Genomic DNA, 57,671 nt, shown 5'->3' on the forward strand with positions numbered 1-57,671 from the left:
TTTCGGGGGCTGCGCCGGTGGTATGGCTGACCAGGGGCCCCGCCGGCGCGGGCGCCCCGATATCGCGCCCGCGCGACGGTGGGGACGGCAGGGCGGATGTGTTACCCATGTTTGACAGGACTACAAAAAATGGAACGGAATTGGGAAATGGAACGGAATGCTATCGCGGAGGGATCGGACAGCATCTGGTGCAAGCGCGGCTTTCACTCTAAGCTGCCCTGAGCGCGTCCACGATCTTCAGACGCGCCGCGCGCACCGCGGGCAGGAACCCGCCGCTCAACCCCATGACGAGCGCAAAGACGAGCGATTTCCCGACGATCTCCAGCGTGAGCGTGAATCGAAACGCGAGTTCTGAGAACGACTGCCAGTTCATTGTGGAGATCTGCACCAGTTGCATCGTCGAGGCGAACACCAGCCCCACCACCCAGCCGGTCAGTCCGAGAAAGAGCGCTTCTGCGAGAAACGCGACAAGGATCGAACGGCGCCGGAATCCGAGGGCGCGCAGTGCGCCGATCTCCGACGTGCGGGTCGCGACCGCCGCGTACATGGTGATCATCGCGCCGATCATCGCGCCGATCGAGAAGATGACCGAGAGCGTCAGCCCGAGGTAGCTGATGAAGTTCGACATCACCTGTGACTGCTCCTCGTAGAAGGTGCGTTCGCGCTTCACGTCAAGCGTGAGCCGCGGGTCGGACTCGAGGCGCCGCTTCAGCGCGTCGAACTGCGACGGGTCGGCAAGGCGGGCGGCGACCGACGAGAACGCCGTACGTCGGAACGCCTGGATCATCTGCTCGCCGTCGCCCCAGACCTCAGAGTCGAACGCCGATCCGCCCGCATCGAAGACGCCGACCACCGTCCAATGGCGACCGCCGAAACGAAGCTGTTCGCCGATGCCTGTGCCGTCGAAGCGCTCGGCGATGCTCCTGCCCACAGTAATCTCGGCGCTGTCGGGTCGAAACATTCGTCCCGAGATTACCCGAACCTGCGGACGGATGGCGAGACCGTGTGTGCCCACCCCGCGTACGGTCACGTTGGTCGGTACGCCGGTGCCGCGCTTCGGCTGCGTGATCAGGACGACCACCTCCTTCGATGCCATCCGCGCCCCGCCTGGGCCGATTGCAATCTCCGGCTGGCTCTCGATAATCGCCGCCTGCGCGCGGGCGACCCCGCTCTGGATTTCAGTACCGGACGAGCGACGGGTTACGAGAATATTGTCGGGGTGCCCTGTCGAGACGAGCGTGTGCTTGAGTCCGGCGTCGAGCATCATCACCGCGGTAAAGACAAAGACAACGAGCGCCATTCCGCCCGCGGTCAGCGCGGTGGTATACTTTCGAGCCCACAGATTACGTACACTGTACGAGACAGGAATCGGCACAGATCCACCTCCGCGATCATCCGATCGCGCGCAGTCCCTCTACGATCTTCACGGTCGCCGCCCGCCGCCCGGGTACAGCCGCCGCGATAATCCCGACGCCGATTGCGCAGAGGATCTGTAGCGCGACAGTCTCGCCGCTGACCTTGAATACCGGGAAGAGCGTGCCCACCTTTGCTGCGAACCAATCGCTGACCGGAAATGTGGCCGCGATGCCGATGCCCGCTCCGATCACGGCGATGGCGACCGATTCGCCGACAATGAGCGCCGCAATGTAGACGGGCGAGAACCCGAGGACCTTGAGCGTCGCATACTCGGAGAGCCGCTCGCGAGCGGTCATCGCCATCGTATTCGCCATCACCGCAAGGATGATCACGATCACCACGTAGGACACGATCCTGATCGCGATGACGAGTGCCTCCGTCTGCTTGACGAAGCCGATCTGAAACGCGCGCTCGGTTTCGGTCAGCGTTTCGGCGAGCGAGTTCTTAAACATCGCGTCGATCGCGCGACTTACCTCGGCGACGCGGTCGATGTCGGTCACATCGACGAGATAGACGCCGACCTGGTCGGCGCGGCTGCGGGAACGTGTCTTCATCGTCTCGTTGAAGTACTCCCAGTGAAAGAACATCTGCGATGTGTCGGTCTTTGCGTCGATGCCGTCGTAGACGGCCCGTACCGTGAACTCCCAGGCGCCCGGGTAGATCGTGCCGCGCAGCGGCAGCGTGTCCCCGATACCAAGATGGTATGTGTTGGCGAGCTTGCGGCCGATAACGGCGCCCTTGCGGTCGCGAAGAAAGGCGGTGAACTCCTGCGGCGTGATGAGGTATTCAGGGTACATCGCGAAATAGGTGCGTGGCTCGATGGCGAACTGCGGAAAGAAGTTTTTGGGGTCCTGATAGATGCCGGCGAACCAGGTCGCGTGCGACACGGCGCGCACGCCGTCGACGGCGCGAATCTGGTCGCGATAGCTGAGCGGCAACGGGAAGACGAGCGAGACCGCGTTGCGCGTCACCAGCCGCGTCGGAGCCGCGCCCGCAGCGCCGGCGTACCAGGCGTCCACGACCGTCTGCAGCAGCCCGAACGACAGGATCGCCACCACCAGTCCGAGCAGCGTGAGCGCGGTACGCAGTCTGTGGCGCAGCGCATTGCGGAGAACGAGCTTCAGAAACTGCACCGGGCGTTCACTTCAGCGACCGCTCGTGCATGTCGGCCGCCGTCGACAGTTCGCCCTTATCAAGATACATGATTGCATGGGCCTGGTCGGCGGCTCGGCGGTCGTGCGTCACCATCACAATCGTCTTGCCGAGGTCGGTGTTCAGGCGATCCATCAGCGTGAGCACCTCCTCGGCCGAGTGGCGGTCAAGGTCACCGGTCGGCTCATCGGCCACGATCAGCCGTGGGTCGGCAATAATCGCGCGAGCGATTGCGACGCGCTGCTGCTGCCCACCGGAAAGCTCCGATGGATAGTGCGTCACCCGGTCCGACAGGCCGACGAGCGAAAGGGCTGCCTCCACATGCTCGCGCCGCTCGCGACGGGTAAGGCGGGTCAGCGTGAGCGGCAGTTCGACGTTTTCGAAGGCCGTCAGGACCGGTATCAGGTTGTAGAACTGGAAGATGAAACCGATCGTCCCTGCCCGCCAGTCGGCGAGTTCTGTTTCCGACAGCCGGGTGATGTCGATACCGTCGAAAAGGATCTGTCCGGCGTCTGGCTTATCGATACCGGCGATCAGGTTGAGCAGCGTCGATTTACCCGACCCGGATGGTCCCATCAGACCGAGGAAGTCACCCGCGCGCACCTCGAACGTGATGTCGGTCAGCACCGGTACGATCTGTCCACCGCGTCGGTAGGACTTTGCGACGTTACGGATGTCGATCAGCGGCAGCGGAGCAGCGGTCACGTCCACTAGCGGTTGCCTTTCGCCGTCACTTCTGGTTGATCTTGATGCGCGTACCGTCGGCGAGTCTGTCAAGAGGGGTGAGCACGACCTTCTCCCCGATCGGGACGCCGCTGACCTCGACCAGGTCGCCAAGCACGCGGCCGGTCTTAACCGTGATGCGCATCGCCCTGCCGTCTTTCAGGACGAAGACCACCTGTGCGCCGTTGCGCTCGACGACCGCCTGTCTTGGGACGGCGGTCACCGGCTTTCGATCGGCCGGCGCGACCTCGCGTTCGAGGAAGGCGACCTTCGCGCTCATGTCCGGCAGCACGCGCGTATCGCGGTCTGTGAACCCGATCTTCACCATGACCGTTGCCTTGGCGCGGTCGATAGTCGGCACGATGCGGTTGACGACGCCGGCAAAGCGCGTATCGGGTACGGCGTCAAGCTGGATCTCACACGGCTGGCCGACCTTGATCCGGCCGAGTGAGGACTCTGCCACGTCGGCCTCGACCTCGAGCGTCGCCATATCGGCGATAGTTACGACTGCGCCCCTGGTGTCGACGGCGCTCGAGAACGGAGTGATGTTGTCGCCGACATTCGCGTTCTTGGTCAGCACGACCCCGTCGAACGGCGCGCGGATCAGCGTCTGGTCGAATGAGACCTCCGCCGCCTTCAGGTTCGCCCGGGCGACCGCGATGGCGGCCTCGCTTGATCGCACCGCCGCGCGAGCCTTATCGGCTCGCGCCACCGCGGTGTCGAGATCCAATTCGCTGATCAACTTGTTTTGCGACAGCTCACGCCAGCGTGCCAGGTTGCGTTCGGCGTCGCGCAGCTCGGCCTGCGCCTGCTCGAGGTTCGCCTCGGTGACCGTGACGTTCGCTGCCGCCTGTTCGCGGGCCGCGGCGACGTCGCGACTCTCGAGCCGCGCGATGACCTCGCCCTTCCGGACGCGGCTGCCTTCCATGACGCCGAGCCACTCAAGGCGTCCCGTCGCCTTCGACGCCACCGCGGCCTTGCGCTGCGCGACCACGTAACCGGTGGCGTTCAGCGCGGTCACCGCCTGTGAGGGATACGCGGTGGTGACCGCGGCAGTCTGTACCGTCACAGGGCCGCTGAGACCGCCCGAGAATCCAAGCACTGCCACAGCGATTAGCAGGGCGACACCTACCGCCCAAGGCCACAGCCGTCGGCTCGCGCCCGGCGCGCGGGCCGCGGTCCGGTCGATGCTCAATTTCGAAAGGTCGGGATTACTCAAGGCTAACCTCTGGAGAAGTGCGCCACGAGTCAGCTCAGGGTGGTTGAGAGCCCTCGGAGCAGCAGGCCGAGACGAGCGCAAATCGTTTTAGTTCGAAGGCCCAAACCGACCAGGTAAGGAAGGGTAAACGGATGCGTGATCAGGTATCGCATCAATCGGGGTAGGTGTGGTTCCCCCTCTGTGTTGAGGAATTGATCGAAACCGATCGCGAGATCTTCATGGACCGGATCGAGGACGCCACGAATGGCCAGAAAAGGGACTGAACAGGCCGAGGCCGCAGACGCGATGGCTGCGCTTTCCATATCCAGGGCCACGGCGCCAGACTCCGCCGCCAGGACCCGCTTCTCCTCTGCCGTCCGAATAATTCTGTCGACAGTAAGGATCGGGCCGAGGTAGTACCGACTGTCAAGTCGTCGGATGACGGTCATGGCCGCCTCCTGTAGGCCGGCATCGCACGGGAAGCTCTCCAGCATCGAGCCCTTCTCCCCATGTAAGCCTTGTCCTGAGCCGCGCCGAAGGATGACCTGGTCTGCAAGAATCAGGTCTCCTGTCTGCACCTGAGGGCTCAGCCCGCCTGCAACGCCGAGCGACAGGGCGGCGGCGACAGGCATCTCTTCAAAGAGGTGGCGGGCAGTAGCTTCGGCGTTGTCCGGCCCCACTCCCGTCCTGGCCAGCAGCAGATCGCGGCCCTCGATCCCAAATCGGACCATTGCGTCTGATCGAGAAGCTGATCGGCAGGTCGACTGCAAGGCCGTGGCAAGGGGCTTCATCTCTGCCTGAGTCGCGACGAAGATGGCGAGTGACGCGCCGCGGACTTGGCTAGTCCGAGGAGGTCGCGCCGTTGTCATCGTGGCCGGAGCCGGCCTTCTGGAGCAGGGTGCGATACAAAGAAAGGGCCCAGAGCGGAAAATAGAGACGGTAGAGATGATACCGTAGATAAAAGACGCGCGGGAATCCCGTTCCGGTAAATTCTCGTTCTTCCCACCCGCCATCCGCGCACTGGGTCTGCAAGAGGTAGTCAATGCCTCGTGTCACCGCAGGATGCCGTACGACGCCGGCGTGCAAGAGCCCCAAGAGCGCCCAAGCGGTTTGCGAGGCGGTGCTTGGGCCCTGGCCGGCTGTCCGCGGGTCCTCGTAGGAATAGCACGATTCGCCCCAGCCGCCGTCAGGGTTCTGATGACTGATCAGCCAATCAACCGCTCGCCGGATGTATGGCTGATCCATCCGCTCCCCGATCGCTCGAAGGCCCGCCAGCACCGACCAGGTGCCGTAGATGTAATTAACCCCCCATCGGCCGAACCAGCACCCTGCCGGTTCCTGCTCGTGCTTGAGGAATGCGATCGCGCGCTGAGTCACAGGGGCTGCGTTGCTCCAGCCCAGGTGGCCGAGCATCTCGAGCATCCGTCCGGTCAGATCCGACGTGGGGGGATCGAGCAGGGCCTTGTGGTCCGCGAAGGGGCTCTCGTTCAGGAACAGCTTGTTGTTATCCTTGTCATATGATGCCCAGCCCCCATCACTTGACTGCATCGGCAGGACCCACTTGAGCGCCTGCTTGAGCGCTGCGTCTTTCGTCGCCTGATCGGGGAGGTTGGTCTTGATCAGGGCGGTCATGACCACCGCGCTGTCGTCGATATCGGGATAGAACTCGTTCTCGAACTGAAAGTACCAGCCGCCCGGCTCGGCGTTCGGAGCCTTGACCTTCCAGTCCCCCACAGACCGGGTCTGCTTCGAGAGGAGCCATTCGCACGCGCTGACCAAGGCAGAGTGGTCGGCGGGGAGTCCCGATGCGCGAAGCGCGTTCACCGCCAGGCAGGTATCCCAAGAAGGAGGGAAACAGGGCTGTATGTGAAGGGTTCGATCGTCTTCTACCTCAAGGGCTTCGATCTGCTTGAAGGCCCTGGCCACCAATGAGTGCTCAACTTCGTAGCCCAGACAGCGTAGCGCGATCACCGAGTTTGCCATGGCCGGATAGATCCCGCCGAGGCCGCCTTCCCCCATTCGGCGCAGCATCCACTCCGTCGCCCGCTCCATTGCCAACCGACGGAGGTACGGGACTGAATGCCACTCATACCAGCGGAGCAGCCGGTCGGCGGTCAGGAAAAGGTTTCGCATCGTAAGCGGTTGCGGGTCTCTGGGAAACCAGTAGTCATGCTTTGGCGTGGGCCCCACCCGGAGTTCCATAAGATCGGCGCCGGCGGGGACCGGTGTGACCGGCTTATGGGCGAAGATAATCATCAACGGGGTGAGCACGGTCCTGGACCAGTACGAGATGGCATGCATATTGAAAAACGACTGCTTGGGGAGGAGGAACAGTTCGATAGGCATCGCCGGGACGCCGCGCCAATCGAACTGACCGAAGAGGGCGAGGGTAAACTTGGTGAACACGTTGGCTCGAAAGAGGCCGCCCTGACTGATGATCACCTCTCGGGCCCGCCGCATGAACGGCTCCTCCTTGGAGTAACCGCAAAGCTTGAGCGCGAAATAGGCCTTGACCGTGGTGCTCAGGTGGCTTGGCCCACCATAATAGATGTTCCAGCCGCCATCGGGCAGTTGTGTATCGCGCAGATAGGCGGCTGCCTTGCGCTGCTTGGTCTCGTCCACCTTGCCGAGCAGGTGGCGGAGCATGATGTACTCTGAGGTCAGGGTGGAATCGGCCTCAAGCTCCGCCGCCCAGAAGCCTGCAGGGTCTTGTACGGCCAGGAGCCGAGATTGGGCCTGTTCGATGGCCTCATCAAGGGGGTCTCTGTCAGCCCCCAGGGCAGTGCTTATCACCTCAAATCGCCGATCTCTTTCAGGTGGTATCGGCATAGCGCCTACTCCAAAAAGTTCCAGATAGCCATCCTGAGCATGTCCTTCGGGCTATTTCGGAGCCCGAGGACGACAGAGGCCTCGAAGCCGGAATGCATCTTACAGTTCTGGCAGCGCGCGTCCTGACGAGATTCCCAGTAGTCCCAATCCATACTTTGCCAGAACTCCTCAAATGTCCGGAAGTATTTCTCTCCGATCAGGTAACATGGCCCCTTCCAACCTTGTGGGGTATAGGTAACAGTGCTCCATGGCGAGCAGGGGTACTCGCGCAGGCCGGCCGCAAATTCGAGGAACATCGGGGTGGAGGTCAGTCGATACCGCTTCGATAGCTCGAGAACCTTGCGGAACTTTTGGTGGATCTCCTCGCGAGCCAGAAAGATATCGGACTCGATCGAGGCATACTGATACCCAGGCGTGAGGAGCATCCCGTCCACCTGGTACTCCCGCAGCAGGCGGCACAGCGCCTCGACCTCGTCAAGATCGGTCTCCTTGAAGATGGTCGTATTTGTCGTCACCCGGTAGCCCAACCGCTTGCCTTCCTTGATCATCTCGAGCGCCTTATCGAAGACACCTTCCCTGTCGCAGACCTGATCGTGGGTCCGCCTCAGCCCGTCCATGTGGATGTTGATCGTGAGCCGGTTGTGCGGCGTGATCTGGCCGTAGACGTTTCGATCAAGCAGCAACCCGTTTGTACACAGGTAAATATGCCGCTTGCGGGCAATGATTCCCTCCACCAGCCCTTTCAGCTCAGGGTAGATCGTGGGCTCTCCGCCACAGAGCGAGACGACCGGGGCACCCGAGTCATCCGCCGCCTTCAGGCACTCCTCCAGCGTTAATCGGTCCTCGATGCTCCCGGTGTGTCGCTCAACGGAGCAGCCCAGACAGGCCAGGTTACAGGTATACAACGGTTCAAGCATAAGGACGAACGGATACCGCGTGTTGCCTTTGAGTCCCTGGCGGATCTGGTGCTTGATCATATCCGTCGTGATGTGTAGCGGAAATCTCATGCCAGTACTCCGCGACCGACAACACTATGCGCCGCTCCCCACTGCCGGCAGCGCGTCGAGACCATCATGGTAATTGGGATGTACAGGAAGATCCCGGTTATCCCAGGCAGCATCTCGCCAATGGTAAAGATCATTACGAGGTTAAAGGCCAGGATCAGAGAGTAGCCGTAGAAGCCGAAGAGAATCCCATTTCCGGTGGAGGAGTACTCGGCCAGAAACGCCGCTACCCAGGCGATCTCAGTGAGCAGAGCGGTCCGCCGCCACCCGATGGCGACAGATGCCGCCGTCAGATAGAATGCCAGAAATACAAATACATAGGGTCTTAGGAAAACCGTAGCAATAAGGAGTTGGATCGCTTCCGCCATTCAGCTCCCTCGCAGCAGGCAGCTAACCTACATCCAGAATAGAACAATATCGTATCCTGAATCCTGCGTGAACAGTCATGGGCTCAGAAGTGGATCGGAAGGTCAGGGGCGAAGTCGATACCCAACCTTAAGGGTTCTCCGGCCATCGGAATGGATACTACCCCAAGGGTAGGGTGCATTTCAAGCCGCAGACCTACCGTATTGTGGCAATATAGGCCACTGAGACTGATCAGCCATTGGCCGTTCACGCGGGAGTTAAATATATATCATATCCAACCTGGCGCTGGCAACCGTAAAAGCACGCAGCAATTACAGGATGATTCCAAATGCGGAACTCTCCCGCGTATGATAATAGGGTGAGGACGGTCCAATGATGAGAGGGAGCTATCAACTTATCCTGCATCTGCCCAAGGCGACGGTACTCCAGGTGGGGAGGCGGGGGACGTTCCTTTTTCCGGCAGGACTATATGTCTATACGGGCAGCGCGCTGAATGGCGTGGAAGGGCGCCTGAACAGACACCGACGACAGAACAAGACACTGCATTGGCATATTGATTACCTTTTGTGCCACGCACGGATCATCAGCATCAGAGTGTTTCCCACGCCGCGGAAAGTCGAATGTGCGCTGAATCGAGAGGTACTCAAACAACCGAGGGCGCAAGTGATCGCCAAAGGCTTTGGGTCCAGCGACTGCCGATGCGCGTCGCATCTGGTGTTCCTTGGGCAGTTACGAACGTGAAGCCTGATCGCGGTTACACCGAAAGCAGGGCATGGTAACGTGGTGGGATTACAGGTGCTGTTCGAGTTGAGAATAGAGCCAATCAATCTCGGCATGTGCACACTCAAGACTGACCGAGCATTACATCAAGTGCCGCTTCCAGGTGATTAAAGTCGATTACCTGATGCGCATGCGTTGCCCCTGGATCCTCGTTGTTGATCTCACTTCGGGTCAAATAGACGAACAGCAGTAGAGAAAAGGAACTCTACAAAAAAGTTCCGAGTCTTTGCCTAACGAACACTGATTAAAGAGGGACGGCCAGTGCTTGAAAAGGCTGCTGGCTCGGTGAGGATTACCGGTGCCGCTTATTCCCTTTTCGTTCGAGGATGGTCACGATCACAACGATGATGGCGGCCTGCACGATCAGGACAAGCGCATCTACCGTGCGGGCATTGCGCAACGCGATGGCCGAAAGCCCCAGGCAGATGCTCAGCAGGTAGATGAACAGGACACTTTGTCGCGGGCTATGTAGCAGCGCGGCAATACGGTGGTGCAGGTGATCCTGGCCCACATACTCCAGCCAACCCTTGAAGTCTTTCACCTGCCCCGACGTGATCCGGTCCACTGTCAGGTGGATCATGTCGAAGATCAGGACGCCAAAGATGAGGATCGGCGCGGCAATGTCGATAATCGAGTTCTCCGCCCAGTTGCCCTTGACGGCTAGGCTGGCCAATGTGAACCCGAGGAAGGTGCTGCCGGCGTCTCCAAGGAAGATGCTCGCGGGCGCCTTTCGACGAAAGTTGTACGGGAGAAAGCCCAGGCAGCTCCCGACCATCGCCGCGGACAACCACCCCATGAGGGGCTGGTTGGTCTGGAAAGCGACGATCCCCATGAAACCGGCGGTGATGACGCTAAGACCGGCCGCCAACCCGTCCATCCCATCCAGGAAGTTCAGCGCATTGGTAATCCCCGTCACCCAGAGAACCGTCAAGAAGAGGTTGCCAACCCAGCCCCACCACACAGGCGGGAAGAGGGTCAGTTGCACGCCGGCGAGCATAACGATGACGGTTGCCAGGAGCTGGCAGAAGAGCTTGAGTCGAGCCGACAGGGTGAAGGTATCGTCGAGCAGTCCCGTCAGGGTCATGAGAGCCGCGCCGAGCAGGATGAACCCCATCTCTCGGTCCAGGATGGAATTGACTAGGATTCCGCCAGTGAAGGCAATGAAGATCGGGATGCCGCCCAACAAGGGCGTCGGGTCTGTATGGATCTTCCGATTGGACGGGTAGTCGAGGATCTTCAGCCGAAACGCAACCATCCTGGCAAACGGCAGGAGCAGGTAGCTGACGCAGAAAGAAAACGACAAAATGTAGAACCAACGGCGTCCATAGTGGCTGAACCACGTGGACCGCACTGATGGCAACAGCAGGAGAGCCATGAGACCGGCGGATGCAAACCACCAGAGGTCGAGCGTTACGTTCTTGGAGGAGGGGGTCGTCATGCTATCTCTTCGACGCGATGCGTTGTCTGCTACGGTCGCCTGCCTGCCCAGAAAAGATCGCGCGGACTGCCCTGATGACCCGAACGATGTCGTTCCCAAGCGTGGGGTAGATCGGTAATGAGAGAGCCGTTCGCCAGACCTCCTCCGTGCCTGGGAAGCCTGTCAAGTTGAGATACCGGTGGAGTGGACGGAAGATCGGTCGTCGCGCCGTCACCCCTGTCTGCGCCAGCCGCGTCAGTATGCTTTTCAGCCCGCCCGTGGCTCGTACGACATATCGGTAAAAAATGTGGTCCCGATCCTCCGGGACGAAGGGCATGATCAAGGGCAGGTCTTGCAGGCGCCTGTGATAGCGTGCCGCGAGCGCCCGCCGCTTGGCCAGGAAGTCGGGAAGCTTCTGAAGCTGACTCAAGCCGAGGGCGGCCTGAAAATCCGTCAGTTTGTAGTTGAACCGGGTCCGCAAGGTCCGGCGCTCGTCGTAGTCACGGAGGTCGCGAGCGCGGTGAAGGAGGTCGGCATCGCGGGACAGCAACATCCCGCCCTCGCCGGTTGTGATGACCTTGGTGGCATAAAATGAGCAGATGCCGAGCGTGCCGATTCCGCCCACCGGTCTGCCCTGGTAGGTGGCGCCCAGAGCCTGAGCGCAGTCCTCGATGATCGGAACTCCCAGGCTCAACAGCGCGGCCAGGTCGGCCGGAAGACCGAACAGGTGCGGGGCGAGAATCGCCTTGGTGCGGCGCGTGAGGGTCCGCTTGACATGGATCGGGTCCAAATTGTACGTGTGGGGATCGCAATCCACGAGCAGGGGCGTGGCGCCCGCGTGTTGGATCGCGTGGAGCGGCCCGGCGCATACGTAGCTCGGCAGGATCACGTCATCCCCCGGACCGATCCCGAGCGCCACCAGCGCCAGATGAAGCGCGGCGGTGCCGGAGCTGGTCGCCACAGCGCCCGCGACGCCTGTCAGGCCGGCCAATCGGGCCTCGAATTCCGCCACGTAGGGACCTTGCGCCAGTTGAGAAGAGGTGAGAGCGGTCGAGACGGCGCGTCGATCCTCGGGCCCCAAGGTCGGTCGAGAATGAGGGATGACGGATACCGCGCTCACACGAAGTTCTCTGCCACGTTAATGAAAAGGCGGAGGGGGACGAACCCCTCGGCGTTTTTCACCCGTCCTTGGATCCCCCGAAAGTGGGCGGAGGCCCTGACGATCTCTAGAATCGAAAGATCCTCGATATTGGTTTTCATCACCTGGGAGGCGTGGGCCTTCAGGCTGGCAAGCTTTTTCTCAAGATAGCGATCGATGTCGATGAAGACGGACGGTGAGAAATTCTGGGTCGTGGGTCCCTCGTAGAACAAGACATTTCGACTGTACCGGCTGGCGGAGACGGTGCAACTCGCAAGGTGGCGGTGATCCTGGTGGGTGTCGTCATGGTAGTGGACAAAGACGAGGTCGGCGCGCACCTTTTTCACCGCCCCTTCAATTTCTTGGATCAGTGCTTGGCTGAGCGGAAGCTCCGTGTCCCGATAGGCTCCCCAGAAGACCTCTTTGGCGTGGAGGCGCTTGGCCGCCTGTTTCTGCTCCCGCCTCCGCATAGCCGGACTCCCGCCGCTGCTCCCATCCGTCAGCACGAGGAGGTAGATGCTGTGGCCCGCCGTGGCATACTTGATCAAACTGCCTCCGCAGCCGAACTCGATGTCGTCGGGATGGGCTCCGATCGCCAGGATGTTCACGCCTCCTCCTTTCCAGGTGATGGTCCAGTAGGTCTCGTCCCCTTTCTACTGCCGCGTAGTATCTCCAGACTTGCCGGCCCGCAATTGAACAGCAGGTCGACAACGGACAGGTTCGGTTCAAATCGCCCGTATAGCTGGGGGTAAATCGGCGACTCGAATGCCTGCTGGACCACCTGAATTCCCTCCTGCCGGAACCGATCGAGCCGCATATAGTTCAACCCGCCTGCTCCCGCCAGATACGCATCCGCGCCGGCCCAGCGACAGATCTCGATGAGTCGCTCCGTCGGTTCCTCGCTGAACTGCCCCTCCGAACTCCGTACCACCTTGACCGTGATCCCTATGGCGGCGGTCAGATATTGGATGAGAACGATGCACAGCTCGCAGAGTGACGCCCACCGCTTGGCGTAGATCTCCCGCAGGAACGGCAGGTGGTCGGCGAAATAAGGGGCCTTGCCATAGTGTACCATGAGCGCCTGCAGATGCTTTCTCGCCCAATCCGCGCGATTGTCGATCTGCACATCGAGAATCGCCTGAGGAAAGCAATGCTGAACCGGTACCGTCAGGTACTGCCAGTCGCTCGCCGTTTTAATGCGGTTCCGATTCTGCCACTCGTTTTTCTTGAACTGTACCGAGTCCAAGAATACGAAGAGATCGCTTCGGTCCATCTTATCGAAATAGCCGAGCCAGGGCAGATACTGCGGTTGGTGAACGGCGACGATCATCGCGCGTCTCCGAGGCGTTGGGCGAAGATCGGGTTGGACGCCAGGAGGTGAGACGACATGATCTTCAATCGGTAGAAGATCTTGTCGGTTCCGAGAGGTGGAGTCTCTCGGTATATGGTTTGGAACGGCGTCTCGCCTTCGAAATGCCGGATTAAGGCTCCGGACCGGATCAGATCGATGCGCAACGGACGGCGAGAGCCGTCGCTGGCTTCCACCTTGATGCGCACGAGGAGAGGATCTTGCCCTGCGATTCGCAACTCTTCCCCGGATATGGCGGCGCGCTTTCCGCCCTCCTGCGAGAGAGAGAAGTCGCGGAGCAGCAGCGTATAGTCGTGCGGCCGTTGCACAGCGAACATCCGACCGCGCCGGATCGCCTCCAGGACGCCCTGTCGGCTTCGCTGCCGGACCCACACGAACGTCTGCACATCGGTGAGCCGCTTCTCCGAGTTGTGATACCCCAACTCGCCGATTCCCCAGACGGGGTGTTCCCGGCGTCCGGCAGCATACTCCAGGAGGATCTGGTCCCATTCTTTCCCCGGATCAATAGCAGTGATATTCTGCTGATAGACCGCGCCGAATCCAGTGTAGCCCAGCGTCTTGAAAAGATCGTCTGTATACGGATCGGTTTTGATGGTTATGGTTCCCAACCTGCCGAAGTCGTGTTGCGAAAAATCCCCTGCCTCCGGATACGACCAGAAGCTAACGGCCCCCTTCAGGTGGGCGTAATCGATCAGTTCCTGATAGTGGCGAAGGCCGGAGTTGTGGTACTGGTCGAACGGCGAGACGGTGAAAGGCCAATTGTTCGCCAGGAGGAGAAGTCCCAGGCCGATGAGAACCAGACCAGGTCCCCACGCGGTCCGTCGCTCTGTCAGCGTCATCCCGCCGATGTGATAGCGGCGGACCCGCTTCCGTTTGAGTAACAGGACGCCAAGGACAACCAGAAAGCTGGGCGAGAGCAACAGCAGGCTCTCCCACCCGTACCGACCGGCGGCCCCATTGCCGATCACCGGCAGCGCCCTGTAATCCTCCGGCCGCTCCAGTCCCACCACCAGGATGTTTTTCTGGCCGTTGTGCATCGTCAGGTCCTTCGTCAAGGCGGAGCCGGTCCATAGATAGTGAGGAGCGACCTCGACGCCCGGGATCAGGACGACCTCCGGATGCCGGAGCGCTGTCTGTCGCACGAGGTCCAGGTACTGATCGATGCCGTAGGTCAGGACTGATGGGTATTCTATCTGCCTCCGGACGAGGTTTCTCAAGGGGAAGAGCCCGTATTCGAATCGCAGCAGGAAATTCTCGGTCAACAGGATTGCGCCGACGCCTTCGCGCGCAGCCTGCTCGACGAGTACATCGAGCGAGTTTTCCCCGGAGCTGACCCTACTGTGGAGGTGGATGATCGTGGGCAGGAGCTCAAGCGTCTCCTCGGCCCGCACAGGGGCGGCCAGGCAGAGGATGGCCGCTATGGAGAGCCAACTTCCCGCCTTGCTACGCACTCGCCAACCCTTTCTGTGCCAGCAGCGTGTCATACAGCGATTCGATGTCGGCGACCATCTTGTCCGCGCTATAGGCGGAAGCCCTCCGCCTCCCCGCCTCCCCTATTTTCCCGGCCAACGCTCTATCGGTTAGGAGCCGCTCGATAGCAGCAGCCAGCTCGATAGGATCGTCAGGGGCAACCAGCAACCCTGTGTCCCCCTCTCCGAGGACCTCAGGGATGCCGCCCACCCGTGTCGCGACGATCGGTGTGCCCATCGCCATGGCTTGCACGAGGACCCGACCCATCCCCTCGTTGCGGGAGGGCAGGACGAAGAGATCGAGCGCTGAAAGCACGTGCGGCAGCTCTTGTTGCCAGCCGGGGAAGAAGACTCGATCGTCAACTTGCAACTCTGCAGCCAGGCGTTTGAGATGGGGCGCCTCCTCGCCCTCTCCGGCCAGGAGAAACTGGACCTTCGGCTGGCGCGTCCGGAGGAGACCGGCCGCCCGCAAGAGGATGTCGTACCCCTTGACCGGCTCGAATCGTCCTACGCTTCCCACCACCAGACAGTCCGGCGAAAGACCGAATCGCTTGCGCGCCGCAGCAGGATCAGGGGGCAGTTCCGTATACGGCGCAAGATTCACTCCGCTGTGGATACTGATGAACTTTTCACGGGGCGCAATACGCCGTTCTACATGCTCTCTAATGCCCGCTTCGGTCAGCGTGATGATCTTGTCGGTGATACGAGCGGTGAGCCGCTCCAGAATAATAAACAGATACGTGGGGACTCGCTCATAGTAGCCATAAAACACATGGCCGTGAGGGGTGTGGACGATAATTGGGACACCCGCCAGTCGAGCCGCCCACCGGCCCAGGATACCGGCCTTCGATGAATGGGTGTGCACGATCGTGTATCGTCCCTGACGGATCTTGGCGTACATCTCCGCAAAGGCCAGGAGATCATGAAGCGGACGGATCTTGCGGCCCAGGTGCGGGATGAGGATGGCGGCGGCCCCCTCGCTCGAAGGTCCAGCCATCAGGGAGGGTCGATACCGTTGCCGGTCGAGTTGCGCCACCGTGATCAGCGTATTCTCCGATGAGCCACCCCGATCAAGACGTGTAATGATGTGTAAGACATTGAGAGGAACTCGACTCACCTTTTCTCTGGCCGGTTTACCAGTTCGAGCAGGAGTAACGACATGACGTAAAGCTGGAGAACGGCCGCAAGCCCTAGGAAGGCCCGGGCTTCAAGCCCGACACTCCCCCTCTCCTCTTTTGCCCCAAGGTGTCTTCTACGCTAAATCAGGTGCCCCCTTGTTTTTAAAGAGTTGATCAGGAAGATCGCTCCCGGTAGAACGCGTGGAAGGCATCCACCACATATTCCTGCATCGGTTGCATCAGTTCTGGATAGATCGGCAGGGCCAGTGCCTCTTTGGCAGCCTGTTCGGACGCCGGCATGTCCCCCTCCTTGTATCCAAGAGACTCGAAGCAGGCCTGAAGATGAAGCGGCAAAGGGTAGTAGATATCGTGGCCGATCCCTCGGGACTCCAGGAATTGGCTCAGCTTATCTCGCCTTGGGGCTCGAATAACATATTGATTGAAAACGTGCCGTTCATTTTTGGGAAGCTCCGGAAGCTGGATCCGGCGATCGAGGTCCCTTGCACGGAAGAGGGCATCGTACCGCGCTGCATTGGTGATCCGCTGCTCCGTCCATCGGTCGAGGTGCTGGAGTTTGACGGTCAGGGTAGCCGCCTGCAGTTCGTCAAGGCGGAAATTGCCGCCAATGAGGGAGTGGTGGTATTTGGTTGACGACCCGTGGTTCCGCAAGGCGATGAGTGTAGAGGCCAAGGAGGAGTCGCTGGTGATGACCATTCCGCCGTCGCCGAATCCACCCAGATTTTTTGTGGGATAAAACGAGAAGCAGCCCAAGACACCCATGTGCCCGGCCCTTCGGCCAAGTCCGTCCTCTGCCCCAAGGGCCTGGGCAGCGTCCTCTATCACGGCGATCTGATGTTCCGCAGCGAGCCTCAGAATCGGCTCCATCTCGGCACAGCGACCGAACAGGTGGACCGGGAGGATCGCGCGGGTCCGCTCTGTGATCCGGTCGGCGATCAGCTTCGGGTCGATGGTGAAGCAGGCCGGGTCGATGTCCACGAATACCGGCTTGGCCCCCGATCTGGCGATGGAGCCTGCCGTCGCGATGAAGGTGTACGGGGTCGTGATTACCTCGTCTCCTGGACCGATGCCGAGAGCCATGAGCGCCAGCAGGAGGGCATCAGTGCCGGAGGAAACGCCTACCGCGTAGCGAGCGCCACAATACCGCGCGATTTCATCCTCCAGCCTCCGAACCTTGGGCCCAAGGATGAACTGCTGATTGTCGCAGACCTCGTCGATCGCGCGTCTGATCTCGCTCTTGATGGCGGCGTACTGAACTTTAAGATCCAGAAATGGAACTTGCATGTATTCGCACCCTTATAAGAGGGACCCTCTGCTGCTCACTTAACACAAGGTGTTTTCAAAATTCTACGCACGTCGGAGACCGAAGTCTACAGCTTTTTCACGATGCGACCAAGTCAGGTGAATCTATGGCTCAGGGGTCAGGAGGGAAACGCGCTGCGGTTACTTCCCGAAAGACCTGCTCAAGCGACTTCACGAGCGGCGGCCAGGCGTATCGCTCGAGCGCATGACGGCGGCAGCTTAGCCTCAGATCCTGGTATCCGGTCGGGTCCGAACAGAACCGATTATGGTGTTCAAGAATCAGATGGGCGAGGGCATCCGGTTCCATGCCGGAAAAGAGTAGGTCCGAACGCAGCGGCCGGAGAATCTCTGGGGTTCCGCCTACAGGCGTGCCCAGAACAGGGGTGCCACAGGCGAGCGCCTCCACCGTGACTAACCCAAACCCTTCAAGCTCTCGCGTCGGCAGGATGAAGAAGTCGGCAGCTTGGTAATAGAGGGGTAGGTGCTCATCGGGGACAAAGCCCAGAAATCGAACGTGTTCATTGAGATCCAATGAGGCGGTGAGCGATTCGAGATCGTTTCGAAGGGAGCCTGCCCCGCCGATGAGCAGCAAGGTCTGCGGCGCCTGTCGTCGCAGGATCGCCATGCTCTGAATAAGCGTGTCCAGGCCCATGCGGGCTTCGAGGTTTCTGAGGGTGAAGAGGAGCGGCCGTCCTGTTGCGAACCCCAGGTTATTGCGGATTGCAGTGCGGTCCTCTGCCGGCTGGAACCGATCGGTATCTGCTCCGCCGGGGATCTTCACAATCCGTCGAGAGGGGATGCGGTACAGCTTCCAGAGCAGACCCGTCGAGAAGTCGCTCAGCACGTGAATGCGGGTGGCGCGTCTTAGGCATGTCCCCTCGATGAGCCACAAGACGGCCATGGCAAGGCTACCGGTCCATCCGCCTCGGTGGTGGCCTGTCATCCCCCGCCGTAAACGGTACTCCAAAGGGGCCGGAGAGTGAAAGGTGTACAGACTCGGGATCCGTCGCCCCGGAGGCGAGTGCAACACGCCGTAGCCCGACAGAGGCTGATGCAGGTGCAGGACATCGGCACCCGCCTCATCCAGCTCCTGGGCGGCTGTTCGCCGCGACTGGAGAATCGAGCTACGAACGAACCGGAGAAGGGAACGTTGGTCTGAGTGGAAATGCCGAATCCGGACGCCCTGCCGTTCAACCCTCTCTTTCGCCTCATCAGCGGGAGACCGACTGAGGATACGCACCTCGTGCCCAAGCTTGACAAGGCGGGACGCCTGCTCCCACAGGACTCGCTCTCCGCCGCCTCCGATGTGTGCCGGAGAAACGTCCGAGACTACGAGGATATGAAGCCCGGAGGTCATCGGTACCTCATCGTAGAGTCCAGAGCCCTCCCGTATCCAGATACTGGCGTATCCATAGCTCAGCGATCATCAGGGTCCAGAGGCGATCGCTATGGCTCCTGATCCCGGACAGGTGTTCCCGCTTGAGGGTCTCCACCACATCGGGGGCGAACAGGCCTCTGGCCCGGACCCGCTCCGGAGACAGGAGTTCTTCCAGTAGGCTCCGTAGATCGGTGCGGAGCCAGCGGCCCAGTGGGACCATGAAGCCCTGTTTTCGATGCGACAGGACCTGCGGGGGCAGCACGTCAGCAAAGGCGGTCTTCAGTAGGCTTTTGAGGCGAAATCCCCGAATCTTCATCGCTGGGGGGATGCCCAGGCTCTTCTCGATGACGTGGTGGTCACAGAATGGGGCGCGGAGTTCAAGGGAGTGGGCCATGCTCATCCGGTCGGCCATCACCAGGAGATCATCCGGTAGATAGGTGCTAAGGTCGATACGAAAGGCGCCATCCATCGGATCACTATACCCGCGGGCGGCAAACACAGCCCGGTGGACCGCCTCCACGTCTGTCTCCCACTGCTGCTGAAGGGCAGACGTTGCCATCCGTGTCAGATCGTGCTCGCTGAAGAAGCGCGTCCATCCTATGTACTGCTCTGGAAGAGGCTGGTCCGCTCCGGCCACAAATCGCCGGACCCAATCACCCCAGTTGCGGCTGGCCTCGGAGTCGGGGATAAATCGATGAAGAGCAGAGGGGAGGATTCTAAGCCAGTGGGGGAGTCGACCGTACTGCTCCGATAGCTTAACGCCTAGATAGCGAGGATATCCGCCGAAGGTTTCATCGCCGCCGATTCCGGACAGCGCTACCTTCACGTGGCGGGCTGTCGCCTGGGCCACGATGAAGGTGGGGAGAGCCGAGGAATCGGCAAACGGTTCGTCAAAGTGGCGAACAACGATAGGCAGCAGTTTTTCTATGTTAGGCTCCAGAATCTCTTCGTGATGGTCGGTCTCGAACCGTTGGGCCACCATACGGGCATAGGGCAGTTCGTCATAGGAGGATGCCGACCGGCCAAAGCCGATGGAGAAGGTGGCGATGCGCTGGCTGGTCACCTCCCGCATACTGGCTACCACCGCGCTCGAATCGATCCCGCCACTTAGGAAGACGCCGAGGGGGACATCGCTCTCTAGGCGGAGTCGGGTCGCCTCGCGGAGCTCGTGACGGATGTGGACAGCGGCATCGTGAACAGAGATGCGACCGACGGAATCAGGCGCCCCTTGGGGAAGGGTCCAGTAGCGCTGGAGGGCCAGGGTTCCCCTGTGCAGGGTGGCGGTATGAGCCGGGGGGAGCTTGGCGATCTCAGCGAAGATGGACCGGTCACCAGGCGTATATCCAAACGCCATGTAATGATGGAAGGCCTGCCAGTCAATGGATCGGGAGACTGCAGGGTGGCACAGCAGGGCCTTGATTTCTGACGCAAAGAGTAATATTCCGCTCTTGTGCCAGTAATAGAGCGGTTTCTTCCCAACCCGGTCCCGCGCCAGCAACAGGCTGTGTCGGCCGGCATCCCAGATCGCAAAGGCAAACATCCCTCTCAGCACCTGAACACAGGCTTGGCCCATCTCCTCATAGAGATGGACGATGACCTCGGTGTCAGTATTGCTCCTGAACCGGTGCCCCTTGTGCTCGAGATCGGCTCGTAAGTCTCGGAAGTTATAGATCTCGCCATTGAACACGATCCAGATGGTCCCATCCTCATTGCTCATCGGCTGATGGCCGGTCGGCGTGAGGTCGATGATGCTCAGTCGCCGCATCCCAAGCCCCACCTGCGTCCGGTTATCAGCGGGGTCCGTTTGAAGGTAGAAGCCTGCATCGTCAGGGCCGCGATGCTGAAGCGCATCGGCCATCCGCCTGAGCACCGACTCGTCAACCATCCCGACGATCCCGCAAATCCCACACATCCTGACTTATCCCAAGGTTGTTAGACGTTGTCCTCTAGGTGCTCGAGTTTGGGTGAGCCTTAAAGGCTATGACCTCGATAGACGGTCCCCATGCTTTCCGATCCAGACCCAGACCGACTAACAGCTGATAGGCTAGATGCCCGGCAACCTTAAGGCTTCTTCCGAACAGAGCCATCCGTGGCCCTAGTTGGGCGAAACTGTCATCGCTGCTTGGAGGGGCGGTACGAATTTCCGCCACTTCGAAGCCCAGCCTTGACAAGTGGTACAGGAAGGCGCTCCGACCGAAGCCGAAGAGGTGGAATACAGCCATATGGCGAAGCTCCACAGCCGACCACAACGACATCAACCAGACATGGAACGGCCCATTGGGGACCCGGATGTAGATCAACCCATTTGGCCGGAGAATCCGCCACGCCTCCTGCAATGCCCCGATTGGATTCCGTAGATGATCTAATACATTGATAAAAGTTACGACGTCGGTCGTTTCATCCGCAAGGTTGCACGGAAGAAATGAGGAGCAGCGGACTTCTAAACCGAGAGCCCGAGCCAAGGTGACGGCTTGGGTAGAGGGATCGAAACCGAGCCCCATCCATCCACGTTTTTGGCACAACGCAAGGAATGCCCCCGAGCCACATCCTACATCCACGAGGATTCCCGGTTTGGGGTGTAACTGTTCAATCCAGGCCATGGCGTGGATGTACACGTTGGATCGTTTCGATCGGAGCGGCTCATCGCGGTAATGATTCCAATATACGTCTCTGTACCACCCGGTAATTGTCTCCTCGGGTGGTATCGGGATTCTGACTAGAAGCGTACACTGCTGGCATCGAAGAATCTCCTCACCGTGACCGAGATGCATCACGGAGGTCGAGGTACTCCCGCACAGACACCTGACTGGTCCGGCCATGCTTACGATGATGCAGTCCGCCGTTGTGTCATTATAATGCTACAGATCCCAGTACATCTCGGTTATCCGCCTGGGGACCCGCGCGTCAATGGTCCCAACGATCCCGACGATCCCGCATATCACAGCCTGTCTCCTTTTTGAAGGCCAGGATAGTATTCCTTCTCAACTGTCCTTGTGTGATACCCTTTGTACCAGTAGCTTTTCGTAGAGCCTCTCAACCCGTTGAATCATTAATGCTAAGCTGAAATGTCGCTCCACGTGTTGCCTGGCCACCTCACCGAGCCTGTTGCCCAGTTCCTTGTTGACGAGAAGCGCGATGACCGCCCGCGCCAGCATTTGCGGTGCCTGAGGGGGAACGAGCAGGGCAGTAACCCCGTCCTCGACCACTTCGGAGACCCCGTTGACGCGGGTGGCGACGACCGGCTTGCCCATTGCCATTGCCTCCAGGAGAACAAAGGGGAGCCCTTCGGAGAGCGATGGGAGCGCCACGACGTTCAGTGCAGCGATGAGGACCGGGATATCCTCCCGCATTCCGGCGAATATGCAGCACTCCTCCAGGTGCTGGGCTTTCGCGTACTGCATCAGCTCGGCCCGAAGGGGGCCGTCCCCGACGATCAGCGCCTTGACCGTGGGAACGGCTGCTCTGATGTGTACCAGGGCCGTCAGTAGATCATGATAGCCCTTCTGCGGCGTCATCCGTCCTACAATCCCGATAAGTGGAGAGTCTTTTTCAAGACCGAACTCGCGTCTAACGGTTGACCCGTCGATGGTCTTTGGATCAAAGGCTTCGAGATCAACGCCGTTGCGGATCACTTGGATTTTTGCTGGATCCCTGCCGGATCGTCCGATGAGATCCTGAGCCAACGCATTCGCGACGCAGAGTATCTGATCCGAAAGCGCAAAGGTCAACCGCTCGCCCAGGAGGTACAGCGATCGTCGCATCGACGAGATCGGATAATCATAGAGAGAGTTGTGGATGGTAGAAACGATTACCGGGACGCCTGCCCACCTTCCGGCCAGTGCGGCGTAGAAGTTCGGTCTCGCGCCGTGGGACTGTATGATATCCGGTTTGTGTTGCTGGAGCAGACGTAGTAATCTCACCAGGGCAGCCGGGCTGAGCAGCCTGGGGATCGCAAAAGGGACCACGGGAATACCGATCTTTCGCAGTCGCTGAGGGAGGAGCCCCTCCGAGGGACAGAGGACGGAGAAAGCATACCGATCGCTGGGTAGACGAGCCGCCAATAAGAACAGGTAGGTCTCTCCTCCCCCGCGATCGGCGGTGTCGGCTATATGCAGCACTCTAATCCGTCGCATTCCTCGCGCGGATGACATCCTTCAAAGCCCTCCCCGCTTGCCGGGACCAGGTATTCGGCAGCTACCTACCAGCTATTATGCGCCTCCAACACCTAGCACATGCCTGTTTCTCCAAGGCCACGTACAGCCTCTTCTTGACCAGACCGAATGGATATTCATCTATTTCTTCGCCAGACCTTATTGTTACTTACTGTTACTGGCGGCCGAGCATACCCGGATGATTCTCTCCTTCCAACATCGGTGAAGGCCCATCGGGCCACATGCTCAATTTACAGCACCGCCGGCATACGGGAGCGAGGTTGCCGTCAAGCAGCCTCTTCCTGAACTCACGGAGGGGGGTGCTGTTCCAAATTGTCTCGACAGGCTGGTCAAACACGTTCCCGAATTTCCTGCGAAGAAAACCACAATGAACGAGGTTCCCGGCCGGGTCGATATACAGGTTGGTCAACTCTCGGCAAAAGAGCCTCGTCGTACTTCGGATCGTTCCATCGTAGAGTGCCGGGTATGTCTCTGCCGGGAGGGGGGGCTCGAACGCGGCCGTGAAGCCGTGACGACGCTCCAGATCCGGCAGGACCGCGAGTTGCTCATACAGTCGCTGGATCGAGTCCTTCGTCCAATCCTTTTGCTTTACGGTCATCATGATTACATCTGCTGGCGTCCACCCGAACTGACGACGGGTCGCCTCGATTTCATGGGGTAGGCAATACATTTCGTGGACGAATCCGATCTCTCGAACGCCGAGTTCCGTGACCACTCTGACAAATTCCTCCATTTGGTATATGTTCGACTCCATCATTACGAAGCTGACGTACACCCGCTGCGTCGTTAGCGCGAGTCGGATATTGCTGACGGTCGTCTCATAGGTCTCCTCTCCCCGGATCGAGTCATGGACCGGACCGATGCCGTCCAGGGAGAACCCAATGCCGGTCAGATGGCGCATTCGATGGAGCGTGGTCCAATCCTCCGGCCCAATTCTCGTGCCGTTTGTCGTGATGAAGGTCTCGATGTTGCGGGCATCCACCGCATCCAAGAGCTTCGGAAACCCTTTCCGCAGAAACACCTCCCCCCCGACGAAATAGACGGACCGGATCCGTGGCGGCAGCTTCTGGAGCCCATGAAGCAAGGCATCCGTCTGCAACTCTTTCTCTAGGCCCCTGTTCCGGTACTCGTTTTGAAAGCACATCGTACAGTGGAGGTTGCAGGCAAGTGTTGGTTCGACCGTTGCCGAGGATGGGAGGGGCATCTCCCCGGTCTTTTCCAGCAGTCGGTAGTCCACCTCAATGGGTGAAGCAAGAGAGTCTCGAACTTTGCGTAAGACCTTAATGCTCCTGGTCCGAATGGCCAGGTTCTTCAGCCAGCGCTTCAACTTAGGTTGCATGGATGGCTCTTCCTTCCGACCGACACGAATCAGACCATTGATGGCTGTGAAAACGAGAACTGCATCAACCTTTTGCTAGCAGGGCGAGATGCCGCAGGCGCCTCGTGCGGCTGTCTTCGCCCGCAACGGCTTCCTCCCGATCACGACCACCCCATAGGGCCCGGAGGTGTTGGAAAAGAGGGGATCCAGCGCTCCGATGCAGAACAAGAAAGGCAGAAGCAGCCTCTTCAGCCCTGTCTTGCCGTCGGTCAGCATATCCAATTCCCAGGCCAACTTCCCCCAGAACCCGAAGGCATAGCGCGCGTGCAGAATTTCCACTCCCAGCGATCGAAGCAAGGCGACGAGTTCTTCACGCGTGTACTGGTCGCCAATGTGCTCTTTAGAAGCCCAGCACGTATACGTTTCGAAATAGCGCGATGGAAACAGATATCGATGGATCTTTTCACACGGTATAGCCAAATACAAGACGCCCCCCGGCTCCAGCGCGTTGACCAGATTGGTGATCACCTGCTGATTGCCCGGGATATGCTCAAGACAGTCGATCGAAAAGACAAAATCGTACTTCTCGCGCTCATGCAGACTCACGAGATCCTCAACGCAAAACGAGACGTTTTTCAAACCCTTTCGGCTGGCCTCCTCCTGAGATTCCCGTATGTGCTCCTCCGAAAGATCATACCCTGTAAAACGTGCTTGTGGAAACCTTTCTGCAAGAAACAAGGTAAAGAGTCCAGACCCACAACCGGCGTCCAGAACCTTTGAAAAGGCGATGGTCCGCACATACTTCTTAAGATAGAGCGCTCGAATGTATGCGCTCACGAAAGCCGAAGGGTAATAGCGGTAAAACCATTGCTTTCCGATCTCAAGAATTGGATTCATTATCAGAAAAGAGTATCCATTCCTGAAATCTCCCAGCCGTATTGAGAGGGCGCGTGTCGCACTTTCTTCAGTAAGAAAAAGGCGTAAGATGACAACCCTGGAAAACTGGATGCCCCATATTTCACGATCGGATATGGGAAGGGATAGAGCGTAGCACCTGTGACCTCAACGAGCTCGAAGTTTGGATTCGATTTCAAGAAATCAATAAAGCCACTCGTCGTAAAGCAACGTATATGCGGACCGACTATGACATTACACAGCGGCTGGCGCCCCAATAGCAGGAGGGCGCGATTCTGAATGGCTGCCAAATTCGGAAGGCCAATCAGCAAATATCCGCCTGTTTTAACAACCCTGGCCATTTCCTTCATTGGGGTAAAGATGTTCTTGAGATGCTCCAGCACCTGGTTACAAATAATGACGTCTATTTCCTCGTCACCCATGGGGAATAATTCCCTCTCCAGATCGATCTGGATGACCCTGACCTGCTGGCTGGCAAGTTCGACGTATTGGGATTGTTGCTCAATGCCATAAACCTTAGTCGCATCAACTCCTAGTTCCCTTGCATAATGCATCGTCTTGACGCCGTCCCCGCACCCAACGTCCAAGAGGCTGTTCGCATCAGAAATGCGGTGGAGCAGATGGACCACGGCCTCGTAAGTCCTTAATCCTTCGTGCTGAGATTGCACCAGGTACCGATAGACTCTCCGTAACACTGAGTCGCCCACCTATGGTCCTTGCGAAATCGCTCCGGTGACATTCCGTAGTCCATCGTACAGCCCATGCCAGGCATTGAAGGCATCCTTCACATTCCCGGTCTGGATTGCTGAACTGAGAATTCGTCCGGAGGAAAGAAGAACGCACAGAGCCATCGCCAACGATGGACTCTTGAAATAGTCGTTGTGTCTGATCATGAGCAGCTTGTTCCGGAACATATAGTATATGCGCTCGGGGCTGCAAGTCGCTGGATACTGGATCTTGTGTTTCGCGACAGCATTTGGCTCATAGAGGATTCGCCACCCACGGGTTTTCGCCCGCAGGCAATAGTCCACCTCCCAATGATTGATGAAGAAATCAGGGGAAAATCCGCCGAACTGCTGGAAGACTCGCTTATCCAGCAACCAGCAGCATCCGATGACGTAATCGCACTCGACCAGTTTGCGGGCATCCCGATCGGAGTACCTGGCTGTCCACCGGCTGACAAACCCGGCGCCATGGGCCGTCTGGACCGGATTGCTGTAGACCACGGATCGGGCCCCCACAACGGCAACTCGCTCGTTGCGCGTAACCTCGACGAGGCGGAGGAGGGCGTCCGGTTCAAGCTCGACATCGGCATCCAGTCCGAGGATGTACTCAGCCTGAGGAGCCAAGGACGAGACGACCAGGTTATAGGGAATATAGCACCCGTCGTTTTTTCTGTTCTGGATGAGCCGCAGGGACGCCCAATCTTCTCCAACCATGGCCTGGAACCGTGCTTCAACCATCGGGACCGTGTTATCCGATGAGCCGTTGTCCCAGACAACGAGCTCCAATTTCTGCTTCGCGTACCTCACGTACCTTAGAGACTCAATACACGCAGAAAGATCTTTCTCATCGTTATAGGTGGGAATAAATATGGAAACGTGGGGGCAAGAAGGTTGGCTCATTCGATTGTCTACGCCGTAACTTCGGCCATCAATCTCCTCTGCTACTTCTTGATCACAAAGCCTTGTCCGGTGGGAAGGCATACAATGTGTTCAGGCTCATTCAAGAAAAACGAATCCATTGCCGATTTCGCGCCCGGACACGTAATGAACCCGTAGTCATCACACAAAATAATTCCTCCTGGGCTAGTCCTCTCATAGAAAAAGGCTAGCGAGTCATACGTTGGCTGATAGAGGTCAACGTCAATATGAACGAAGCAAAAACGCTTACTTGACGCCTCATGAAATTTATCCGGTATCCATCCCCTGTGATAGACGACGAAGTCGTACTCTTTCAAATTCTCACGAACTACGGCCTCGTCGCAGGCCATGTCACCCTGCGTCCAGTGATTGCCGTCTTTAGGTCCGGGCTTGGAAAGGCCGCTGAAAGAATCAAAGAGATGGTGGGATTTGCCCAGCCCGGCAATGTGACGACAAATCAAGTACGAAGAAGCGCCCTGGTACACACCACATTCCGCCGTATCGCCTTCAAGTAAAGCACACACTTTCATGAGCTGATTGAGTGTGTACTTACGATCAAGGGAGTGATAGTTATCCGTTCCGCAGTAGGTCTCATAAAATTTTATAAAGTCTTCGTCGTATTCAATCAGCCTGCCAAACTCACTGAACTTGTACCGCGGATAGACCTGCCGAGCCAGCGCCTCAGCAAGAACGTACCGGGACTTCTCATCTCCGCTGAGCAGAACGGCGAGGACATACCTGATGCCAGCAGCGGCTTTTGCCAAAAAGCTCATTTGACAGTCTCCACGGTTAATAGCCAGAAGGATGACCGGCCCGAGTTCAGAATCATCATGATCGTAGACCGACCACCCGCTTCCCCTCAATCGCCTCTTCGAACACCTTCAGCGTCCCCTCGACCATGGTGTCGATCGAGTAACCTCGGGTGACCGTTTCGCGGGCCTGATGGGAGAGCCGGTCGGCCAGGCCCTGATCGTCAAGCAGGCGCAGAATGGCGTGCTTCAGAGCAACATGATTCCCGGGGACCATGAGAAGTCCGTTGACGCCATCTTCCACGACGGAAGGAATGCCCCCGATCCGAGAAGCAACTACCGGCTTTTGGCACGCCATGGCCTCGAGCAACGCGAAGGGCATCCCTTCCTGCCGCAGGGTGGGCAAGACGAAGAGATCAGCGGCGTTCAGGTAGCTTGCCGACCGTTCATGGGGAACGTGCCCGGCGAAGATCACATGACTCCCCAACCCCAAGGAGTCCGCTAGACGCTTGGCACCCTCCACATAATCACCCTCTCCGGCCACTAGCAGTTTGACCCGTCCCTGTCTGACCAGCACATCTGGCAGGCAGTGGATTAAAACGTGTAGTCCCTTTTGCCTGGTCACATGACTGAGAAACACAATTAGGCGATCTTCCGGAGCAACCTGGTATTGGCGGCGAACGGCCTCACGCGTTTCTGAATCGGGGGCGAACGCCTGGATATCCACTCCATTATACACGGTGTAGACCTTGCGGGGGCTGACTCCGCACCACCTTGGGATAGAGCGCGCGACCTCGTTGCTGACCGCAATGAGCGCGTCGCATCGTCTGGCTACTGGCAATTCCCAGCCGAGGTAGTAATACAGAAACGCCCCGAGCCGCCGCCCCAACTGACCATACCCTTTACGATGACTTATCGCCTGGCGAATCTCCGACAGCAGGACCCAGCCGGCAAGCCCCTCGGTAATGACGACGACCGGGACGTCGCGTTGTCGCGCGAAGTCTATCAGCGTGGTCGGTACGACCATGTGCTGGCAGCACAGGATGTCGAAGGGATGTTTTTGATGCAATTCTCGAAAACGCCGGTCGCACGCGGATGCCCACGTCCTTTTCTGCGAAGCAAAGGCCGTGTCCTGGAGGTAGTGGATTTCGACCCCCTCCAGGCGCTCGCTCTCCTGTCCTGACGGATGCCGTGAAGAGATGACGGTCACGTCGTGTCCGCGGGCTGCAAGCTCTCGCGTGAGAATTCGCCCATGGATCTCCATTCCGCCCTTGATGCCGTGTCCATATGTGACAACCGAGACCAGGCAGATCCTCATTTGGACCCCAGGCACGTTCCCATGATCACGCCCCTACGACCACCTGACCACGCTCATTTCTGGTAGGCGTAAATCAACATGCCTCGAAACCGCCCCCTCTGGAAAGGCGGGGGGATCATATCGCAAATTTCGTAGCCGAAGCCGTTCTGCTCCAGGATCGCTAGGACACCGGACAAGGCATCCTCAGCGGGTCGTTCGTGGTGATGATACTCAAAGACCATCTCCTTCACGAGCTTCAGTTTGTTACGGTCCGCCAGCTCTCTGAGGACGCGCCCTTCAGCCCCCTCGATGTCCATCTTGAGGAAGTCGATTTCGGAGTGGAGGTACTCCGATAAGGTGATGGCTTCGATCATTGTCCTGGCTTTCAACCCCCTTTCCGGATTAGCGCTCATTGCCAACGACCCCGGTAGGCCCGGATCTGAATAAAACTCAACTGGTCCGGTCCGATCCAACACCGCCCGATTCACCAGGATCACATCGCGCAACTTGTTGCCCTGGACATTCTCCTTGAGAAGCTCGAACGTCTTCCTGTCGGCCTCGAACGCGACAAGCACGCAGTCTGGGTACACCCTCTTGAAATAGAGGAGCGACATGCCGATATTGCTGCCGCAGTCGAGGATCACTGGCCTGTAGCTGGTCGCTTTGAAATCGTATTGCTTGCAGATAAAGATCTCCTCGAATAGGAAGAGGAATACCGAGTAGTCGAAGAACTTGACGGTAAAGCCGAAGATGATTTCCTGCCTGATCGGCAGTTTGAGAAGAGCGATCCCCAACCGGTACTTGAAGACGAGCCGGCAATACGTCAGAAGCATGGGAAGCCGGCTCCGCGACGGCTCGTTTCGGAAGATGAGCCCCACATTCTGGACAATCCGAAACATGGCATAGGAGAACGAATAGGCGCCCATTGTAGAATCCTGCTGCTTACAGCTCTCAAACAGATAGTCAGCAAATGCCGACCGAGTTGCTGCACCGTCTGATCCGGTCGAGTCTCTCCGCCTCCCGGGTCGAGATCCAGATCGTGCCTGGGTGATCGCTCGTCATCCCACCCCTAACCGACGCGTTCATTTGTGCGCTAAGTACGATTGCCGCACTTGCCGACCCCGTATGCAATAAACGCCTAAGAGAAGCAGGCTGTGCGTCAAATAGTAGGTAAGATATAAGCTGAGCAGAACATCGACCGCGCTAGTCAAGTAGGCGATGACGAGAAGAAAATAATGCGTTTCCCGCACTCGAAGATTGGTCGCCACGATAAGACGGAGAGGCCACGCCGATTGCCGACCCTGTAGCATCGCTGGATCACTTTCGGATATCTCCTCGTGATGTTGCTCCGCCCCCGCCTGGTCTTCCGATCTGCTTTCCCGGTATGGTCTCAACAACTCATCAAATCGATGTTCCAAAAAACTGAGGATTTCGCACAGAAAGCATGTGATTCCCCCAAGTGCGAGCCAGAACATTGGCCCATATCCAAACGGTTCCGTCCACAGAAGCAGCTCAGGGTGGCGAAACGCCATGACGCCGACCACGGCCCAGAACCCAAGGTCGATTACACCCCCGCAGACCGAATCCAGAAACCGCCCATACGGATTTTGGGTCCTCATACACCGAGCAATATCGCCATCCACACAATCCAGGAGATTAAAGACAACGAGCAAAGCTAACCCTACTGGCACGGTTAAGCGTGATCCGCTGAGTAGCAGGACACAGCCAGCAAGTCCTACCACCGCCGACATCCATGATACCGCTTCTGAACTCAATCCCATACGCACCGCTATCCAGGTCAACCTGAAACCGATCGGTCGAAAGATATAGGTATTCAGCGGGAGATATTGCTCGTACCACCATCTCGAGACATGCGCCTCCTGAATCTCTTGCAGTGTTGGAAGCTTATGCTTGGTTTTATTCATGGTTATTTCTTACGTGCAGATACGGTAATACCTCCGCAAATCCATTCCGTAAACCAATCCAAGCCGGTCAACTTCGCGAGTAGCCAGCGCTTCCACGACCGATGAAACTGCTCAGGGTTGGCAACGAAGCAGCAGTCCGTGAAGCCGGCTTCCGCTAACAGAAGCTTCAGGTCTGTTCGGGTAAAGTAATGCAAATGCCCTCCCCCCCAGACGAACGTATCCATGGTGGTGTGAGGGAACCTCCCGTGCCAAACGAGCGTCAGCACGTTCCGGAAATACCGGATATTCGGCGTCGTCAGGACCAACTGACCGTCGTCCTTCAGGACGCGGCGAAGCTCACGCAGCAATGACAAAGGATCAAAGACATGTTCAATCACTTCGAGGCAGGTCACGCACTCAAACGAACGATCTTGATAGGGAAGCAGGCCGCGATTGAGATCGGCGCAGACGCTCAAGACTCCCCGCTGCCTGGCTTCCCGAAGGGCCGTTTCCGAAAGGTCGCACCCGTGCACCGCTTGAAACTTAGCTCCAACAAGGTCCAGCAGTGTGCCGACCCCGCAGCCGACGTCGAGGAGCCTCTTCCCCTCGCCCAACACCGATCCGACGGACTCGAAAATCTCGTTTGGGGAGCCGCTGCCCTCTGCTGCTCCCCCGGCATCGGCCCGGCGAGCCGCCCAATACCGTTCATATGTCCGCCTGAGCTCTATCATCCATCTTGCCAAAGCCATTCCGGCCCCCGGCCCGTTCGTCCCCGGGCATAGTCCTTCACTGCGGCCACATAGGCACGGACCTTCCTGAATCGCTCCCGATCCGAGGACTTCACGAGAAGCCAGGCGATGTCGCGTAGCAAGCCCTCCAGCAGAGTCGGGAAGGAGCGGGGTGCGTGCAGGTGAGCGAGCAGCAGGTGGCTGCGTGTCTTATGGTAGGCTTTCAGGGGCGAATCGGTCCCCCCCGCGCTCAGGGAAATCTTGTGCCAGATCCGCGCCGAGGGCTCAACCACGCTCTGCAGGCCGGAGGCCCGAAGGCGAAGGCACCAGTCGACATCCTCCCAGTACAGAAAGAAGCGCTCATCAAGAAGGCCCGCCCTTTCCAAGGCCTGCCGCGTCATCAACAGGCAACAGCCGGTTAGCCAATCGGTAGGGGTCAGGGCCGTCTCTGCCCCGTCATCGAGTTCGTCAGCGCGCGGCGCAACCACTTGGCAGGTTCGCGGATCAAAACCGCCGCCGGCGAACCACAGCCGCGTCGGTTGATCGAAATAATAGATCTTCGGCCCCACTGCGCCGATGCGAGGAAGGCGCTCCACCGCTTGGACCAGAGCATCGAGGAATCCCGGGTCGACCTCGGTGTCGTCGTTCATCAATAGCACGTATTCTGCCCCCTGAGCCAGGGCTACCCTGATGCCGAGGTTGTTGCCGCCGGCATAGCCGGCGTTGAAGGGGCTCTTTACGACACTGGCTCTCCTTCCGACCAGACAGCCCACGTCACCGGGATCGAGAGGAACCCGCGAGCCATTCTGGACGACGATCACCTCATGGTTGTGATAGCGGATGGCTCGGCAGGACCGAAGACATCCCTCCAGCGCCTCCCGGTTGTCCAGGTGCAGGATGACGATGGACACCTTCGGATCAGACATGACTGCCAGTGTGAGCCTTGGAGGATCCTCTCAAGAGATCCTCGTAGATGATGATGAACCGTTTGGCCACCCGAGGCCAGTGATAGGCCTCGCGCGCGACCTCACGGTCCAGTGGTTTTGGCATCTTCTTCTCGAGGATATCCTTGATTGCGACCTGCCATTCATCATAATTGAAGACGGGGACGAACCTCCCGACCCCGTGCCGCTTCATCCGCTCCGACGTCTCGCCGACGGGGGTAGTCAGAACTGGCAATCCACAGGCCATGGCCTTCATCACGGACACCGAAGCGCCCTCGCGCGTGGACACTGACACGTACACATCAGCCGCCCAGTACAGATTCCGCAACTGCTCCCCGGTCACGTACGGGTGCAGGACCGCCTTTCCCCCTCCGATAAGGGACCGGCTCAAGGCCTCGAGCCGGTCGGTGTTGGCCTGATCCCCGTGACCGGCGATGAGCACCACAAAGTCCTCGCGTTCTCCCAGGCGACCGAACACGTCGAGCAGCTTGTCGAATTGCTTCAGCGGAACGAAGTTGCCCGTTGCCAGGAACACCGTCCTCGTTTGAGGGATTCCGAGGGCGCTTCGCACGACCCTTTTCTGTTCAGCCGTTGGAACGGGCACCCAAAAGTCGAAATCACACCCCATCGTCAGCAACTCCGTCCGGCCCCGAAAGATCTTTCGCAGCTCGCTGCGCGCGTATTCGGACTGAGCCGAGATCACGTCGACGTGGCTCAACAGGCGCGAGAGCTTCCAGTGCTCGACCAGCAGACAGGCGTAGGTCAGCGGCCTGTGCAGGCCCGCCATTTCGCTGGTGGGTACGGTGGACATCCCATGCCCGACGATGAAAATTGGAAACCGCTTCTGCCTGCCGCACTCCGCAAGGATCTCGCTGTAGAACGGGACCCGGAACCCATGCAGGTGTAGGATCGTGGGTTCACTGCCGATTGCGGCCAGGCTGGAAAGAATAGGTTCTGAATAGATGCCGACTTCAGCCCGAAGCCCTGGGTAGTACGTCCGCTCGGTCGCAGGAAACAGCCGATGCGTCACGCCACTTTCCAAAGTCGCAGAGTACACCCGATCGGCTCGGTAATCTGGCTGCCACACCTCCCACCGAAAGCCCGAGTCGGCTCTGAGGATGGCCTCTCCGAGCAGATCAGGCCATTCGCGTGCCCACAAACCTAACCACGTTCCATCAGGCTTCTCCCACGCCACATCGGGACGGTCGTGATCGGAGGCAAAGGCGTAGGGCGGATTATGGGCATGGATGTTGACGATGAGTGGTTGCATGCGGAAGGCTTGTCCTCAACAGGGCTTCCTCGCCTTGGCAATCATGTACACTCCATGAGATGGTGCCACTTCACCGATGTTACATTTGTGAGCCCAGACCTGAGCAACCGGCCAATTCCTCGAACGGATGCCTTCCGGAAGGCACGTACGGAGTGCCACGCGAACGGCTCTTCGAAAGAGCCCGTCGGGTCCCACAGGCACCTCTTGTTCGGCGAATTCCCGAACTAGCGGGAGATCCTTCTTGGAAAAGTGCCGCTGTCCCCAGACAGCTTCAATCGCAAAAAACTCAGAGAGCAGGCGGGTAAATTCCCCCTCGTCCAATTCCAAGCGGTGATACACATTGCGTCTCCCCTTGTTGTACACCGCGTAGAGGGGGCGGTTGGGAGTCGAAATCAACAGGATCCCGCCGGGCTTCAAGACCCGTCTGATCTCGTGCAAAAATGATCGCATGTCCTCGAGGTGTTCAAGGGTTTCAAACGAGACGACCACATCAACGGCACCGTCACGCAGCCCGACATGGCAACAATCCCCTTGTAGAAAGTGCACGTGTGACCGTTGGTGATGGTGGCGGCAATAGGAGAGCGCCTCCTGGCTGTGATCAAGACCGACGACCAAGTGCGCCGCCCCGGCAAGGATCGCGGCTCCATACCCCGTCCCGCAGGCCGCATCGAGCACTACTTTTCCCCTCACCTGCTCCCTGGCAAACAGGTACCGCCCTGTGTGCTGGTAGAAGAGTTCCCAGTTTTTGGGGCCCTCATCTACATAGCGCTCTCCTGAATCCAACATGGGCATGCACATCCTGTCGCGAAGCGGCTGATCGCTGGATCTCCTAGACCAAGGCCTGCAGCCTCCGCAATTCGTTGAAGCGGCCCTGCGCCATCGTCAGGGCTTGCCAGGAGCCTGACTCAACAATGCGGCCGTGCTCCAAGACATAGATCCGGTCCGCTCTCTGGATCGTTGCGAGACGGTGGGCGACGACCACGATGCTCATGTGCCGGACCAGTGCATCGAGTGTCTGCTGGATAAGAAATTCTGATTCCGCATCCAGCGCGCTCATCGCTTCGTCCAGAATCAGGAACTCGGGCTTCCTGACCAGCGCCCTCGCCAGGGCCAACCGCTGACGTTGGCCTCCCGAGAGTAACACGCCACGACTTCCGATAACCGCGTCATAGCCCTGTGGAAGATCCTGGATGAATTCATGAGCATGGACCAGCTTGGCCACAGCCTCGATCTCTACGCCGGTGGCTGTCGGCCTTCCCCACAGTAGGTTCGCCCGCACCGTATCGTTCAAGAGATGCACGTCCTGCGGAACGTAGCCGATCCGACCATGCCAGTCATTCAGACTGAGCCCGTCGAGAGACACTCCGTCGATCAGTACTTCGCCTTGAGTAGGGCGAAGAAATCCCATCAGCAGGTCAATAATTGTTGTCTTTCCGCCTCCGGATGCGCCGACAATGGCGACCATTTCGCCCTTGCGAATCTCAAGGTTCACCCCTCGCAGAACCGGCTCCTTGTTCTCATACGCAAACCACACCGCCTGCATTTGGATAGCCTGCTGCAATCCAAGAAAGGGTTGACCGCCTTCTCGTTCACGAAAGCCCTTCGCGAGTTGCGAAACGCGATCGATATTGGCCAAGCTGGGCAGTAACGAGTTCAGTTCGTGTAGGCCCATCTGGAGGTCGGAGACCCTGGGAGTTAACCGAAAAAGGACAACCAGCAAGACCATGACGTCCGGCACTGCCATTTTGAAGACAGACAGAGCCAGGTACAGACCTGACAAGAGAAAAATGGCGGTCAGTGGCTGATACAGGGCCCCGACCATCGTACGATTCCTGGAATCCTTGACTTGAATATCCGTCAGTTCACGCACAGCTCTCCGGAACCGATCGGAAGCTGCGCCGATGGCTCCGAATCCCTTCACCAGTTTCGCGCAGGCCAGCATTTCCGCAACAGTTTCCTGGACCCATGCATTGGCCTGGATTGTTCCCTCTCCGTACTCTTGTCCTTTGGCGACGCGAGACCGCAACAGCCATACCCCGATTCCCGCAATGGCTACCGCAATGAGCGTCATCTGCCACGAGAACGCAAGGGCTAAGCCGACATAGATGAGGATCGCAATGCATGCACGCACCAACGCGGCCAGAAACAGAAATGCAGCGGCAGCCCTGATGGGGTCCTGTGTAAGGGCGTTTGTCATCACGCCGGTTTTCTGTTTGGCGATGAATTCCCACCGTGCCGCGAGGACGGCATCGAACAGCATGGTTCGGAGCATGCTGGCGAACTGGAACCGTGTACTGTTGATCAAACGCTCATTGAGAATCGTGATCACGCTCTGGAGCAGGAAGATGCTCAACAGGGCAACTAAGACCACCCCGAGCGTCAACTCGACACCGAAAAATCGAGTGACTTGCTGCAGAAGCTTTCCTATCCTTGAAGGCGTGCCAGCCTGTGAGACAGATGCCACTCCAGCCAGGGTAAACATGGGGGCCAACAAGGCTAGGCCAAGGCCTTCCAGGAGATTGGAGGCGGCGCCTGCAGAAAGAATGAGGGATGTCCTCAGAGGGAAATTGCGAAAGAGGAAGCGGCCAAACTGGGTGACGATCAGTGGCCTGTCCGAACGCGAGTTCAAAGGAGGTTCGTGACAGAATAAAAATACCCCCTTACTAGTAAAACTGCCTTTGTCTGCCGCTCCAGTCAATTATGGCCTTTCTCGTTCGATGTTCTTCAACAACTCTTCCCGCTCAAAATCTCTCGGCTCATAGAACAATCCCAGGGAGGAGCGGAGCTTCGTAAAGAACTCATGTATCGGCCCGGCGACTATGTATGCAAAGACCAGGAAGAGCGCGAGGATCAACATGTAGATCCTCAACGGCAGGCGCGGAAGCCCCATGAGTCGGCGAAGGTTGATCATCGGCGGATACCTGCGAACGCAGGCGGTGCCTGCGCCGATGACGGCTGCTCCTCGAGTTGCGGCGCCATCATCGCTATGGCCGCTAAAAACCAGTACGGTTCCATGATGCGGACGATGATGAAGCTATTGGCCCCGATGGCATGGGTAAGGATCGCGATGTGCCCAACCAAGAAGCCAAGTGTCACCCCCTTCAAGAGCGGGTCCTTCACCTGACGGTAGTGGTCTTTTGCGGATCGAAAGGTGGACAATATGAGCCAGAGAAAGATTGTGAATCCGAAGACCCCAAGCTCAACCAGGGTTCTGGGGTACTGGGCATCCACGAGACCCCACCCGGTAACTCCCGAACCAAGTAACGGATGTTGTGGTAATCCTTCTGTGAAGGCGGTCTGCCAGTTCCTTAACCGGATCGTGGTGGATGAGTCAAGGTGGAGTTGGCCGATGATCACCTGTTCCGCCTCTCGGGGTGCGGTATAAGTATATTCGATTCGTTCCAAGATATTGGGAGGAGCGAAGATGACGAAAGCGCCCGCAGTGAGCAGAGCCCCGATCAGCAGGCCGGTGCGCCGCTTGCTGAAAAAGAGGAGCGACAAATAGAGCGGCACCAGGGCCAGGTAGGACGCACGGGAGAGGGTAAGACCAAGGGTGGACAGGAGGAGGGCAGCGAGGAAGGTAAGCGTAAGCTTCACCCTCCTCGATTCCTGAGTCAACAACACACTGAGAGCCAGAGCCAGCATGAGGACCAGGTACCCACCGAAAGAGTTCGGCTCGGCATTGGCGGCCCTGATACCTTCACCGGTGTCTTCGAAGGGCGCCGAGGCGCGGCCCCCGGCGGGAATCTGGGCGATCCCGATCACGCTCACTATCAAGGCGACGACCAGGAGGGCGACCGTATAGTTCCTGACTTGGGTCCGGTTCTTCAGGCTATTGGCTGTCAGGAAGTAGATCAGGAAGTACTCGATATATTTCAACGTAAAGAGCGAGCCGGTCAAGACCTCAACCCGGCCGAAGACCATCCCCACCCCGGTACTGAGGATGCAGGCGAAGGTGTACCACGCGATTTGCCGATTCAGCGGTGTCTTGGTGAATACTCCCACATCCGAGTAGATCGCAATCCGGGCCAACCAGAGCAGCCCAATGACCACCAGCAGCAGGTCATCAAGGCGAAGCGTAAGCCCACGGCTGGCCAAACTGGTGCCGGCGGCCTCTGAAACCACAACCTGCGGCCCAAGGAGCATGGAGAAGATTAGGATGTACAGGGCTACATCGACGTTGATCATCGCAGCCAGGATGACAAGGGCGGACAGTCCGATTATCAGTGCCGTGGTAGGCTGGAATACTGAGATGACGTATGCGGCGGCTGCGACAAGGGCGAGCATAGCCCCGACAAGAGACCACGTCCGAAGATCGCTGTTCCGATCGCCTACCATGAGCCACTCACGGTCCCTTTCATGCGCGACGCGTCGGACCCCCGCCGGTACCCGGCCATATCCGCGCCAGGAAGCCGAGTTTCGACGAGGACTTGCCGGACTTGCCTTCCCCATACCTGTAGGTGTACCGGGCGTATTTGAGTTCTTCGTAGTCACGGCTCAACTCTGCGCGCAGTCCGGTAAGGACAACGCCAAGCACGTTGGCCTTCACGTTCTCCAGGAGGATCTTGGTTCTCCGGAGCGCGGACCGTGGGATCCGTCCAACCCGATAGACGATGATGGTGGCGTCACATTTGGCGCTCAGGATGACCGCATCGGTAATCGGCAAGACCGGACTGCTGTCCATGATGACGTACTCGTACTGCTCCTTGAGAGCCGTCAGGAGCTCCGTCATCCGCGGGGAGTTCAGGAGTTCCGCCGGGTTCATTGGCAGCTGACCGCTGGTGAGAATATCCATTTTGTCGATGTGCGGGGCTGATGTGATCGACTCGAACCCGAGCTTCCCCAGCATGAGATCGGTCGCCGTCCGGATCGCTTTTGTCCAGGGAACGTTCTCCGCGATCACCTCTGAAAGGCCTGGCGCCCTGGGGATGCCGAACACGCGATGGATAAACGGCTTTCGGAGATCGGCTTCGACAAGCAGGACCCGCTTGCCCAGTTGTGCGATATTCAGGGCAAGATTGATGGCGGTAGTGGTTTTTCCCTCCGTGAGCGATGCGCTGGTGACGGCGATGACCTTCAGGGGCCGCTGAAGGGCGAAGAACTCAATATTGGTTCGGAGCGCCCGGAAACTCTCGGCGACCGGAGATGTCGGGTAGATCAGGGACACCAGGAATGGCCGGCTTTCAGGCGGAATCTGCTCGGCCGGGATCGTTCCGTCGATAGAGGACTGCTCCTCCGTACGCTCGATATCTTTCTCAAGGTCCGGGATGAGGCCGATAACCGGCACCTGCAAGAACGCTTCAACATCCTCGATGGCGCCGATAGAAGTGTCTAGCGACTCTGCAATGAGGGAGAGGACCACTCCCAGGACGAGGCCGATCACGAATCCTACCAGGGTCTTGGTCGCGGTCTGGGTAACGACTTTGGGTTTGGTCGGCTCCACGGCGGGGCGCACAATGGTGACTTCCTGAATCTGTTCTTTTTCTCTGATCTGGGCTTCCTCGTCCCGCTTTTTCAGGAGGGAGCGCAGATCCTCGTTAATCTTGACCTCCCGCTGCAGCCGCGCTTCTTCGAGGACGCTTGCCGGCATCCCCTGGAGGTTGACTCCGGCCGCACGAGCGGCAACCTGACTGGCGTGGAGCCGCTCTTCCAGCGCCGCGCGCTTTGCCTCGAGTTCCCGGAGGTAATCGGCCCGCAACCCGGCAAGCTTGGCGTCCAATTGCTTGATCTGCGGGTGCAGCGGTGTCAGGGTGAGGAGCAAGTGAGAGCGCTCAAGCTGTTTCTCGATGATCGCGGCGCTGATCTTGGAGATGTTTGGATCGGGCGGATCAAACAGGGCCGGCCCTCCGGCCTTTGCGGCGGCGTCAGGGGTCTCTTTGAGTCGACGGATCTCTCGTGCCACACCATCGAGGAGCCTCTGCGTCTTCGCCTGCTCCGCTTCCTGCGCCGTAAGGTTCGTCAGCGCGGCAGAGGCCGCTTCATTCAGCGGTACGCCGCCCTGCCGTTCTTTGAACGCCTTCAATTGTTCTTCGGAGAGCCTCAGGCGCTGATCCATCTCTGCGAGCTGCGACTCGATGAATTGCCCGGCCTCGCGCACCTGGCGGTTTCGGGCGAGGATGTTCTCTTCCCGGTAGGCTTCCGCCACGTTGTTGGCGATCTTGGCGGCCGTTTGCGGGTCGCCTGCCGTAGCGGTGATCTTGATAATATTCGTATCCTTTTCCGGCTCGGCCTGAATTTGTTTCTGCAGTGCGGTAATGACCTGGAGGTACTGCGGCGAGCTTCTGGCGGCCTCGCTGCTGACGTCCGGCGGGATCAGGCCCAGTCGGCGAGCGGCGATCTCCAGGACCGGCCAGGATCGGGTATAGGCCGCGTACGTGGCGACGCTTTCTCCCGGCGAGAAGGTAATTGCCTCCATCAGGAGACCGGTGATGCTGGTGCTCCGTTCCACCTTGATGGCGCTCGACGCCTCATAGAGGGGGGGCGGGGACTGCACGAGCGCGATGGTGTAGGAAAAACCGGTAAAGAGGAGAGTGGCCGCCAGGATGATCCCCTTGCGGCGCCTCAGGATCCGCCAGTAGTCTCGAATGTTCAGCTCATACTGTGCCACGCACGTCTCCTGCTCACATCACCATGCGGTTAGGGAGGAGAAATCAACTGCTTAAACGTTTGAGCGGTGCTTCCGCCGATACTCAAGAAATCCAGCGTCGGCCGAAGCTTATTCACAAACGCATTCCAGTCTCCGATGGGACTCCGTGGAATGTAGAGGATGTCGCCGGGTTGAAGCGGCACATCGAATCGGAAATCGCCGTCCTTGAGGACCCTGTCGAAATCGGCCGCGATCAGGAGGGGCTTCAGGGGGTCGCCTCGGATCACCCGAGCGCTGTTGCTCACAGCGAGATCCGTTGGGCCGCCCGCCTGTCCGAGCGCTTGAGCCATCGTGAGGTTGGGTGTAAAGGGCTGACCTCCTGGGATGCGGACCTCTCCCAGGATAAATACCCGTTTTGGAAGCTCTGACGGCTTCTCGGGAACGAAGACCACACTTCCCGCATCCAGGACAGGCTCCTGCTTGAGTCTTCCCTGAAGGACGAGTTGCAGGAGATTGACCGTATGGACCTCGCCGTCCGGCTGCGTGACGCGCACGCTCTCCAGATCCGCATTAGCCGCTGGACCTCCGGCCTTTACCAGCATATCGGTCACCGTTGTCCTGCCGCTGAGCGGAAACGCCCCTCCGCGTGACGCAACCGCGCCAAGGACCGTGACCTTCTTGCTGGCGTGCTCTTTGACCAGCACCTCGACCTGCGGGTTCACGTAAAACGGAGTGAGCGCCTCCCGTAGCCTGCCTTCCGCCTGTTCCGCCGTCAGTCCGGCCACTTTGACCTCAACGCCGGCGATCACAATCGCTCCGTTTCTTTTGACGGGGGCTAAGACCTTTTCCTGCGGCGCCCCTTGAGGAAGCAAGATATCAAGCACATCGCCTGGTCCGATCTTATATTGAGGCGTCCCATCCACCGTAATGAACGTCGCGTTTTCGGTGACCTCCTTTGCGGCGTACGGCTCTGCGGGCCGACCCACTTCCAGGGCGCCGCCGATGGGAGCTGCAGGCGCGGGCAATGCGGGCGGCAGAACCGTCCCCGGAGGAAGCGGGGGCGAGGCGCAACTCGCTATCAGGTATAGCCAGGGGATCAGGACTGCTCGACCCGGTTTCATGATCCTCCCTTTCTACATGCGCCAGGAGCAAAATTTCTTGACCTGTTCGCGGTTCCACCATACACTATATCGTGTGAGGAGGTTCCAATACAATAAATGGGAGGACTTATGCGCAGGTTGCCCTCGTGGCTTTTATCGCGGTTGACATTGTGCCTGGCGCTGACGATGGCGCTGTGGCTGGCGACCTCTTCCACCACGGCAGCCTCATCGCTCACGGTTGCCCCAGGCGCGCTAAGCTTTGTTGCGATTGAGGGGGGGGCAAATCCTCCGGGGCAGGTGATCGCCATTATCGCCTCCGGTCCCAATGCCGTGTCATGGTTCGCAACCGGCGGCGCATCGTGGCTCCAGGTGATGCCCTCCGCTGGAGAAGCGCCCGCTTCAGTGTTCGTCTCAGCCAATGTGGCTGGGATGGCAGCCGGGACGTACAGCGGGACCATTCTCATCACCGCGAGACAGGCCGGCATCGGCAGCCGCGTGGTGTCTGTCTCATTGACCGTAACGCCGCAAAGCGCACCCTCACAATAGCTGCCGCGCTCGCCTTGCTGCGCGCGCCCGCTCCAGGGGATTTGTTGACATCCGATACCTCGTGCGTGCGGCCGATCATTCCTGTCGTAGTTAATTAGCAGCCGCCTCTTTATCTCTCTGCGTGCCAGACAGTAGCAAATCATTTATTGACACTCCGCATGAGGATTCCAACAGCGCGTCCCGTTTATCAATAAGTTAGCGCATCATGCGGAGCCACGTCAATCGGAAAGATTTACGCCGGTACTGTTGGTCGCGGAGTGTAGGCACTCGGTATTCGTCCATTCCTCGCGCAGTCCTGATCTATTTATTGTTTGTGGACTCCGGCCGCTACTTGACAGAGCGTACAACGAACGGTATTGTTCTCATAGGGTACTCAGACGTCTACTGACCCATGAAGGGTGCTGATCATGAGCCAACGTGTCTCGCTCGCATCGGGCGTGCGAATCTGCCAGGATGTTCTCTCCCGCGATCTACAGGGCGAGGAAGTCATCCTTGACCTCAATACCGGGGTCTATTTCGGCCTGGACCAGGTAGGGACGCGAATCTGGCAATTGATCCGGGAGCATCGATCTCTTCAACAGGCTCTCGATTCTATGCTCCAAGAGTACGAGGTGACGAAAGCGCAATGCACGCACGATCTCCTTTGTTTCGTCACGCAGATGGCGGACAAAGGGTTGGTTGAGGTGCGTAATGGGGAGGATACATAAATTTTTCCGACTCCCGCCTGCTGAGCGCCGCATTCTCGCTCAAGCCTGGGGGTTTTTCCTTCTGGTTGATCTCGCCCTGCGAATCCTGCCGTTCACGCGGCTCCTCACCCTCTCTGAAAAAGTGTTCCTGAAGCGAAAAGAGGAACCTGCCGTGGTATTGGTCCCCTCTGCCGCACGTCTGGCCTGGTTGGTGGAGGTCGCTGAGCGATACGCCCCCGTCACAGCAACCTGCCTCAAAAAAGTCCTGGTCCTTTTCTGGCTTCTTGGGAGGCGAGGAATCCCAGCGGAGCTTCAAATCGGCGTCTCGCGTGACGAAGGAAGGCTCAAGGCCCACGCCTGGCTCGATCACGATGGACAGATCATTCTCGGCCGTCACGAAGGCGAACGCTACGAGCCCCTCCTCCCGACAGGTCGAACAGACATAGGGTAGAATGGCAAAAGGCCTAAACGCCGAGCGGATGAGGAAGCCATGATGGGCAGCGAGAACGACAGGTGCCCCCCGTGTAGCGGAACCAAGAGGCCCGGGAACACGACCTTTACAGTAGGCTTAGGCTTTGGGGTAGTCGTCGTGAGAAACGTCCCGGCGACGGTCTGCTCCCAGTGTGGGGCAGACTGGATTGTGGATGATGTGGCCGCACGAATTGAGGAGCTTGTAGACGACGCTAAAAAAAGCGCCTCCAGGTCGAAGTGATGTCCCTCGCGTAAGCGAACAGTGCTATGCAAAACTGTTTTCAAGAGATCTGCTTCGCAAAAGAAACTTGGCCCTTCCGGGTTTAGTGTGGGTAAAGATCCAGCCCTCTGCAGTGAAAGTAGATCGCTGTCTTAAAGTGTTCGACGTTACGGAACCCTCGCGCGGTCTTCTTGACCCACTGGATGGTGGTGTTCACGGCCTCCAGGCCGACGTTGGTGAGCCGGCGCTGGAGGTAGGTCAGGTCAACACTGCCTGCCAGAGGCAACCGAGTGAGTGAGGCGGCGTACTGGCGAGCCAGGTATTCAGACGCCGAACCTACAAATAAACCGCTATGGACTGCGGCTGAGTTCGAACAAAGGCGTACCAAGATGTATAACGGGAGTGCCAGCACTAAAGTGCCGCAGTTGGTTCGGCTTTACAGAAACGCGGACCGAGCGGTTGACCGGGCGCTTGGGCTGGCTCGAGTGATACACGAGGGAGTATGGCTAGGCTTGCTCAACCCAGCCGAGAGGGTGGCGGTGACCTTAACCTACTTCTCCCAATCAGAAATGTACCGGAGCCGAGAACACAACACGACTGTTGTTTATGAGTGGGAGCGGCGAGTGTTTGAAAGGTACTTCCGACCGGGCTGTAGCGTTCTGGTGGCGGCGGCGGGCGCGGGGCGGGAGATGCTGGCGCTGAGGCGTATGGGCTGCCAGGTGCACGGATTTGACTGCTGCGCGGAACTCGTTGAAGCCAGCCGAGGTCTGCTCAGTGAGGAGGGCATGGACTCGCAGGTGACGCTGTCGGCTCCGAACGAAGTTCCAACGAATCTGGCCCACTGCGAGGCGATCATTATCGGCTGGTGCGGGTATCATCATATCCCCGGCCGCGCGCGCAGGATCGGGTTTCTGAAACAATTGCGGAGATTGGTGGACGGCGGTGCGCCGATGCTTTTATCTTTCTTCACTCGGAGCGACTCAGGACGTTACGAAAAACTGGTGTGGCGGGTCGCACGTGCGACCCGGTTCTTGGGCGGATTCCGCGCGGAGCCGGTGGAGCTAGGTGACCGTCTCATGGTCTCTACCTCCGCGCACTGCTTCGAGAAGGAGGAGGTCGAATTAGAGTTAGCGGCCGGGGGATTCAGGTTAGCCTATTACTCGGATAAGGAGTATGGGCACGCGGTCGGAATTGCCGTGTGAGGCGAGCGCGCTTATTGTCTGCGCCCGCACGCCATACACGCGTGACGATGCAGAGCAACTTTGGGGGCCCATCGAGGAAGGGCCAGACTGGGGTTTTCTGACAGAGCTCGCGGACGGCACGGCCTGGTGCCCCAGGAGTGTTACCCATGTATGATAACTCTACCATCAAAAGCGGTACGGCATTGACCGGACAACACCATTTGTTGTCGCGTCACCCGCGCTGTGTGGATGAAAGGGACTGTGCTCGCTCGCGCCCTTTATTCTCACGCGCTTGTCAAAGGCCCCTGGTTCCATATAGGTTTTTGATATGAGCCAACAGGTTTCCCTCACATCGAGCGTGCGAATTCGCGACGACGTTCTCTCTCGCGACCTGCAAAGTGAGCAGGTGATCCTTGACCTCAATACGGGGATCTATTTCGGCCTGGATCCTGTGGGGACACGGATCTGGCAATTGATTCAGGAACATCAATCGCTTCAGAAGGTTCTCGATTCTATGCTCGAAGAGTACGAGGTGGCGGAAGCGGAATGTACGCACGATCTCCTTCATTTCGTCACGCAGATGGCGGACAGAGGGTTGGTTGAGGTGTACAATGACGGAAGTTCATAAGTTTTTTCAACTTCCGCCCAACGAGCGTCTTATCCTCGCCCAGGCTTGGGGGTTGTTCCTACTTACTGAACTCGCCCTGCGAGTGCTTCCGTTTACCCATCTTCTAAGCCTCTCGAGGAAGAAAAGTGTCCTGAAGCGAATGGGCAACCCTTCGCTCCCCCCCTTCGTATCTGTCCTTCGCTTGTCGCGGCTGGTGGAAGTCGCCGGCCGATACACCCACGCGAAAGTCATGTGCCTGAAAACAGCCCTTATCCTGTCTTGGCTCCTTGGCAGGAGAGGAATCTCGACGGAGCTTCGAATCGGCGTTACGCGTGAGAGTGGAAGCTTCAAGGCTCATGCCTGGCTCGATCACGATGGACACGTTATCCCCGGCCATCAGGAGGGCGAGCGTTATGAACTCCTTCTCGGCGCGTGACGGAAGCAGTTTGGCGGCGAGATGAGTGGCATTGCAGGAATGTATAATTTGGATGGCCACCCGGTTGACTCTGCACTTCCTGGGCGCATGATTCATGTATAGCTTATCGTGGCCTGGATATGATGAAAGGGCGAGAATTCCAAATATGGATGAGCGACATTCGCGAACAGGTCTCGACCCCATTGGTCGCGTCTTCACAATGGAGAACCACGACGACGCCTATCACATCTGGCGCGATGCAGGTGTGAAGCAGAGGGTGCTAATCCATATCGACGCCCATCACGACATGTGGTGGATTGCGGATGCCAACTCAATTACTATTGCAAATTTTGTATGCCAAGCCTTAAAGGACGACATCGCAAGAGAAATCTTTTGGGTTGTCCCAGATCCGACGTGGGAAACACCTCGAAGCCGCAGACCAATCCTTCGGCATGTAAGGAAAATCGTGGAGAGCTATCCAGGGGTTCGTCACGACTTGCAGGTGAAAACGAACCAGATTTCCACAGTCGTGCTCGGGAAACCGCTGACGATATGCCCCCTCTCTTCTCTGCCACGGATCGATGAAGGTGTTCTTCTTGACATCGATAGCGATTTTTTAATGATCCCCCGTGTTTCCTATCAAGAAAGCGATGAACACGGAGCGCTTCCGTGGTGCTGGCCCGAGGACCTGCTGGCTCGACTGCACGCATGCCACATTCGCGCAGACCTCGCGACGATCGCCTATTCTGTCGAGGGCGGCTACACTCCGTTGAAATGGAAGTATCTCGGGGATGAATTGGCGTTTCGCCTGAGGCGACCCGACCATTGCGGGGACGCCATCCGGGGAATGAGGCTGATTCGTGAAGCGGTCCTTGCAGCTCATCACGGCGACCTCGTTACTGCTGAAGCAAAGTATCACGAGGCCGGTCAACTTCTTCCCGACCTTCCCGCCCTCCACTATCATCTAGCCCATCTGTACGTTGAGATGGGCCGGATCGACGATGGGCAAAAGTCGTACCGACGGGCGCTAGCCCTAGACGTCTCCTACCGAACGGCCTATAATAGCGCCGGGCTCCATTACCACTTGGACGGATGTGCCCGGGCCGTCGAGCGAGAATATCGGCGGGCCCTGGCGCTTGATCCGGAGGATGCCTACGCTCATTGCGGCCTGGGGCGACTTGCCGCCCAGAGGAGACACTGGAACGAGGCTGAAGCGTTGCTCAGAAAGTCCCTGGCACTCGACGAGCACCTTATCAACGCCTATCGGACGCTAGGGGATGTCCTGGTCAAGCAAGGTCGTTGCGAGGAGGCGATCAGGGCCTACGAACAGTCTCTCAAATTGGCCTTAGCCGGCTACAAGCCCCTGAAGGGATCGATCGCGACTTATGCTAATAGCGATCACCGGGTGATTGACCAGGACCACGGCCGGATCCATGCCCGTCTAGCCCGTCTGTACGAGTTGAAAGGGTCTACCACCGAGGCGATCAACGGGTATCGAATCGGTATTGCAGGCGGGTACGACGGAGTTCTCCTCCGAAGCCGCCTTGCCCATCTCTTTCTGAAACAGGGCCACTGGCTCAGTGCTGTTGAAGAAACCTGGCAAGTGCTGAAGGTGCTTCCCGTTGACCTGAGGAAAGCTGGTCGCCGGTTTCTCCGTCACCTGCGACTGATCATCGAGGATGGACATCAAGCTCTACCTACTCACTGAGAAACAGAAATGAGCGGCATCGTCGGCATCTGGAATCTCGATGGGCACCCAGTCAACAAGACCGTGCTCATGGGGATGAGCGCCACGCTGGCTCACCGCGGGCCAGACGGGGAAGACTTGTGGGTCCAGGGGTCAGTGGGACTGGGCCACCGGATGCTCCATACCACGCCGGAATCGCTGTTGGAGAAGCAACCCTTAGTCGATGAGACGGGCAAGCTCTGCCTGACGCTGGACGGTCGAGTGGATAATCGGGAGGAACTGAGAGCGGCACTGGAGGCCAAGGGCGCAACACTTCGAACCGATACCGACGCCGAGCTGGTGCTGCGGGCGTACGAGGTGTGGGGCGAAGACTGCCCGCAACGCATCCTTGGAGACTTTGCCTTTGCAATCTGGGACGGGAGGAGTCGGCAGCTCTTCTGTGCCCGGGACATCCTGGGCATCAAGCCGTTTTACTACTACGCCGACGGCTGCAGGTTCCTTTTCGCTTCAGCGCTCCGGCCGCTCTTTGAAAATCCGGCTGTCCCGCGTGAACCGAACGAAGGGATGGTGGGAGAATATCTGGCTACTAACTTCACCAGCCAGCAGGAAACGTTGTATCGGGGCATCCTTCGGCTGCCGCCGGCGCAGTTCCTAATCGTCCAGCCCGATAAGATCCGGATGGCGCGGTACTGGGATGTTGATCCGGACAAAGCGATCCGGCATGGGAGCGATGACGCGTATGCCGAGGAGTTCCTGGAGATCTTCAAGCGAGCCGTTCGGTGCCGGCTGCGCAGCCACAGGCTGGTCGGGGCAGATTTAAGCGGAGGACTGGACTCCTCGTCCGTCGTCTGCGTGGCCCACTCGCTCTATCGCGAGGGCGTGGTGGCCAACCCCGGCTTGGAGACTTTTTCATTGCTCTTTCCGGGGCTGCCCTGCGACGAAAGCGCGTATATCCGGGACGTGACGCGGATGTGGGAGGTCAAGTCCAATGCGGTGGCGGCGGAAGAAACGGCCGCGTCGCGCTACGCGGAAGAAGTTACTCGCTACCATGATTGCTCAATCGCTCCCAATACCGTGATGCATGATCCTGCCATGATCCTGGCACAGGAAATGGGCGTCCGGGTCCTCCTCACGGGTCAGGGAAGTGATGAATGGTTAACGGGTGACTTTCTTCACCATGCTGATTTTTTGCGGAGGTGTAGGATTGCAGATCTGGTCCGCCAGGCTCGATTTGACTCGCAGGTCCTTTCCAATCTTGATCAGTCCGTGTCGCCGCTGTTCATGATTACCAGGTATGGCCTTTGGCCCTTTCTCCCGCGACCTGTACAGCGGGCGGTCAAGTGGGCTTTGCGCAGAGAGCCCAATGATGTCCCTCCCTGGATTGATCCCACGTTTGCGCGCCGGATCCAGTTAGCCGAGCGGTTCCGGAAAAAGGACTCGGCGGGGCGACAATTCCCCACCTTTGTTCAGGCGGAACTCAGTTCCGCCCTCACCTCCGGCGACTGGTGCTTCTCATACGAGTTCATTGAACGATACGGATCCTCGTTCGGTCTCGAGTATCGCCATCCTTTTCTCGATCGAAGGATGATCGAGTATGCTCTGGCCCTTCCCGAGGAACAGCGCTGGCGGCGAGATCACACGAAATTTGTCCTCCGTCAGGCGATGCAGGGTCTGTTGCCGGAGACGGTCCGACAGCGACGTACCAAAGGTAACTTCGCCTGGGTCTTCCTGCCGGCCCTGGCCGCCCAAGCGGATGAACGCTTCTTTGACTCCCTGAGCATTGCCGCGCAGGGCTGGGTGAACACGGATCCGCTCCGACCGATGTATCGACACATGGTGACGCGCTACGCCAGTGGCGCTGCAGACTGCTCTAAGTACATGTGGTCGCTGTGGATGATCTTTAACATCGAACTCTGGTTCAAGACGATCTTTCTGGGAGGTGTACTCGTTTCACCGCGCGTCGGTCGAGGGCAGGAGGCCGCCATCCAACCACCCATTTAATCCATCAAGCAAGGAGAAGACGTGATGAAACAGCGACAGGAGCGCGCAGCGTCCAAGCAACCAGAAGCAGGTCGGCAAGCGGCTGGGAAGAAGCGGTATGCCTCCCCTCGCCTCGTGGCATACGGCAGCCTGACAAAACTAACACAAACTTCTGGTAGAAGCGGTGGGGGCACTGACTCAAGCATGACCATGGTATGTATATAGCCACCAAGTGTTCTCGATCCCACTGCGGACGCGCTAGAGCATGTTAAGCATGTTAAAAAAGATAGGCGTTTGTCACCTGTTACCACAGTGGGGTAAGGAGGCTCGTACCGGCGGAGGAGATCTCTGTGTCGCTCGTAGTGGATGAGCATCGCGCATATCTCGCCGATCAAGCGCGAATGTCTGCCTTTTGCAAGGCGATCGGCGAAACCGTAAAGCCTGGCGATGTGGTCCTGGACCTGGGCTCGGGAACGGGAATCCTGGGGCTGTTTGCGTGCCGGGCCGGCGCTACACGGGTCTATTCGATCGAGGAAGGCGGAATGGTCGAGTTGGCCAGGGCAATCTGTCGGGCTAACGGTTTTCACGACCGGGTGACGTTCATCAAGGGCCTCTCGACGCGAGTAGAGCTCCCAGAACGGGTCGATGTGGTCGTGGCGGATCAAATCGGGCGGTTCGGCTTTGAGGCTGGTTTACCGGAATATTTTGATGATGCGCGGCGCCGCTTCCTGAAACCCGATGGGCGGCTGCTCCCCTCTTGTGTGGAGATGTGGGTCGCGCCGGTCGAGTGCCCGGAGATGTTTGCCCAGGTGGAGTTCTGGAATGACTCCCCCGCCGGGTTTGATTTTCGGCCGGCCCGGTCGTGGGCCGCAAACACAGGCTATCCGGTGAAGTTGCGTGCGGACCATCTCTTGAGCGATCCGGTTTCAGCCGCCTTGCTGGACCTCTCGATCACCATCCCGACACCATTGACTCTGGAAGCCTCCGTCCTGGCGACAAGAGCTGGTAATCTGCACGGGATCGGGGGGTGGTTTTCGGCACGGCTGTCGAACAGTGTCACCATGTCCAATTCTCCGCTGGCAACGCATTCCATTAATAGGAGGAATGTCTTCTTTCCGGTTGACCGGCCGGTGGGCCTGGAGAAGGGCGACCGTGTTCGGATCAAGATGCAGATTCTGCCGTCCGAACTGGTGATCACATGGGAGGTAGAGGTGTGGGGAATGGCTGACGCCAGGAAGGCCCGGTTCACGCATTCTACGTTCCACGGTATGCTCATTTGCAAGGAGGATCTCGAACGGACTCAGCCTCACTTTATCCCGAAGCTCTCGCCGTGGGGAGACGCTCGTCGTTCTATCTTGAATCTGTGCGATAGTCAGCGAACCCTTGCGGAGATCGAGCAGGAGATCTACAGTCATTATCCCGAACTCTTTCGCTCACTGGGCGAGGCTGCGGCCTTTGTGGCCGAAGTCATCACGAGGTATTCGCTCTGACCATGCGGGGTAATCGAAACGGAGATGAGCGGCGATCGCTCCACGCCTATCGGCTATATGGTGTCTGCGTCAGAAGCCAATGGCGGCTTCCGTATCCTGACTGCACAGAAACCAATCATTCAGCCATTGAACTCGTCGAGGAGCCACCTACGTTCTTTGAGGGAGCGGCGCAGGAAGCCGCCGGCCAGCCAAACGCCGCAGAGTGGGCCCAGTACGTACACCTCCGCGATGACGCTTACTATCTGAGATGGTCCGAACTCTTTGAGTTTCTGGTTTCTGCCGATGGTTGCCGAATCGCAGGACGCCCGCTCACCCATGTCGCCTTCGAAGCATTTCATACCTACCTTCTGGGGGCGGTGCTCTCCTTTTCCTTGATCAAACGAGGACTGGACCCGCTGCATGCGACCACCGTTGTTATCGATGGAGGAGCGGTAGGCTTTCTTGGCGATACCGGTTATGGAAAATCGAGCCTTGGCGGGGCCTTCATCCAGGCAGGGTATCCCGTGCTGACCGATGACCTGCTCCTGCTGAGGGAAGGGAAGCATGGGTTTTCTGCTTCCCCTGGCCCGCCTCGGATCAAGCTCTATCCCAGGATTGCCAGGAAGCTGCTCGGCGAGTACGCCACGGGGGTCCCGATGAATCCTTTGACGCGCAAGCTCATCATTCCTTTGGGCCGCGATCAGGTACACCAGGCGCCTGTCGCCTTGAAGGCACTCTATCTGCTCCCGCGGCCGTCGGCGCCCGCACGACGCAAGCGAGTCACCGTCCGGCGCGTGTCCCAGCATAGCGCCTTCCTGGCCTTGCTCAAAAGCGCCTTCAACACGGAGATCATCGACTCGGAACGGCTCAGGCGTCAGTTTCTCTTATGCACTCGGATTGCGTCCACAGTTCCAGTGAAGTTGCTCTCATACCCCAGAAGCCTCGCGTCGCTCCCCTCAGTTCGTGAGGCGATCCTCGCAGACCTCAATAAAGCATGAGTGAAGCAGCAATTGTCGTTCATCACCTCACAAAGCGGTTCCCCGTGAGGAGGCGGTTAGGGGAGATGGTCCGCCGACCCTTTCGCTGCCGCTGGGCGACAGCGGTCGATGACCTGAACCTTGAAGTCAGGCGGGGTGAGGTTTTCGGACTGCTCGGGCCGAACGGGGCCGGTAAAACGACCCTCCTGAAAATCCTCTGCACCTTGCTCCTCCCAACCGAGGGGAGGGCTGCCGTGAACGGGCACGACGTGGTCGAGGCGCCTCAAAGAGTCCGGCAGGCTGTGGGCTATTGCCTGGAGACGGACCGGAGCTTTTACTACCGCCTCACCGGTTTTCAGAATCTTAAGTTTTTTGCGACCCTCAACAATATTGGCTTGCGGGAGGCGACCACCCGGATCGCGGAGGTCCTGGAGATGGTGGAACTGGATGGGGCGGCTACTACCCCGTTTATGACCTACTCGAAGGGGATGCAGCAGAAGCTTGGCCTGGCTCGTGCCCTCCTGACCGATCCCCCAGTCCTCCTTCTGGACGAACCCACCAAGAGCCTGGACCCTGGCGCTGCGGCAGAGTTCCGGCGCTTCCTCAGGGGTACACTGGCGGAGGGGCTCGGGAAGACGGCCCTTTTGGTGACTCACAGCCTCGAAGAAGCCCGCGAATGCTGCGACCGAGTGGCCATCGTGGATCAGGGAAAGATTGGCTTTCAGGGTCCCTGGTTCGAGGTCCATAGGTTCATCCAGGCTCACGGGTTTCCCGGCCACTCTCTGCTTGGTGTCGGGTGAATAAGCCCCTCGCGTTCCTAAAGCGGGATCTCCTCATCGAGGCGAGCTATCGGTTTTCTTTTCTCATTCAGATAGTCTCGGTTCTCTTCTCTATCGCTTCGTACTATTTTCTCGCCCGCTTCATTGGAGGTTGGGCCGTCCCTGGGCTGGACGTCTATGGGGGGGACTACTTCACCTTCGTCCTGGTTGGCGTGGCCTTGCATGACTACCTTGCGACCTCGCTGGACGCGTTTTCCCGCAGCATCCGCGAGTCCCAGTTGGCCGGGACCCTGGAGGCCCTCATGTCGACTCAGACCTCCGTCCCCACAATCATTCTGTTATCCGCCGCCTATCCGTTCCTCTGGACATCCCTAACCGTGGTCCTCTACCTTGCGCTCGGAGTTGGGCTTTTTGGCGTACGTCTGAGCTCGGGGAACTGGGCAGCGGCCGCATTGATCCTGATGCTGGGAGTCGTAGTGTTCAGCGCTCTGGGTATCCTCTCGGCCAGCTTCATCATGGTCTTCAAACGCGGGAGCCCTATCGCCTGGCTTCTTGGAGGGCTCTCCTGGCTGCTTGGCGGAGTCCTCTACCCGGTCACGATCCTCCCGGATTGGCTTCGGCGGATTTCCGCGCTGATGCCGATCACCTATGCTATCGAGGGGATGCGGGCGGCTCTGCTGCGGGCCGCTCCCTGGTCTGAGGTCTGGCCCAGTGTCATTCCACTGCTCCTGTTTGCGTTTGCCCTCCTCCCTTTGAGCCTCCTGAGCTTTCAGTATGCGACTAGATATAGCCGGATTGCGGGAACCCTCCATCAGTATTGAGGGCTGACGTGGTTCACCCCTTCCTCATGGGCCTCCTTCGAGGCACACAATTGGAAGCCCTCGCGCCGCCATCGCCCGAGGACCAGGCGTGGGAGGAGATTATCAGGGATGCCACCCAACAGGGACTGCTGCCCATCCTTTACCGATGGCTCAAGACATCTGACTCCCGCTACCTGCCGTCTGCTCTGAGGCTGGACCAGATCAAAGAAGGCGTCGTAGGTGTGGCTGCGCGGAACGTGGTGCTGGCGCAAGAACTGGTCTCCATCCTTCAGGCGTTCCAGGTCAGACAGGTGGCCTGCGTGCCTGTGCGTGGTCTGGCCTTGGCGGAACTGCTCTACGGGGACATCACAGCCCGTCCAATGGGGGACATTGATCTTCTTGTACGCAAGGAGGATCTGTCTAAGGTTGCTGAGGTCCTGAAGGGTTTGGAGTTCCAGGAAATGGACCGACGACCCGGGTTCGCCTCAGCTTTCTCTTACACACTTGAGTTCTTTAAAGACCGACACGGCGGGGTCATTGTGGAGCCTCACTGGTCGATCGCTTACCCCCCGTTTGCTGATAGGGTGGATATGGAAGCAGTATGGGAGCGGTGTGTGCGGGGGCGGGTGGTTGACGTGGATACATGGCTTCTGAGTCGTGAGGACCTGCTCGTGCACCTCTGCTGCCATCTGATCCATCGCGGTGAGAGTGCGTCGCTGCTCTGGCTCTATGAAATTGATCGCCTTCTCCGACAAGAGAAGGCCACACGTGATTGGCCGCAGGTAATATCGCTCGCTCAAGAGACGGGCTTGGCACTGTTTGTTGTGGAGGTCTTGGGAAAGGTCAAGGGGCTCTTTGATTCCCCGATTCCCGATGACGTGTTATCACAACTCAGAGCCCAGCGCAGGCCTCAACCCGCACGAGCAGTCGAAAGTCAATTGGCGCGCCTGCTGATGGGGGAATCGCGCTTAGATGGCGGGGAGAGCTTTGCCATGCTCTTCACAATCAAGGGGATGCGAGCCAAGTTGCGCTATGCTGTTGCTATCCTGTTTCCCTCCCCAGAATTCATGCGCCTTCAATATGGACTGTCCACTCGATGGCAGCTTCCCCTCGCCTATCTTACCCGATTCTTTCACCTGTCCTGGGAAGGGTTGAAGGGGGTCGTCGGCCTGTTCCTCTCACGCAGGACGCCTCGGCAGCGGCTGTTCTGAGTGCGGTGCTACTCCGTTCGCGGTTGCTGCGTGGCGGGTCCGATGATGTGCAGGAGGATCTCTTTGGACAGATCGAGCAGCCTGGGCTGAGGAAGTTTTTCGCCGGACGCATCGGACCAGACCTCGAGGACCGGGCGAAGCGGATTGGCCTTGTTGGTGGCAACGACCCGACAGATCTCTTTGGTGCTCAGACGAACCCAGCTTCCCACTGGGTAGCTTGATAAGCCGTTGATCAGCGCCCGTAAGACCACATGGCTGAAGTGCTCCCGCTCGGTGCGCAGGATCTGCTTGACAATCTCAAATGGCGCGAAGGCGTCGCGGTACGGACGCGCATGCGCCATCGCCTCATAGATCTCGCAGATGCCGATGATCTTGGCATCCTTGTGAATCTGGTCGCCTCTCAACCCCTTGGGGTAACCTGTGCCGTCTTCTCGTTCGTGATGCTGGGCGGCGACCTCCGCCAACCATTCCCAGGTCGGTCCAAGACTGCGCAGGATCTCATAGCTGTGGATCGGATGCGCCTGAATTATAGCGTGCTCGCCTTTGGAAAGCAGTCCCGACTTGGTCAGGAGGACCTCGGGACACCGGGTCATTCCGATGTTGTGGAGCATGCCGGCGAGGGCAAGCTTTGTGAGCTTGGCCAGCGGGTAATCTAAGACGTTCCCGAGCTTCAACGCGTAGATGGCGACGTTCAGACTCTGACGGACAAGGTCGTACGTTTCACCATTGGCGTCGAGGGTCCGCAGCATGAAGGTCTCGCATCGCACAAACGATTCTGTTGATGCCCGTTGCAGGTTCTCCTTGGCTGCGGCCTTGGCCAACTGCTCCGCCATGTCTGCCACCGGCGCGATGGCAATAGGCTCGCCCCGGCTCGCGGCGTTGAACACCGTCCTCAGGCACGCCTCCGCCTCGTCGTACAGGTCACGGGCGCCGGAATACTTTCGCGCAAAAATGGTCGGCTCTGCCGGGGGAGCAGCAACCGTTGTCAGCGGGACCTTCCAGGCTTCTTGTGAGGGGGCAGAGGTCTCCTTGCTGCGGTCGGATTCAGGCTCGGTTGCGCCTTTTTCCTGAGCCGACTTTTGCGCGGGAGCGGTGGTCTTCTTCGCCTTTTGTTGAGCCCGAATCAGATCGACCATTCGCATGGCGTTACTTCCGCTCCTCAACATACCCCTGCAAACGCGGTATGCACGATCTTCTCGTCGATCAGTGTGGCTTTCTCCTGGAATCCGACCAGGAGGCTGAGATCGCAGAGGCTGTTGATCCTCCGGGGAATTCCCTCCGTAAGATGATAGATCTCTTGGGTTGCCTCTTCCGAGAAGAGATCCCGTTGGGCCCCGGCCTTCTTGCTTCGGAAAGCAATGTACTCAACGGTTTCCTTCTGCGTCAGGGGGAGCAAACAGTATTTGATGGCGATGCGCTGATTAAGCGCAGGAACTTGCTTAATCTTCTCCTCGAGATCGAGCTGGCCGATCAGGACAAGGGTCAGCAGAAACCGGTCGTTGAGCTGGAAGTTCAGGAGCAGGCGCACTTCCTCCAGGATCCCCTTTTTTTCCATGACGAGGTGAGCCTCATCAATAATCACGACGGTATCTTTTCCGCTCTGGTAGTTGGTAATCATCCGGCGATTAATCGCGTGCAGCGCGTCCACCCTCTGGTTGATACGGTTGTCCTTGTCGCCCTCAAACTGATAGATGATCTCCCTGAGGAACTGCACCGGGGAGAGGATCGGCGAGGTGACCACAGCCACATCATATCGTTGGGGGGACAACTCCTTGACGAGCGTTCGACTGACTAGGGTCTTGCCGCACCCGATGTCCCCGGTCAGCATCGCAGCCCCCCTCCGGCCCTGGATGACATAGAGCAGGCGCATGAGGGCCTCTTCATGTTTGGTGGAGGGGAACAGGAAGTCCGGATCGGGGACGTTGATGAACGGCTCTTTTACTAGCCCCCAATACTCTAGCAACATCTTATGTGCGACCCGGCCGTCCGATCATACGCTAAGCTCCGAGGCCGCCTTTCGCACCATCGGCCCGTCAATGATAGACCGCTTGGTCTCAAAACCGTGCAGCAAGCAGAGATCGGCCACATTGTTAATGCTCCTTGGGATACCACGACTGTACTGCCAGATCAGTTGAAACGCCTCCGGAGAAAAGATCTCGCGCTTGCCTCCGGTCACCTGAAGGCGATGCTGCATATACTTTTGCGTCTCCATCGGGTCAAGTGGTCCCATATGGTACCGGATAGCAATCCGCTGGTCGAGCTGGCGGTTGCGCCCGACCCGATCTATGAGTTCTGACTGACCCACGAGGATCAGGGTCATGAGAAAGCGCTCGTTGAGCTGCAAGTTCAGGCTCTGTCGGAGCTCTTCGAACACATCGTTGTCGCGGATGGCTTGGGCCTCATCCACGATCAGGATCGTTTCCACCCCGGCGGCGAGGTTTTCGGAGCAATGAGAGGTCAGGGCCTTCCATGCTCGGCCCCTCGTCCTGCCTGGCTCCTTAATCCCGAACTGATTGTTAATCTCCTGAAGAAAGTCATCTCGGGGCAGGTCGGGATGCGTGATCAGGGCTATATCATACTTTGTTTCGGGTAAATGGTTCATAAACGCCCGGATTAGGGTGGTCTTGCCGCATCCGATCTCTCCCGTCAGCATGCCGGCTCCCTTCCCCTGCTCTACGGCATAGAGGAGTTGCTTCAGGGCTTGCTGGTGCATTTCCGAAGGGAAGTAGAAGTTCGGGTCTGGAACATTCTGGAAGGGAAGCATTGAGAGGCCCCAGTACTGTTCGTACAAGCGTCACCCCCTCTATGAGAGATTCTAGGGCCCCTTGGGCCTAACCCCAAAACTCCTGTGCCCCCGGTTGGCCGCTCACAAGGCGAACGAACTTTTCCCTCTCTTCTGCGTCCAATTTTTCAGTCGGATATACATGTAACTTCGAGACGTTGGACGCCCAAAGCACAACCTTCATCTACATATACCTATAAATTCCTACCGCGAATTCTCTGCTTTTGTCAACTAAATAGTGATTCCTGCGGTAGTAAAGTAATTCTGTCAGGGGTTCATGGCCATGTGATTATGCCAGGGTATAGAGACCATAACTCTCACCATGAAAGAGCAGCAGTGAGTTGCGGTCATTAAGCGCGTGTTCCAAGGGGAACTGACGATGGCAGGCGGTCATGGTGCTTGGGATCTCCGAGCGCCAGAGCTTTAGGCTGAAGGCCAGGATCCGAAAGGAGGGAGTGGCAGGCATCATCCATGGCAATCGCGGTCACCGCTCACCCTTCGTTTCATGGGCTCATAAGGCCGTCGAGGTGCACGTGCACGACCGTCTCGCGCGCTTC

The 57,671-nt window shown here is 58.6% G+C and carries 56 protein-coding genes; 16 read left to right on the top strand and 40 right to left on the bottom strand.

The annotated features are described in order from the left end of the window. On the top strand, positions 1-212 hold a 212-nt coding region (locus PHV01_RS07650), incomplete at its 5' end, for a hypothetical protein (RefSeq protein ID WP_337290565.1). Here the strand turns inward: PHV01_RS07650 and PHV01_RS07655 are convergent. Genes PHV01_RS07655 through PHV01_RS07690 form a run of 8 tightly spaced genes read right to left on the bottom strand, consistent with a single transcriptional unit; the run spans position 209 to position 8,690 of the window. Then, positions 209-1,375: an ABC transporter permease gene (locus PHV01_RS07655; protein ID WP_337290566.1), complete on the bottom strand. Its 1,167-nt coding sequence runs from the start codon at positions 1,373-1,375 to the stop codon at positions 209-211. The genes PHV01_RS07650 and PHV01_RS07655 overlap by 4 nt on opposite strands. A gap of 16 nt (positions 1,376-1,391) precedes the next feature. Then, a complete protein-coding gene (locus tag PHV01_RS07660; RefSeq protein ID WP_337290567.1) occupies positions 1,392-2,549 on the bottom strand; it encodes an ABC transporter permease in 1,158 nt (385 codons plus the stop codon). A gap of 7 nt (positions 2,550-2,556) precedes the next feature. Beyond that, positions 2,557-3,279 (bottom strand): ABC transporter ATP-binding protein, encoded by a 723-nt coding sequence (locus PHV01_RS07665; RefSeq protein ID WP_337290568.1) that lies wholly within the window; start codon positions 3,277-3,279, stop codon positions 2,557-2,559. Between the two features lie 19 nt (positions 3,280-3,298). Beyond that, entirely contained in the window at positions 3,299-4,510 is a 1,212-nt protein-coding gene (locus tag PHV01_RS07670; RefSeq protein WP_337290569.1) for an efflux RND transporter periplasmic adaptor subunit, read from the bottom strand. A 29-nt stretch (positions 4,511-4,539) separates the two neighbouring features. After that, positions 4,540-5,358 carry a hypothetical protein gene (locus tag PHV01_RS07675; RefSeq protein ID WP_337290570.1) on the bottom strand — a complete coding sequence of 273 codons (819 nt, stop codon included), beginning with the start codon at positions 5,356-5,358 and terminating at the stop codon, positions 4,540-4,542. Beyond that, positions 5,330-7,318, bottom strand: a complete 1,989-nt coding sequence (gene shc, locus PHV01_RS07680) for a squalene--hopene cyclase (RefSeq protein ID WP_337290571.1) — start codon at positions 7,316-7,318, stop codon at positions 5,330-5,332. The genes PHV01_RS07675 and shc overlap by 29 nt, the downstream gene beginning before the upstream one ends. A gap of 5 nt (positions 7,319-7,323) precedes the next feature. Beyond that, positions 7,324-8,325, bottom strand: coding sequence for an adenosyl-hopene transferase HpnH (hpnH, locus tag PHV01_RS07685; protein WP_337290572.1), 1,002 nt, complete (start codon positions 8,323-8,325; stop codon positions 7,324-7,326). Next, complete coding sequence (locus tag PHV01_RS07690; protein WP_337290573.1) at positions 8,322-8,690, bottom strand: hypothetical protein; 369 nt, start codon at positions 8,688-8,690, stop codon at positions 8,322-8,324. The genes hpnH and PHV01_RS07690 overlap by 4 nt, the downstream gene beginning before the upstream one ends. A gap of 370 nt (positions 8,691-9,060) precedes the next feature. On the opposite strand from PHV01_RS07690, the gene PHV01_RS07695 reads away from it, so the two are divergent. After that, the gene (locus PHV01_RS07695; RefSeq protein ID WP_337290574.1) at positions 9,061-9,429 is read left to right on the top strand and encodes a GIY-YIG nuclease family protein; all 369 of its coding nucleotides are present in this window, start codon (positions 9,061-9,063) and stop codon (positions 9,427-9,429) included. Between the two features lie 331 nt (positions 9,430-9,760). Here the strand turns inward: PHV01_RS07695 and PHV01_RS07700 are convergent, their stop codons facing one another. The 28 genes from PHV01_RS07700 to PHV01_RS07835 form a co-directional block, all read right to left on the bottom strand. Further along, a complete protein-coding gene (locus PHV01_RS07700; RefSeq protein WP_337290575.1) occupies positions 9,761-10,906 on the bottom strand; it encodes an MraY family glycosyltransferase in 1,146 nt (381 codons plus the stop codon). A gap of 1 nt (position 10,907) precedes the next feature. Then, on the bottom strand, positions 10,908-12,005 hold the full coding sequence (locus tag PHV01_RS07705; RefSeq protein ID WP_337290576.1) for a DegT/DnrJ/EryC1/StrS family aminotransferase: 1,098 nt from the start codon (positions 12,003-12,005) through the stop codon (positions 10,908-10,910). Continuing rightward, on the bottom strand, positions 12,002-12,631 hold the full coding sequence (locus PHV01_RS07710) for a PIG-L family deacetylase (protein ID WP_337290577.1): 630 nt from the start codon (positions 12,629-12,631) through the stop codon (positions 12,002-12,004). Before PHV01_RS07710 ends, PHV01_RS07705 begins: the two co-directional genes overlap by 4 nt. Next, a complete protein-coding gene (locus PHV01_RS07715; RefSeq protein WP_337290578.1) occupies positions 12,628-13,353 on the bottom strand; it encodes a WbqC family protein in 726 nt (241 codons plus the stop codon). The genes PHV01_RS07710 and PHV01_RS07715 overlap by 4 nt, the downstream gene beginning before the upstream one ends. Beyond that, positions 13,350-14,843, bottom strand: coding sequence for a hypothetical protein (locus tag PHV01_RS07720; RefSeq protein ID WP_337290579.1), 1,494 nt, complete (start codon positions 14,841-14,843; stop codon positions 13,350-13,352). The genes PHV01_RS07715 and PHV01_RS07720 overlap by 4 nt, the downstream gene beginning before the upstream one ends. Further along, entirely contained in the window at positions 14,836-15,978 is a 1,143-nt protein-coding gene (locus tag PHV01_RS07725; RefSeq protein ID WP_337290580.1) for a glycosyltransferase family 4 protein, read from the bottom strand. The genes PHV01_RS07720 and PHV01_RS07725 overlap by 8 nt, the downstream gene beginning before the upstream one ends. 175 nt (positions 15,979-16,153) lie before the next feature. Further along, entirely contained in the window at positions 16,154-17,281 is a 1,128-nt protein-coding gene (locus tag PHV01_RS07730) for a DegT/DnrJ/EryC1/StrS family aminotransferase (protein WP_337290581.1), read from the bottom strand. A gap of 130 nt (positions 17,282-17,411) precedes the next feature. Further along, positions 17,412-18,656 (bottom strand): glycosyltransferase family 4 protein, encoded by a 1,245-nt coding sequence (locus PHV01_RS07735; protein ID WP_337290582.1) that lies wholly within the window; start codon positions 18,654-18,656, stop codon positions 17,412-17,414. Positions 18,657-18,663: 7 nt separating this feature from the next. Then, a complete protein-coding gene (gene asnB / locus PHV01_RS07740) occupies positions 18,664-20,589 on the bottom strand; it encodes an asparagine synthase (glutamine-hydrolyzing) (protein WP_337290583.1) in 1,926 nt (641 codons plus the stop codon). 34 nt (positions 20,590-20,623) lie between these two features. Next, entirely contained in the window at positions 20,624-21,448 is an 825-nt protein-coding gene (locus PHV01_RS07745; protein WP_337290628.1) for a class I SAM-dependent methyltransferase, read from the bottom strand. A 210-nt stretch (positions 21,449-21,658) separates the two neighbouring features. Then, positions 21,659-22,810 (bottom strand): glycosyltransferase, encoded by a 1,152-nt coding sequence (locus PHV01_RS07750; RefSeq protein ID WP_337290584.1) that lies wholly within the window; start codon positions 22,808-22,810, stop codon positions 21,659-21,661. A gap of 193 nt (positions 22,811-23,003) precedes the next feature. Then, positions 23,004-24,188: a radical SAM protein gene (locus PHV01_RS07755; RefSeq protein ID WP_337290585.1), complete on the bottom strand. Its 1,185-nt coding sequence runs from the start codon at positions 24,186-24,188 to the stop codon at positions 23,004-23,006. Between the two features lie 75 nt (positions 24,189-24,263). Further along, positions 24,264-25,064, bottom strand: a complete 801-nt coding sequence (locus PHV01_RS07760) for a class I SAM-dependent methyltransferase (RefSeq protein WP_337290586.1) — start codon at positions 25,062-25,064, stop codon at positions 24,264-24,266. A gap of 2 nt (positions 25,065-25,066) precedes the next feature. Continuing rightward, positions 25,067-25,789: a methyltransferase domain-containing protein gene (locus PHV01_RS07765; protein ID WP_337290587.1), complete on the bottom strand. Its 723-nt coding sequence runs from the start codon at positions 25,787-25,789 to the stop codon at positions 25,067-25,069. Further along, complete coding sequence (locus PHV01_RS07770) at positions 25,790-26,788, bottom strand: glycosyltransferase family 2 protein (RefSeq protein WP_337290588.1); 999 nt, start codon at positions 26,786-26,788, stop codon at positions 25,790-25,792. Continuing rightward, a complete protein-coding gene (locus PHV01_RS07775) occupies positions 26,749-27,498 on the bottom strand; it encodes a TylF/MycF/NovP-related O-methyltransferase (RefSeq protein ID WP_337290589.1) in 750 nt (249 codons plus the stop codon). The genes PHV01_RS07770 and PHV01_RS07775 overlap by 40 nt, the downstream gene beginning before the upstream one ends. Positions 27,499-27,553: 55 nt before the next feature. Then, positions 27,554-28,792: a glycosyltransferase family 4 protein gene (locus PHV01_RS07780; RefSeq protein WP_337290590.1), complete on the bottom strand. Its 1,239-nt coding sequence runs from the start codon at positions 28,790-28,792 to the stop codon at positions 27,554-27,556. Positions 28,793-28,845: 53 nt separating this feature from the next. Next, entirely contained in the window at positions 28,846-29,697 is an 852-nt protein-coding gene (locus PHV01_RS07785) for an FkbM family methyltransferase (protein ID WP_337290591.1), read from the bottom strand. A 156-nt stretch (positions 29,698-29,853) separates the two neighbouring features. Continuing rightward, on the bottom strand, positions 29,854-30,696 hold the full coding sequence (locus PHV01_RS07790; RefSeq protein ID WP_337290592.1) for a CDP-alcohol phosphatidyltransferase family protein: 843 nt from the start codon (positions 30,694-30,696) through the stop codon (positions 29,854-29,856). A 2-nt stretch (positions 30,697-30,698) separates the two neighbouring features. Then, entirely contained in the window at positions 30,699-31,406 is a 708-nt protein-coding gene (locus tag PHV01_RS07795; protein WP_337290593.1) for a class I SAM-dependent methyltransferase, read from the bottom strand. After that, a complete protein-coding gene (locus PHV01_RS07800) occupies positions 31,403-32,329 on the bottom strand; it encodes a glycosyltransferase family 2 protein (protein ID WP_337290594.1) in 927 nt (308 codons plus the stop codon). The genes PHV01_RS07795 and PHV01_RS07800 overlap by 4 nt, the downstream gene beginning before the upstream one ends. Next, positions 32,322-33,617 (bottom strand): glycosyltransferase, encoded by a 1,296-nt coding sequence (locus PHV01_RS07805; RefSeq protein WP_337290595.1) that lies wholly within the window; start codon positions 33,615-33,617, stop codon positions 32,322-32,324. Before PHV01_RS07805 ends, PHV01_RS07800 begins: the two co-directional genes overlap by 8 nt. Before the next feature lie 15 nt (positions 33,618-33,632). After that, positions 33,633-34,409: a class I SAM-dependent methyltransferase gene (locus tag PHV01_RS07810; protein ID WP_337290596.1), complete on the bottom strand. Its 777-nt coding sequence runs from the start codon at positions 34,407-34,409 to the stop codon at positions 33,633-33,635. A gap of 37 nt (positions 34,410-34,446) precedes the next feature. After that, positions 34,447-36,246, bottom strand: coding sequence for an ABC transporter ATP-binding protein (locus PHV01_RS07815; protein WP_337290597.1), 1,800 nt, complete (start codon positions 36,244-36,246; stop codon positions 34,447-34,449). Between the two features lie 69 nt (positions 36,247-36,315). Next, positions 36,316-36,528 (bottom strand): hypothetical protein, encoded by a 213-nt coding sequence (locus tag PHV01_RS07820; protein WP_337290598.1) that lies wholly within the window; start codon positions 36,526-36,528, stop codon positions 36,316-36,318. Beyond that, on the bottom strand, positions 36,525-37,955 hold the full coding sequence (locus PHV01_RS07825; RefSeq protein WP_337290599.1) for an O-antigen ligase family protein: 1,431 nt from the start codon (positions 37,953-37,955) through the stop codon (positions 36,525-36,527). Before PHV01_RS07825 ends, PHV01_RS07820 begins: the two co-directional genes overlap by 4 nt. 19 nt (positions 37,956-37,974) lie before the next feature. Then, on the bottom strand, positions 37,975-40,224 hold the full coding sequence (locus PHV01_RS07830) for a polysaccharide biosynthesis tyrosine autokinase (RefSeq protein ID WP_337290600.1): 2,250 nt from the start codon (positions 40,222-40,224) through the stop codon (positions 37,975-37,977). Positions 40,225-40,253: 29 nt separating this feature from the next. After that, positions 40,254-41,324: an SLBB domain-containing protein gene (locus tag PHV01_RS07835; protein ID WP_337290601.1), complete on the bottom strand. Its 1,071-nt coding sequence runs from the start codon at positions 41,322-41,324 to the stop codon at positions 40,254-40,256. A gap of 108 nt (positions 41,325-41,432) precedes the next feature. Between PHV01_RS07835 and PHV01_RS07840 the strand changes: the two genes are divergently transcribed. The 4 genes from PHV01_RS07840 (at position 41,433) to PHV01_RS07855 (ending at position 43,247) form a co-directional block, all read left to right on the top strand. Continuing rightward, positions 41,433-41,849, top strand: coding sequence for a hypothetical protein (locus tag PHV01_RS07840; protein ID WP_337290602.1), 417 nt, complete (start codon positions 41,433-41,435; stop codon positions 41,847-41,849). 407 nt (positions 41,850-42,256) lie between these two features. Further along, positions 42,257-42,556: a PqqD family protein gene (locus tag PHV01_RS07845; RefSeq protein WP_337290603.1), complete on the top strand. Its 300-nt coding sequence runs from the start codon at positions 42,257-42,259 to the stop codon at positions 42,554-42,556. Then, positions 42,540-42,986: a lasso peptide biosynthesis B2 protein gene (locus PHV01_RS07850; protein ID WP_337290604.1), complete on the top strand. Its 447-nt coding sequence runs from the start codon at positions 42,540-42,542 to the stop codon at positions 42,984-42,986. Before PHV01_RS07845 ends, PHV01_RS07850 begins: the two co-directional genes overlap by 17 nt. Positions 42,987-43,025: 39 nt before the next feature. Continuing rightward, on the top strand, positions 43,026-43,247 hold the full coding sequence (locus tag PHV01_RS07855; protein WP_337290605.1) for a YgiT-type zinc finger protein: 222 nt from the start codon (positions 43,026-43,028) through the stop codon (positions 43,245-43,247). 82 nt (positions 43,248-43,329) lie between these two features. Here the strand turns inward: PHV01_RS07855 and PHV01_RS07860 are convergent, their stop codons facing one another. Beyond that, positions 43,330-43,614, bottom strand: coding sequence for a transposase (locus PHV01_RS07860; RefSeq protein ID WP_337290606.1), 285 nt, complete (start codon positions 43,612-43,614; stop codon positions 43,330-43,332). A 1-nt stretch (position 43,615) separates the two neighbouring features. On the opposite strand from PHV01_RS07860, the gene PHV01_RS07865 reads away from it, so the two are divergent. From PHV01_RS07865 to PHV01_RS07910, 10 genes are all read left to right on the top strand, one after another. After that, the gene (locus tag PHV01_RS07865) at positions 43,616-44,428 is read left to right on the top strand and encodes a class I SAM-dependent methyltransferase (RefSeq protein WP_337290607.1); all 813 of its coding nucleotides are present in this window, start codon (positions 43,616-43,618) and stop codon (positions 44,426-44,428) included. 307 nt (positions 44,429-44,735) lie between these two features. After that, a complete protein-coding gene (locus tag PHV01_RS07870) occupies positions 44,736-45,035 on the top strand; it encodes a PqqD family protein (protein WP_337290608.1) in 300 nt (99 codons plus the stop codon). Next, complete coding sequence (locus PHV01_RS07875; RefSeq protein ID WP_337290609.1) at positions 45,019-45,450, top strand: lasso peptide biosynthesis B2 protein; 432 nt, start codon at positions 45,019-45,021, stop codon at positions 45,448-45,450. Before PHV01_RS07870 ends, PHV01_RS07875 begins: the two co-directional genes overlap by 17 nt. Positions 45,451-45,895: 445 nt before the next feature. Next, entirely contained in the window at positions 45,896-47,137 is a 1,242-nt protein-coding gene (locus tag PHV01_RS07880; RefSeq protein ID WP_337290610.1) for a tetratricopeptide repeat protein, read from the top strand. A 9-nt stretch (positions 47,138-47,146) separates the two neighbouring features. Continuing rightward, positions 47,147-49,117: an asparagine synthase (glutamine-hydrolyzing) gene (asnB, locus tag PHV01_RS07885; protein WP_337290611.1), complete on the top strand. Its 1,971-nt coding sequence runs from the start codon at positions 47,147-47,149 to the stop codon at positions 49,115-49,117. Positions 49,118-49,446: 329 nt separating this feature from the next. Then, positions 49,447-50,586 (top strand): class I SAM-dependent methyltransferase, encoded by a 1,140-nt coding sequence (locus PHV01_RS07890; protein ID WP_337290612.1) that lies wholly within the window; start codon positions 49,447-49,449, stop codon positions 50,584-50,586. A 2-nt stretch (positions 50,587-50,588) separates the two neighbouring features. Beyond that, positions 50,589-51,563 carry a hypothetical protein gene (locus PHV01_RS07895; RefSeq protein WP_337290613.1) on the top strand — a complete coding sequence of 325 codons (975 nt, stop codon included), beginning with the start codon at positions 50,589-50,591 and terminating at the stop codon, positions 51,561-51,563. 65 nt (positions 51,564-51,628) lie between these two features. After that, positions 51,629-52,342, top strand: coding sequence for an ABC transporter ATP-binding protein (locus tag PHV01_RS07900; protein WP_337290614.1), 714 nt, complete (start codon positions 51,629-51,631; stop codon positions 52,340-52,342). Next, on the top strand, positions 52,339-53,142 hold the full coding sequence (locus PHV01_RS07905; protein WP_337290615.1) for an ABC transporter permease: 804 nt from the start codon (positions 52,339-52,341) through the stop codon (positions 53,140-53,142). The genes PHV01_RS07900 and PHV01_RS07905 overlap by 4 nt, the downstream gene beginning before the upstream one ends. 26 nt (positions 53,143-53,168) lie before the next feature. Further along, positions 53,169-54,332 (top strand): nucleotidyltransferase family protein, encoded by a 1,164-nt coding sequence (locus tag PHV01_RS07910; RefSeq protein WP_337290616.1) that lies wholly within the window; start codon positions 53,169-53,171, stop codon positions 54,330-54,332. Between the two features lie 8 nt (positions 54,333-54,340). On the opposite strand, the gene PHV01_RS07915 is transcribed toward PHV01_RS07910, so the two are convergent. Genes PHV01_RS07915 through PHV01_RS07925 form a run of 3 tightly spaced genes read right to left on the bottom strand, consistent with a single transcriptional unit; the run spans position 54,341 to position 57,123 of the window. Beyond that, entirely contained in the window at positions 54,341-55,474 is a 1,134-nt protein-coding gene (locus PHV01_RS07915) for an HD-GYP domain-containing protein (protein ID WP_337290617.1), read from the bottom strand. Between the two features lie 17 nt (positions 55,475-55,491). After that, positions 55,492-56,298 carry an AAA family ATPase gene (locus PHV01_RS07920; RefSeq protein WP_337290618.1) on the bottom strand — a complete coding sequence of 269 codons (807 nt, stop codon included), beginning with the start codon at positions 56,296-56,298 and terminating at the stop codon, positions 55,492-55,494. Between the two features lie 24 nt (positions 56,299-56,322). Then, on the bottom strand, positions 56,323-57,123 hold the full coding sequence (locus tag PHV01_RS07925) for an AAA family ATPase (protein ID WP_337290619.1): 801 nt from the start codon (positions 57,121-57,123) through the stop codon (positions 56,323-56,325). Positions 57,124-57,671: the final 548 nt, after the last annotated feature.

The organism is Candidatus Methylomirabilis sp., assembly GCF_028716865.1.
Taxonomy (GTDB): Bacteria; Methylomirabilota; Methylomirabilia; order Methylomirabilales; family Methylomirabilaceae; genus Methylomirabilis.

Excerpts from the sequence above, each read along its gene's own strand:
- PHV01_RS07675 (WP_337290570.1), bottom strand. The coding sequence starts at position 5,358 with ATGACAACGGCGCGACCTCCTCGGACTAGCCAAGTCCGCGGCGCGTCA.
- shc (WP_337290571.1), bottom strand. The coding sequence starts at position 7,318 with ATGCCGATACCACCTGAAAGAGATCGGCGATTTGAGGTGATAAGCACT.
- hpnH (WP_337290572.1), bottom strand. The coding sequence starts at position 8,325 with ATGAGATTTCCGCTACACATCACGACGGATATGATCAAGCACCAGATC.
- PHV01_RS07690 (WP_337290573.1), bottom strand. The coding sequence starts at position 8,690 with ATGGCGGAAGCGATCCAACTCCTTATTGCTACGGTTTTCCTAAGACCC.
- PHV01_RS07695 (WP_337290574.1), top strand. The coding sequence starts at position 9,061 with ATGATGAGAGGGAGCTATCAACTTATCCTGCATCTGCCCAAGGCGACG.
- PHV01_RS07700 (WP_337290575.1), bottom strand. The coding sequence starts at position 10,906 with ATGACGACCCCCTCCTCCAAGAACGTAACGCTCGACCTCTGGTGGTTT.
- PHV01_RS07715 (WP_337290578.1), bottom strand. The coding sequence starts at position 13,353 with ATGATCGTCGCCGTTCACCAACCGCAGTATCTGCCCTGGCTCGGCTAT.
- PHV01_RS07730 (WP_337290581.1), bottom strand. The coding sequence starts at position 17,281 with ATGCAAGTTCCATTTCTGGATCTTAAAGTTCAGTACGCCGCCATCAAG.
- PHV01_RS07735 (WP_337290582.1), bottom strand. The coding sequence starts at position 18,656 with ATGACCTCCGGGCTTCATATCCTCGTAGTCTCGGACGTTTCTCCGGCA.
- asnB (WP_337290583.1), bottom strand. The coding sequence starts at position 20,589 with ATGTGTGGGATTTGCGGGATCGTCGGGATGGTTGACGAGTCGGTGCTC.
- PHV01_RS07745 (WP_337290628.1), bottom strand. The coding sequence starts at position 21,448 with ATGCATCTCGGTCACGGTGAGGAGATTCTTCGATGCCAGCAGTGTACG.
- PHV01_RS07750 (WP_337290584.1), bottom strand. The coding sequence starts at position 22,810 with ATGCGACGGATTAGAGTGCTGCATATAGCCGACACCGCCGATCGCGGG.
- PHV01_RS07755 (WP_337290585.1), bottom strand. The coding sequence starts at position 24,188 with ATGCAACCTAAGTTGAAGCGCTGGCTGAAGAACCTGGCCATTCGGACC.
- PHV01_RS07760 (WP_337290586.1), bottom strand. The coding sequence starts at position 25,064 with ATGAATCCAATTCTTGAGATCGGAAAGCAATGGTTTTACCGCTATTAC.
- PHV01_RS07770 (WP_337290588.1), bottom strand. The coding sequence starts at position 26,788 with ATGCCTTCCCACCGGACAAGGCTTTGTGATCAAGAAGTAGCAGAGGAG.
- PHV01_RS07775 (WP_337290589.1), bottom strand. The coding sequence starts at position 27,498 with ATGAGCTTTTTGGCAAAAGCCGCTGCTGGCATCAGGTATGTCCTCGCC.
- PHV01_RS07780 (WP_337290590.1), bottom strand. The coding sequence starts at position 28,792 with ATGAGGATCTGCCTGGTCTCGGTTGTCACATATGGACACGGCATCAAG.
- PHV01_RS07785 (WP_337290591.1), bottom strand. The coding sequence starts at position 29,697 with ATGGGCGCCTATTCGTTCTCCTATGCCATGTTTCGGATTGTCCAGAAT.
- PHV01_RS07790 (WP_337290592.1), bottom strand. The coding sequence starts at position 30,696 with ATGAATAAAACCAAGCATAAGCTTCCAACACTGCAAGAGATTCAGGAG.
- PHV01_RS07795 (WP_337290593.1), bottom strand. The coding sequence starts at position 31,406 with ATGATAGAGCTCAGGCGGACATATGAACGGTATTGGGCGGCTCGCCGG.
- PHV01_RS07800 (WP_337290594.1), bottom strand. The coding sequence starts at position 32,329 with ATGTCTGATCCGAAGGTGTCCATCGTCATCCTGCACCTGGACAACCGG.
- PHV01_RS07805 (WP_337290595.1), bottom strand. The coding sequence starts at position 33,617 with ATGCAACCACTCATCGTCAACATCCATGCCCATAATCCGCCCTACGCC.
- PHV01_RS07810 (WP_337290596.1), bottom strand. The coding sequence starts at position 34,409 with ATGCCCATGTTGGATTCAGGAGAGCGCTATGTAGATGAGGGCCCCAAA.
- PHV01_RS07820 (WP_337290598.1), bottom strand. The coding sequence starts at position 36,528 with ATGATCAACCTTCGCCGACTCATGGGGCTTCCGCGCCTGCCGTTGAGG.
- PHV01_RS07825 (WP_337290599.1), bottom strand. The coding sequence starts at position 37,955 with ATGGTAGGCGATCGGAACAGCGATCTTCGGACGTGGTCTCTTGTCGGG.
- PHV01_RS07835 (WP_337290601.1), bottom strand. The coding sequence starts at position 41,324 with ATGAAACCGGGTCGAGCAGTCCTGATCCCCTGGCTATACCTGATAGCG.
- PHV01_RS07840 (WP_337290602.1), top strand. The coding sequence starts at position 41,433 with ATGCGCAGGTTGCCCTCGTGGCTTTTATCGCGGTTGACATTGTGCCTG.
- PHV01_RS07845 (WP_337290603.1), top strand. The coding sequence starts at position 42,257 with ATGAGCCAACGTGTCTCGCTCGCATCGGGCGTGCGAATCTGCCAGGAT.
- PHV01_RS07850 (WP_337290604.1), top strand. The coding sequence starts at position 42,540 with ATGGGGAGGATACATAAATTTTTCCGACTCCCGCCTGCTGAGCGCCGC.
- PHV01_RS07855 (WP_337290605.1), top strand. The coding sequence starts at position 43,026 with ATGATGGGCAGCGAGAACGACAGGTGCCCCCCGTGTAGCGGAACCAAG.
- PHV01_RS07865 (WP_337290607.1), top strand. The coding sequence starts at position 43,616 with ATGTATAACGGGAGTGCCAGCACTAAAGTGCCGCAGTTGGTTCGGCTT.
- PHV01_RS07870 (WP_337290608.1), top strand. The coding sequence starts at position 44,736 with ATGAGCCAACAGGTTTCCCTCACATCGAGCGTGCGAATTCGCGACGAC.
- PHV01_RS07875 (WP_337290609.1), top strand. The coding sequence starts at position 45,019 with ATGACGGAAGTTCATAAGTTTTTTCAACTTCCGCCCAACGAGCGTCTT.
- asnB (WP_337290611.1), top strand. The coding sequence starts at position 47,147 with ATGAGCGGCATCGTCGGCATCTGGAATCTCGATGGGCACCCAGTCAAC.
- PHV01_RS07895 (WP_337290613.1), top strand. The coding sequence starts at position 50,589 with ATGCGGGGTAATCGAAACGGAGATGAGCGGCGATCGCTCCACGCCTAT.
- PHV01_RS07900 (WP_337290614.1), top strand. The coding sequence starts at position 51,629 with ATGGTCCGCCGACCCTTTCGCTGCCGCTGGGCGACAGCGGTCGATGAC.
- PHV01_RS07910 (WP_337290616.1), top strand. The coding sequence starts at position 53,169 with ATGGGCCTCCTTCGAGGCACACAATTGGAAGCCCTCGCGCCGCCATCG.
- PHV01_RS07915 (WP_337290617.1), bottom strand. The coding sequence starts at position 55,474 with ATGCGAATGGTCGATCTGATTCGGGCTCAACAAAAGGCGAAGAAGACC.
- PHV01_RS07920 (WP_337290618.1), bottom strand. The coding sequence starts at position 56,298 with ATGTTGCTAGAGTATTGGGGGCTAGTAAAAGAGCCGTTCATCAACGTC.